Source organism: Kribbella deserti, assembly GCF_042434725.1.
GTDB lineage: Bacteria > Actinomycetota > Actinomycetes > Propionibacteriales > Kribbellaceae > Kribbella > Kribbella deserti.
The window spans coordinates 1-54,906 of sequence record NZ_JBHLTC010000036.1; the positions used below are offsets into that span (position 1 = coordinate 1).

Annotated in this window: 59 protein-coding genes and 1 tRNA gene (1 of these 60 only partly in view); 26 read left to right on the forward strand and 34 right to left on the reverse strand. The window is 67.4% G+C overall.

Annotated features, from left to right (window positions below; translation table 11 throughout):
• Positions 1-160: 160 nt before the first annotated feature.
• Positions 161-802 carry a membrane protein YczE gene (gene yczE / locus ACFFGN_RS26765; protein WP_380052779.1) on the reverse strand — a complete coding sequence of 214 codons (642 nt, stop codon included), beginning with the start codon at positions 800-802 and terminating at the stop codon, positions 161-163.
• 61 nt (positions 803-863) lie between these two features.
• On the opposite strand from yczE, the gene yczR reads away from it, so the two are divergent.
• From yczR to ACFFGN_RS26795, 6 genes are all read left to right on the forward strand, one after another.
• A complete protein-coding gene (yczR, locus tag ACFFGN_RS26770; protein ID WP_380052781.1) occupies positions 864-2,321 on the forward strand; it encodes a MocR-like transcription factor YczR in 1,458 nt (485 codons plus the stop codon).
• A gap of 99 nt (positions 2,322-2,420) precedes the next feature.
• Positions 2,421-3,062 (forward strand): peptide-methionine (S)-S-oxide reductase MsrA, encoded by a 642-nt coding sequence (gene msrA, locus ACFFGN_RS26775; protein WP_380052783.1) that lies wholly within the window; start codon positions 2,421-2,423, stop codon positions 3,060-3,062.
• A 1,137-nt stretch (positions 3,063-4,199) separates the two neighbouring features.
• Positions 4,200-6,983, forward strand: coding sequence for a cation-transporting P-type ATPase (locus ACFFGN_RS26780; RefSeq protein WP_380052785.1), 2,784 nt, complete (start codon positions 4,200-4,202; stop codon positions 6,981-6,983).
• Between the two features lie 473 nt (positions 6,984-7,456).
• A complete protein-coding gene (locus ACFFGN_RS26785) occupies positions 7,457-7,906 on the forward strand; it encodes a hypothetical protein (protein ID WP_380052787.1) in 450 nt (149 codons plus the stop codon).
• Positions 7,907-8,164: 258 nt separating this feature from the next.
• On the forward strand, positions 8,165-8,611 hold the full coding sequence (locus tag ACFFGN_RS26790) for a hypothetical protein (RefSeq protein ID WP_380052789.1): 447 nt from the start codon (positions 8,165-8,167) through the stop codon (positions 8,609-8,611).
• Positions 8,612-8,745: 134 nt separating this feature from the next.
• Positions 8,746-9,654 carry a C40 family peptidase gene (locus tag ACFFGN_RS26795; protein WP_380052791.1) on the forward strand — a complete coding sequence of 303 codons (909 nt, stop codon included), beginning with the start codon at positions 8,746-8,748 and terminating at the stop codon, positions 9,652-9,654.
• A 45-nt stretch (positions 9,655-9,699) separates the two neighbouring features.
• On the opposite strand, the gene ACFFGN_RS26800 is transcribed toward ACFFGN_RS26795, so the two are convergent.
• Complete coding sequence (locus tag ACFFGN_RS26800) at positions 9,700-10,320, reverse strand: histidine phosphatase family protein (protein ID WP_380052793.1); 621 nt, start codon at positions 10,318-10,320, stop codon at positions 9,700-9,702.
• A 156-nt stretch (positions 10,321-10,476) separates the two neighbouring features.
• Here ACFFGN_RS26800 and ACFFGN_RS26805 point away from each other — a divergent pair, with 156 nt between their 5' ends.
• The 3 genes from ACFFGN_RS26805 to ACFFGN_RS26815 all read left to right on the forward strand — a co-directional run bounded on the left by ACFFGN_RS26805 (position 10,477) and on the right by ACFFGN_RS26815 (position 14,933).
• Entirely contained in the window at positions 10,477-12,873 is a 2,397-nt protein-coding gene (locus ACFFGN_RS26805) for an alpha/beta hydrolase (protein WP_380052795.1), read from the forward strand.
• A gap of 45 nt (positions 12,874-12,918) precedes the next feature.
• Positions 12,919-13,227 carry a DUF1905 domain-containing protein gene (locus ACFFGN_RS26810; RefSeq protein ID WP_380052797.1) on the forward strand — a complete coding sequence of 103 codons (309 nt, stop codon included), beginning with the start codon at positions 12,919-12,921 and terminating at the stop codon, positions 13,225-13,227.
• Positions 13,228-13,481: 254 nt separating this feature from the next.
• A complete protein-coding gene (locus ACFFGN_RS26815; protein WP_380052799.1) occupies positions 13,482-14,933 on the forward strand; it encodes an alpha/beta hydrolase in 1,452 nt (483 codons plus the stop codon).
• A gap of 6 nt (positions 14,934-14,939) precedes the next feature.
• Here ACFFGN_RS26815 and ACFFGN_RS26820 read toward each other — a convergent pair whose 3' ends face one another.
• The 6 genes from ACFFGN_RS26820 to ACFFGN_RS26845 form a co-directional block, all read right to left on the reverse strand.
• A complete protein-coding gene (locus ACFFGN_RS26820) occupies positions 14,940-15,728 on the reverse strand; it encodes a hypothetical protein (protein ID WP_380052801.1) in 789 nt (262 codons plus the stop codon).
• An 11-nt stretch (positions 15,729-15,739) separates the two neighbouring features.
• Positions 15,740-15,919, reverse strand: coding sequence for a hypothetical protein (locus ACFFGN_RS26825; protein ID WP_380052803.1), 180 nt, complete (start codon positions 15,917-15,919; stop codon positions 15,740-15,742).
• A gap of 64 nt (positions 15,920-15,983) precedes the next feature.
• Positions 15,984-16,397: a hypothetical protein gene (locus ACFFGN_RS26830; protein ID WP_380052805.1), complete on the reverse strand. Its 414-nt coding sequence runs from the start codon at positions 16,395-16,397 to the stop codon at positions 15,984-15,986.
• A gap of 40 nt (positions 16,398-16,437) precedes the next feature.
• A complete protein-coding gene (locus ACFFGN_RS26835) occupies positions 16,438-16,830 on the reverse strand; it encodes a VOC family protein (protein ID WP_380052807.1) in 393 nt (130 codons plus the stop codon).
• Positions 16,831-17,039: 209 nt separating this feature from the next.
• On the reverse strand, positions 17,040-17,432 hold the full coding sequence (locus ACFFGN_RS26840; RefSeq protein ID WP_380052809.1) for a hypothetical protein: 393 nt from the start codon (positions 17,430-17,432) through the stop codon (positions 17,040-17,042).
• 87 nt (positions 17,433-17,519) lie between these two features.
• Positions 17,520-18,086, reverse strand: coding sequence for a helix-turn-helix domain-containing protein (locus ACFFGN_RS26845; protein WP_380052811.1), 567 nt, complete (start codon positions 18,084-18,086; stop codon positions 17,520-17,522).
• An 85-nt stretch (positions 18,087-18,171) separates the two neighbouring features.
• On the opposite strand from ACFFGN_RS26845, the gene ACFFGN_RS26850 reads away from it, so the two are divergent.
• Together ACFFGN_RS26850 and ACFFGN_RS26855 are read left to right on the forward strand one after the other, a co-directional pair.
• The gene (locus ACFFGN_RS26850) at positions 18,172-19,134 is read left to right on the forward strand and encodes an NAD(P)/FAD-dependent oxidoreductase (protein WP_380052813.1); all 963 of its coding nucleotides are present in this window, start codon (positions 18,172-18,174) and stop codon (positions 19,132-19,134) included.
• Positions 19,131-19,742 carry a class I SAM-dependent methyltransferase gene (locus tag ACFFGN_RS26855; RefSeq protein WP_380052815.1) on the forward strand — a complete coding sequence of 204 codons (612 nt, stop codon included), beginning with the start codon at positions 19,131-19,133 and terminating at the stop codon, positions 19,740-19,742. Before ACFFGN_RS26850 ends, ACFFGN_RS26855 begins: the two co-directional genes overlap by 4 nt.
• Here the strand turns inward: ACFFGN_RS26855 and ACFFGN_RS26860 are convergent.
• On the reverse strand, positions 19,739-20,797 hold the full coding sequence (locus tag ACFFGN_RS26860; RefSeq protein ID WP_380052817.1) for a LacI family DNA-binding transcriptional regulator: 1,059 nt from the start codon (positions 20,795-20,797) through the stop codon (positions 19,739-19,741). The genes ACFFGN_RS26855 and ACFFGN_RS26860 overlap by 4 nt on opposite strands.
• Positions 20,798-20,929: 132 nt before the next feature.
• On the opposite strand from ACFFGN_RS26860, the gene ACFFGN_RS26865 reads away from it, so the two are divergent.
• Positions 20,930-21,940, forward strand: coding sequence for a glycoside hydrolase family protein (locus tag ACFFGN_RS26865; protein ID WP_380052819.1), 1,011 nt, complete (start codon positions 20,930-20,932; stop codon positions 21,938-21,940).
• A 42-nt stretch (positions 21,941-21,982) separates the two neighbouring features.
• Here ACFFGN_RS26865 and ACFFGN_RS26870 read toward each other — a convergent pair whose 3' ends face one another.
• Complete coding sequence (locus ACFFGN_RS26870; protein ID WP_380052821.1) at positions 21,983-22,717, reverse strand: SDR family oxidoreductase; 735 nt, start codon at positions 22,715-22,717, stop codon at positions 21,983-21,985.
• 78 nt (positions 22,718-22,795) lie between these two features.
• Between ACFFGN_RS26870 and ACFFGN_RS26875 the strand changes: the two genes are divergently transcribed.
• Genes ACFFGN_RS26875 through ACFFGN_RS26885 form a run of 3 tightly spaced genes read left to right on the forward strand, consistent with a single transcriptional unit; the run spans position 22,796 to position 26,211 of the window.
• The gene (locus tag ACFFGN_RS26875; RefSeq protein ID WP_380052823.1) at positions 22,796-23,401 is read left to right on the forward strand and encodes a TetR/AcrR family transcriptional regulator; all 606 of its coding nucleotides are present in this window, start codon (positions 22,796-22,798) and stop codon (positions 23,399-23,401) included.
• A 39-nt stretch (positions 23,402-23,440) separates the two neighbouring features.
• Complete coding sequence (locus ACFFGN_RS26880) at positions 23,441-24,712, forward strand: lactate racemase domain-containing protein (protein WP_380052825.1); 1,272 nt, start codon at positions 23,441-23,443, stop codon at positions 24,710-24,712.
• Between the two features lie 56 nt (positions 24,713-24,768).
• On the forward strand, positions 24,769-26,211 hold the full coding sequence (locus tag ACFFGN_RS26885; RefSeq protein WP_380052827.1) for a flavin-containing monooxygenase: 1,443 nt from the start codon (positions 24,769-24,771) through the stop codon (positions 26,209-26,211).
• 241 nt (positions 26,212-26,452) lie between these two features.
• On the opposite strand, the gene ACFFGN_RS26890 is transcribed toward ACFFGN_RS26885, so the two are convergent.
• A complete protein-coding gene (locus tag ACFFGN_RS26890; protein WP_380052829.1) occupies positions 26,453-27,826 on the reverse strand; it encodes a cystathionine beta-synthase in 1,374 nt (457 codons plus the stop codon).
• A 77-nt stretch (positions 27,827-27,903) separates the two neighbouring features.
• Here ACFFGN_RS26890 and ACFFGN_RS26895 point away from each other — a divergent pair, with 77 nt between their 5' ends.
• Both ACFFGN_RS26895 and ACFFGN_RS26900 read left to right on the forward strand, forming a co-directional pair.
• Positions 27,904-28,935: an SGNH/GDSL hydrolase family protein gene (locus ACFFGN_RS26895; RefSeq protein ID WP_380052831.1), complete on the forward strand. Its 1,032-nt coding sequence runs from the start codon at positions 27,904-27,906 to the stop codon at positions 28,933-28,935.
• Positions 28,936-29,087: 152 nt separating this feature from the next.
• Positions 29,088-29,318, forward strand: a complete 231-nt coding sequence (locus tag ACFFGN_RS26900) for a DUF4287 domain-containing protein (protein ID WP_380052833.1) — start codon at positions 29,088-29,090, stop codon at positions 29,316-29,318.
• A 142-nt stretch (positions 29,319-29,460) separates the two neighbouring features.
• Here the strand turns inward: ACFFGN_RS26900 and ACFFGN_RS26905 are convergent, their stop codons facing one another.
• From ACFFGN_RS26905 to ACFFGN_RS26935, 7 genes are all read right to left on the reverse strand, one after another.
• Positions 29,461-30,300 carry a Bax inhibitor-1/YccA family protein gene (locus ACFFGN_RS26905; protein ID WP_380052835.1) on the reverse strand — a complete coding sequence of 280 codons (840 nt, stop codon included), beginning with the start codon at positions 30,298-30,300 and terminating at the stop codon, positions 29,461-29,463.
• Positions 30,301-30,447: 147 nt separating this feature from the next.
• Complete coding sequence (locus tag ACFFGN_RS26910) at positions 30,448-31,020, reverse strand: hypothetical protein (protein ID WP_380052837.1); 573 nt, start codon at positions 31,018-31,020, stop codon at positions 30,448-30,450.
• Positions 31,021-31,027: 7 nt separating this feature from the next.
• Positions 31,028-31,462, reverse strand: coding sequence for a DUF3592 domain-containing protein (locus ACFFGN_RS26915; RefSeq protein WP_380052839.1), 435 nt, complete (start codon positions 31,460-31,462; stop codon positions 31,028-31,030).
• Positions 31,463-31,493: 31 nt separating this feature from the next.
• On the reverse strand, positions 31,494-31,931 hold the full coding sequence (locus tag ACFFGN_RS26920; RefSeq protein WP_380052841.1) for a DUF3592 domain-containing protein: 438 nt from the start codon (positions 31,929-31,931) through the stop codon (positions 31,494-31,496).
• Positions 31,932-31,957: 26 nt separating this feature from the next.
• Positions 31,958-32,338 carry a type 2 periplasmic-binding domain-containing protein gene (locus ACFFGN_RS26925; RefSeq protein WP_380052843.1) on the reverse strand — a complete coding sequence of 127 codons (381 nt, stop codon included), beginning with the start codon at positions 32,336-32,338 and terminating at the stop codon, positions 31,958-31,960.
• The gene (locus ACFFGN_RS26930; RefSeq protein ID WP_380052845.1) at positions 32,335-32,904 is read right to left on the reverse strand and encodes a class I SAM-dependent methyltransferase; all 570 of its coding nucleotides are present in this window, start codon (positions 32,902-32,904) and stop codon (positions 32,335-32,337) included. The genes ACFFGN_RS26925 and ACFFGN_RS26930 overlap by 4 nt, the downstream gene beginning before the upstream one ends.
• Before the next feature lie 103 nt (positions 32,905-33,007).
• A complete protein-coding gene (locus ACFFGN_RS26935; RefSeq protein ID WP_380052847.1) occupies positions 33,008-33,448 on the reverse strand; it encodes a DUF3592 domain-containing protein in 441 nt (146 codons plus the stop codon).
• 185 nt (positions 33,449-33,633) lie between these two features.
• Here ACFFGN_RS26935 and ACFFGN_RS26940 point away from each other — a divergent pair, with 185 nt between their 5' ends.
• Complete coding sequence (locus ACFFGN_RS26940) at positions 33,634-34,047, forward strand: hypothetical protein (RefSeq protein WP_380052849.1); 414 nt, start codon at positions 33,634-33,636, stop codon at positions 34,045-34,047.
• A 123-nt stretch (positions 34,048-34,170) separates the two neighbouring features.
• Positions 34,171-34,581 carry a hypothetical protein gene (locus tag ACFFGN_RS26945; RefSeq protein WP_380052852.1) on the forward strand — a complete coding sequence of 137 codons (411 nt, stop codon included), beginning with the start codon at positions 34,171-34,173 and terminating at the stop codon, positions 34,579-34,581.
• Between the two features lie 168 nt (positions 34,582-34,749).
• Here ACFFGN_RS26945 and ACFFGN_RS26950 read toward each other — a convergent pair whose 3' ends face one another.
• From ACFFGN_RS26950 to ACFFGN_RS26965, 4 genes are all read right to left on the reverse strand, one after another.
• Positions 34,750-34,878 (reverse strand): hypothetical protein, encoded by a 129-nt coding sequence (locus ACFFGN_RS26950; RefSeq protein WP_380052854.1) that lies wholly within the window; start codon positions 34,876-34,878, stop codon positions 34,750-34,752.
• Between the two features lie 85 nt (positions 34,879-34,963).
• Positions 34,964-35,044: transfer RNA gene (locus ACFFGN_RS26955), tRNA-Leu, on the reverse strand.
• Between the two features lie 45 nt (positions 35,045-35,089).
• Complete coding sequence (locus ACFFGN_RS26960) at positions 35,090-35,656, reverse strand: peptide deformylase (protein WP_380052855.1); 567 nt, start codon at positions 35,654-35,656, stop codon at positions 35,090-35,092.
• Positions 35,653-36,162: a glycine cleavage system transcriptional repressor gene (locus ACFFGN_RS26965; protein ID WP_380052857.1), complete on the reverse strand. Its 510-nt coding sequence runs from the start codon at positions 36,160-36,162 to the stop codon at positions 35,653-35,655. The genes ACFFGN_RS26960 and ACFFGN_RS26965 overlap by 4 nt, the downstream gene beginning before the upstream one ends.
• A gap of 103 nt (positions 36,163-36,265) precedes the next feature.
• Here ACFFGN_RS26965 and ACFFGN_RS26970 point away from each other — a divergent pair, with 103 nt between their 5' ends.
• From ACFFGN_RS26970 to ACFFGN_RS26980, 3 genes are all read left to right on the forward strand, one after another.
• Positions 36,266-37,441 (forward strand): sensor histidine kinase, encoded by a 1,176-nt coding sequence (locus ACFFGN_RS26970; RefSeq protein ID WP_380052859.1) that lies wholly within the window; start codon positions 36,266-36,268, stop codon positions 37,439-37,441.
• Complete coding sequence (locus tag ACFFGN_RS26975; RefSeq protein ID WP_380052861.1) at positions 37,438-38,115, forward strand: response regulator; 678 nt, start codon at positions 37,438-37,440, stop codon at positions 38,113-38,115. Before ACFFGN_RS26970 ends, ACFFGN_RS26975 begins: the two co-directional genes overlap by 4 nt.
• Before the next feature lie 62 nt (positions 38,116-38,177).
• Complete coding sequence (locus ACFFGN_RS26980; protein WP_380052863.1) at positions 38,178-40,559, forward strand: GH92 family glycosyl hydrolase; 2,382 nt, start codon at positions 38,178-38,180, stop codon at positions 40,557-40,559.
• Here ACFFGN_RS26980 and ACFFGN_RS26985 read toward each other — a convergent pair.
• From ACFFGN_RS26985 to ACFFGN_RS27025, 9 genes are all read right to left on the reverse strand, one after another.
• Entirely contained in the window at positions 40,556-41,863 is a 1,308-nt protein-coding gene (locus tag ACFFGN_RS26985) for an NAD(P)/FAD-dependent oxidoreductase (protein WP_380052865.1), read from the reverse strand. The genes ACFFGN_RS26980 and ACFFGN_RS26985 overlap by 4 nt on opposite strands.
• Before the next feature lie 327 nt (positions 41,864-42,190).
• Entirely contained in the window at positions 42,191-43,024 is an 834-nt protein-coding gene (locus ACFFGN_RS26990) for a uracil-DNA glycosylase (RefSeq protein WP_380052867.1), read from the reverse strand.
• Positions 43,025-43,027: 3 nt separating this feature from the next.
• On the reverse strand, positions 43,028-43,951 hold the full coding sequence (locus tag ACFFGN_RS26995; RefSeq protein WP_380052869.1) for a Ppx/GppA phosphatase family protein: 924 nt from the start codon (positions 43,949-43,951) through the stop codon (positions 43,028-43,030).
• Positions 43,944-44,447 carry a DUF501 domain-containing protein gene (locus ACFFGN_RS27000; RefSeq protein ID WP_380052871.1) on the reverse strand — a complete coding sequence of 168 codons (504 nt, stop codon included), beginning with the start codon at positions 44,445-44,447 and terminating at the stop codon, positions 43,944-43,946. Before ACFFGN_RS27000 ends, ACFFGN_RS26995 begins: the two co-directional genes overlap by 8 nt.
• The gene (locus ACFFGN_RS27005) at positions 44,444-45,046 is read right to left on the reverse strand and encodes an FtsB family cell division protein (RefSeq protein ID WP_380052873.1); all 603 of its coding nucleotides are present in this window, start codon (positions 45,044-45,046) and stop codon (positions 44,444-44,446) included. The genes ACFFGN_RS27000 and ACFFGN_RS27005 overlap by 4 nt, the downstream gene beginning before the upstream one ends.
• Positions 45,047-45,099: 53 nt before the next feature.
• Positions 45,100-46,377, reverse strand: a complete 1,278-nt coding sequence (gene eno, locus ACFFGN_RS27010; RefSeq protein WP_380052875.1) for a phosphopyruvate hydratase — start codon at positions 46,375-46,377, stop codon at positions 45,100-45,102.
• 93 nt (positions 46,378-46,470) lie between these two features.
• Positions 46,471-46,671 (reverse strand): RNA 2'-phosphotransferase family protein, encoded by a 201-nt coding sequence (locus ACFFGN_RS27015; protein WP_380052877.1) that lies wholly within the window; start codon positions 46,669-46,671, stop codon positions 46,471-46,473.
• 95 nt (positions 46,672-46,766) lie between these two features.
• The gene (locus ACFFGN_RS27020; RefSeq protein ID WP_380052879.1) at positions 46,767-47,162 is read right to left on the reverse strand and encodes an RNA 2'-phosphotransferase; all 396 of its coding nucleotides are present in this window, start codon (positions 47,160-47,162) and stop codon (positions 46,767-46,769) included.
• Complete coding sequence (locus ACFFGN_RS27025) at positions 47,159-48,025, reverse strand: LysR family transcriptional regulator (RefSeq protein ID WP_380052881.1); 867 nt, start codon at positions 48,023-48,025, stop codon at positions 47,159-47,161. Before ACFFGN_RS27025 ends, ACFFGN_RS27020 begins: the two co-directional genes overlap by 4 nt.
• Before the next feature lie 69 nt (positions 48,026-48,094).
• On the opposite strand from ACFFGN_RS27025, the gene ACFFGN_RS27030 reads away from it, so the two are divergent.
• From ACFFGN_RS27030 to ACFFGN_RS27045, 4 genes are read left to right on the forward strand one after another with little or no spacing between them, the layout of a single operon-like run.
• On the forward strand, positions 48,095-48,625 hold the full coding sequence (locus ACFFGN_RS27030; protein WP_380052883.1) for a hypothetical protein: 531 nt from the start codon (positions 48,095-48,097) through the stop codon (positions 48,623-48,625).
• Positions 48,626-48,635: 10 nt separating this feature from the next.
• A complete protein-coding gene (locus ACFFGN_RS27035) occupies positions 48,636-49,097 on the forward strand; it encodes a hypothetical protein (RefSeq protein ID WP_380052885.1) in 462 nt (153 codons plus the stop codon).
• Entirely contained in the window at positions 49,094-49,411 is a 318-nt protein-coding gene (locus tag ACFFGN_RS27040; protein ID WP_380052887.1) for a transcriptional regulator, read from the forward strand. The genes ACFFGN_RS27035 and ACFFGN_RS27040 overlap by 4 nt, the downstream gene beginning before the upstream one ends.
• 54 nt (positions 49,412-49,465) lie before the next feature.
• On the forward strand, positions 49,466-50,857 hold the full coding sequence (locus ACFFGN_RS27045; RefSeq protein WP_380052889.1) for an MFS transporter: 1,392 nt from the start codon (positions 49,466-49,468) through the stop codon (positions 50,855-50,857).
• A 29-nt stretch (positions 50,858-50,886) separates the two neighbouring features.
• Here ACFFGN_RS27045 and ACFFGN_RS27050 read toward each other — a convergent pair whose 3' ends face one another.
• The 3 genes in view from ACFFGN_RS27050 to mfd are tightly spaced (at most 15 nt apart) and all read right to left on the reverse strand, a layout consistent with a single transcriptional unit that may run on beyond the window.
• Positions 50,887-51,957 carry a nucleoside triphosphate pyrophosphohydrolase gene (locus ACFFGN_RS27050; protein WP_380052891.1) on the reverse strand — a complete coding sequence of 357 codons (1,071 nt, stop codon included), beginning with the start codon at positions 51,955-51,957 and terminating at the stop codon, positions 50,887-50,889.
• Positions 51,957-52,592, reverse strand: a complete 636-nt coding sequence (locus tag ACFFGN_RS27055) for a hypothetical protein (protein ID WP_380052893.1) — start codon at positions 52,590-52,592, stop codon at positions 51,957-51,959. Before ACFFGN_RS27055 ends, ACFFGN_RS27050 begins: the two co-directional genes overlap by 1 nt.
• Positions 52,593-52,607: 15 nt before the next feature.
• A protein-coding gene (gene mfd / locus ACFFGN_RS27060; RefSeq protein ID WP_380052895.1) for a transcription-repair coupling factor crosses the window boundary here: on the reverse strand, positions 52,608-54,906 show its 3' portion. 1,382 nt of this gene lie beyond the right edge of the window; only the last 2,299 of its 3,681 coding nucleotides appear in the window; its start codon lies off the right edge, out of view — the gene reads right to left on this strand; the stop codon is at positions 52,608-52,610.

Below are 54,906 nucleotides of genomic sequence, written 5' to 3' on the forward strand. Positions count from 1 at the left end.
AACCCACCCAGCAACCCGCGCCACACCCAAAACGCAACAGGCTCTGCAGCCAGGTAGTCGCACCAAAACCCGGCAGCCGGGCCAACCACCCAGCCGGCCAGGCCTCGCCCGCGACCACCGCTGACCACCGGCTTCGCTGGATCGAGGTTAGAGCTGGACGCTAGAGCCGGACTCGGAAGTGGGGCAGGAAGACCTGGACGAGGGGGCCGACGGCCAGGGCGTAGGCGACCGTGCCGAGGCCGACGACACCGCCGAGGGCGAAACCGATCGCGAGCACGGTGACCTCGATCGACGTCCGGATCAACCGCACACTCAGGCCGGTACGGCGAACCAGTCCCGTCATCAGGCCGTCGCGCGGACCCGGGCCGAACTCCGCGCCGATGTACATCGCGGTGGCCAGGCCGTTGCCCACGATGCCGACCACCAGGAACGCGATCCGGATCCACAGCTGGTCCGGGCGTTCGAGGGCCCACAGGGTCAGGTCGGTGACCAGGCCGATCACGATGGCGTTGCTGATCGTGCCTAGGCCGGGCCATTGCCGCAGTGGGATCCACGTCAGCAGCACGAGGAACGACACCGCGATACCGACCTGGCCGATCGTCAGCGGAATGTGCCGCGCGATGCCGTAGTCCAGTACGCCCCACGGCGCGAGGCCGAGATGGCTGTGCACCATCAGGCCGAGCGAGATGCCGTAGCAGGCGAGGCCGAGGTACAGCTGGATCAGCCGGCGGGTCAGGCGGCCCGCGGTGAGCTGGGCAATGGGATTGAGACTGGGCGGCGGCGCTTCGGCAGTGGCGGTCACGATGCCAGTCTGCGCATGATTGGTCTGGTATTCGATAGCCAATTGAGCAATAGTGGACTGCATGTCCGCACCCCGCCACCTGCCCGCCAGTACCGTCGCCGCCCTCGTGACCGGTTGGGCCGAGGCAGGTGGCCCCGCCTATCGGGCCCTGGCCGAGCGGATCCGCCTGCTGATCGCGGACGGCCGCGTACCGCCCGGCGCGCGCCTGCCGAGTGAGCGCGAGCTGACCGAGGCCCTCGGCGTGAGCCGGACCACCGTCGCCTCGGCGTACCGCGAACTCCGCGACCGTGGTTACCTCAGCAGTCGGCGCGGTTCGGGCAGCGTGACCAGCCTGCCGTCCGGCGCGGCCCGCGGTACGGGCGGCCGTAGTACGTCGGGAATGACGCGCACGCCGGAGTTCGACTCCGCAGGCCTGCTCGATCTGACCTGCGCCGCCTCCCCCTCGGCGGTGGGAATCGGCTCGGCCGTCGGCGCCGCCACCGAGGACCTCGCGAGCCACCTCGGCACGCCTGGGTACCACCCGCAGGGCCTGCCGGAACTACGCGAGGAGATCGCGGCGTACTACGAGGCCAAAGGCCTGCCGACCACGCCTGACCAGATCGTCGTGACCGCGGGCGCCTTGGCGGGAACGGCTCTCGCGCTGCGGTCCGTGGCCGAGATCGGCGACCGGGTACTGACCGAGAGCCCGACCCATCCGAACTCGATGGACGCGATCCGCCGCGGCGGCAACCGGATCGTGGCGGCGCCGATGACCCCGCACGGCTGGGACCTTCCATTGCTGGAGGCAACCATCCGCCAGACGGCGCCACGGGTGGCGTGGATGGTGGTGGACTTCCAGAATCCGTCCGGCCGGTTGATGCCGGACGTCGAACGCGAACGGCTCGCACTGGCCTTCGCGCGGAACCGGACCACCGCGATCATCGACGAGACCCTGACCGATCTCTGCCTTGGTACGGCGCCTATGCCCGCGCCTTTCGCGACGTACAACCCGCGCGGCGTGATCACCGTCGGCAGCCTGAGCAAGTCGTTCTGGGGTGGCCTGCGGATCGGCTGGTTGCGCGTACCGCCCGCGCTGGTGGCCCGCGTACTCGACGCCCGGGCCTCGATGGACCTGGGCGCGCCCGTGCTGGAACAACTCATCGCGACGCGTCTACTCGCCGCCCGGGACGAGATCCTGCCCGAACGCCGTACCGGCCTGCTTCTCCGCCGGGACACCCTGATGAACGCCGTCCGGGAACACCTGCCGTCCTGGTCGTTCGAAGTCCCCGGCGGCGGCTTGTCCCTGTGGTGCGAACTGCCGGAGCCGGTGGGCTCGAGCCTGGTCGGAGTGGCCGAGCGCAACGGCGTACTCCTGATGGCCGGGTCACGCTTCTCCCCCGACGGCGGGCTCGAACGGTTCATCCGCCTGCCGTACACGATCGAGCCCGACGCGCTGATCGAGGCCGTACGACGAATCGCGGCGGCCTACGCCCAGCTGGCGACGGCCCTCCCCCGGCGGAACGCGGCCATGATCGCGTAATCGCGCCGTAAGGGGTACCGGTGGTTGCCGGGGAAGGTTCACCCCGGCTGGAACGTTGAGAGACCATGAGTAGGACTTTGCCGTTGCGAAAGGCGTGAGATGTCGATCTTCCGAAACAAGTCAGCCCTGGTCGAGGCCGACAAGGCCCTGCCCGGCCGCGAGACCCCCGGTTTCGCCGTACCGGCCGACAACATCGTGCTCGGCACACCCCAGACCGCCCCGGCGCCCGAGGGATTCGCCGAGGTGTGGTTCGGCACGGGCTGTTTCTGGGGTACCGAGGAGATCTTCTGGCAGATCCCGGGCGTCTACACGACGGCCGTGGGCTACGCCGGCGGCTACACCCCGTACCCGACCTACGAAGAGGTCTGCAGCGGTCAAACCGGTCACACCGAGGCCGTCCGGGTGGTCTTCGACCCGGCGAAGGTCTCGTTCGAAGACCTGCTGAAGGTCTTCTGGGAATCCCACGACCCCACCCAGGGCATGCGCCAGGGCAACGACCTGGGCTCCCAGTACCGCTCGGCCATCTACTACACCTCCCCGGACCAGCTCCCCGCCATCGAGTCCACCCGAGCCACCTACCAACCGGCCATCAAGGCCCGCGGCTACAACGACATCACCACCGAAGTAGCCCCCGCCACCACCTTCTACTACGCCGAGCCCTACCACCAGCAGTACTTGAAGAAGAACCCCAACGGCTACCGCTGCCACAGCAACACCGGCGTACCGTTCCCGAAGGTGTAGACCGCGAACAGAAGACCGGAGCTCGGGCCCCGAGGTTCGGTCTGTTTGAGCAGAGAGGCACCGCCCGCTGATGCGCCAGAGCCGAGGCCCTGGGTTCCCCTTCGATGTGCGTGACCGAGCAAGCTGCGGACCACGACGCACTGCCCGATGGTGTCCCGGAGTGGCTGGACAGGTCGCTCTGGCGCTGGGTGTTGGGTCGCTCGGCAGAGGGCGGCTCTGAGCTGACTTACACAACTGAACGAGAGGTGCTCCTCCGGCTGCAACGGACAGATGGCGTGGTTTCGCGTCAACCAGTGTTTGTACCGGCAAGGCGCGAACCAACGGTGTCTGATGTCCGGGATGTCTGACTGGGACCGCCGAGTCGAGCGCCAAGACCCACCCGAACGGCGCACCGTGATCCACTCCCGCACCTGTTCGCCCGCAGCGTCGGCACTCGCCAGGAGGTCGTGTCGCACGCAGTACTGCGGCGGCTGCTGACGAGCCCGCCGACGATGCCGGCCTGACCGATGCCGGTCAACCGATTCGCTTCACGATCAATCTTCGTCGAAGGTCGTCGCACGCTACGTCCGTTCGGAGAAATGCGGTCGGCGTCCGGGCATGAGTGGGCTGAGCTTCGAGGAGCCCTTCCTGCTCCGCGAGGTTGCTCGGCGACTGTCACCGCCCCTTCGGGACGCCTTGCATTCACGAGCACGCGCGCAGTCGCTGGTGGGTCGACGGACGTGAATCACCATTCACGTGTGCCGGTGCTCGTCGTCGAGCCCGCACCGGCGAAGGCGATCGTGGACGTGGCCGTTCGGCGCTCAGCGGGATGAATCGGTTGGTGTCGGTTGCGTGTGCGCGTAGCGAGCCCGGCAGGCGGAAGCACTACTGCCATCAGGGGGACGTTAGGTGTTCGCTATAGGGCACAAGTCCTGGGATGGGAGTGACATCGGGCCCTAACCGGAACCATTCGCCGCAGGCAGCCTGGAGACACCAATCTGCCAGGCACCGACGTGCCGAGCAGGCATTGCTCAACCAAGAGATGGGGTGTCGGTTCATGCATCTCCGGATCGTTATCGGTGCCGACGACTCACTCGCCGTGACGGCAGCCCGTGCCTGGGCGGCCGGGCGCCCGCGGCCGGCGGGCGAGGTGGCGCCATGACCACGTCCGTTTCCGCTTCTTCGTCAGCTACCGCGCACCACAGCCTGGCCGGCCATGAGGTGGTGCTACTGCTGGAGACCGACCCGCACGATGGCTTGACCAGCCAGCAGGTGACCGAGCGGCTGACGCGGTTCGGCCCGAACGCACTGCCCGCCAGCAAGGGCGCCGGTCTGCTGCTGCGAATCCTGCGCCAGTTCCACAACCCGCTGATCTACGTGCTGCTCGCCGCCGGGGCGATTACCGCCGGGCTGGGCGAGTACGTCGACTCGGCGGTGATCTTCGGCGTAGTCGTGATCAACGCGATCGTGGGGTTCATCCAGGAATCCAAGGCCGAGGCGGCCCTGGAAGGTCTGCGGTCGATGGTGCGCACCCGCGCGAGAGTGGTACGCGACGGCCACGAGCAGACCGTGCCGTCCGACGGCCTCGTCCCCGGTGACCTCGTGCTACTCGACGCCGGCGACAAGGTGCCCGCCGACCTGCGGTTGATCCGGCTGGCCGAATTACGGGTGAACGAATCGGCGCTGACCGGCGAGTCCGTCCCCGTGGCCAAGGACGAAGTCGTGTTGCCCGAGCCCATTCCAGTGGCAGACCGCCGGAACATGGCCTACTCGGGCACTCTGGTCACCACCGGCAGCGGCGCCGGGATCGTGATCGCCAGCGGCGCCGAGACCGAACTCGGGGAGATCCACCGGCTGGTCGGGGCCGCCGAGACCCTGGCGACGCCCTTGACGCAGAAGCTCGCCGGGTTCAGCAAGATTCTCACCATCGCCATCCTCGCCCTGGCCGCCGCCACGTTCGGGGTGGGACTGCTGCGAGACCAAGACCCGGTGGAGACGTTCACCGCCGCGATCGCCCTCGCAGTCGGAGCGATCCCCGAAGGGCTGCCGGCCGCGGTCACGATCACGCTGGCGATCGGGGTGGCACGGATGGCGCGGCGGCGCGCGGTGATCCGTCGACTGCCCGCGGTTGAGACGTTGGGCAGCACCACGGTCATTTGCTCCGACAAGACCGGCACGCTCACCGAGAACCAGATGACCGTGCGCACCGTGTGGACTTCTGCAGGTCCCTACGAGGTCACCGGCTCCGGCTATAGCCCGGAGGGGACCTTGCACGACAACACGGGCACGCCGGTGTCAGCCGGTACCGAGCAGGCGTTGCTGTGGTCGCTGCTGGTCGGCGCGGCGTGCAACGACGCCGCCCTCACCGAACAGGACACGCGATGGATGATCGTCGGTGATCCCACCGAGGGCGCGATGCTGGTCGTCGCCGCCAAGGCGGGGCTGAACAGCGACCGGGTCACGGGACTGCTTCCCCGGCTGGCCACGATCCCGTTCAGCTCCGAACGCCGATACATGGCCACCCTGCACCGCGACACCACAGCCGACACCGCGCCCGACAACATCGCGGGCCATCCGGCAGCTCATGTGGTGCTGGTCAAGGGTGCTGTCGAGCGGGTGCTCGACCTGTGCAGCGCACAGATGAGCGCCGATGGCACCCTCCGGCCACTGGACCGGATCGCCGTGCTGCGCGCGGCCGACGACCTGGCCGGGCAGGGCCTGCGGGTGCTGGCCACCGCCATGCGACCACTCAAGCCTGGCGCCTTCGACCCCGACGGGTTCGGAGAGGACACACTGCCGGCCGGCATGGTGCTGACCGGGTTACAGGCCATGCTCGACCCGCCCCGGGCAGCCGCGACCTCCGCGGTATCTGCCTGCCGGACCGCGGGCATCGCGGTCAAGATGATCACCGGTGACCACGCCGCGACCGCTACCGCGATCGCCGGCCGGATCGGCCTGCTCGACCAGCCCCAGCACGGGAACGGGTGTGACCGAGGCATGGTGCTGACCGGCACCGACCTTGCCGCGCTGACCGCTGAAGAGTTCCCCGAGGCGGTGGACCGTGCGGCCGTGTTCGCGAGAGTGTCGCCGGAGCAGAAGCTGCGGCTAGTGGAGGCGCTGCAGGCACGCGGTCACGTGGTCGCGATGACCGGCGACGGAGTCAACGACGCCCCTGCCCTGCGCCAGGCCGGCATCGGTGTCGCCATGGGTGAAAGCGGCACCGAAGTGGCGAAAGACGCCGCGGACATGGTGCTCACCGACGACGACTTCGCCACCATCGAGGCCGCCGTCGAGGAAGGCCGCGGGGTGTTCGACAACCTCACCAAGTTCATCACCTGGACCCTGCCGACAAACATCGGTGAAGGCCTGGTCATCCTGGCCGCGATCATGGCCGGCGCTGCACTGCCGATCCTGCCGACGCAGATCCTATGGATCAACATGACCACCGCGGTCGCCCTGGGGCTGATGCTCGCGTTCGAACCCAAGGAGGCCGGGATCATGACCCGGCGACCGCGTGACCCGGATCAGCCGCTGCTCACCCGGGCGCTGATGCTAAGGATCATGCTGGTGTCTGGTCTGCTGGTCGCCGGGTCGTGGTGGCTGTTCGAGTGGGAGCTCGCGCACGGAGCGAGCCTGGCCGAGGCGCGCACTGCGGCCATGAACGTGTTCGTCGTGGTCGAGGCGTTCTACCTGTTCAGCTGCCGCTCGCTGACCCGATCGGCGTGGCGGATCGGCATCTTCTCCAACCGCTGGGTCATCGCCGGTGTCACCGTCCAGGCGATCGGCCAGCTCGCCATCACCTACCTGCCCGCCATGAACACCGTCTTCGGCACCGCCCCCATTGGGTGGGGCGCGTGGCTGCGGATCCTGGCGATCGCCGTGGCAGCAAGCCTCGTGGTGGCCGCGGACAAGTGGTGGCGAAGCACGCTCGATCAGACGTAGCTGTCGCTGCGGCCGCCAGGAGAGGCTGATCGTAGAGCCGAACGCCTTCGGGCTCGTCGCGATCATCTGACCATCGCCGCCGCGGCCGGGCTACTGGCCGTCCGGCTACGGCAGCCGCTGACCGTTGCGTTCATCAGCGTCGGCATCCTGGTCGGCCTGATCGGGACGGGTGGGTCAACGCTGACAGCACGATCGACCTGCTGGCCCGGATGGAGATCGCCATCCTGCTGTTCCTCGTCGGGCTGAGGCTGGACCTGCACCTCATCCGCAGTCCGATCCTGTGGCTGTGGCTGCCAGCAACAACTGAGGACCCGGTGCCTGATGGCGCCGGGTCTTCGGTCGTTCGGTGGCCGATTCGGGCCCGCAGTACGGGTTCGGTACGGGCAGGGAGCTGCAGGTGACCGTTCGTACCGTGACGACGACATTCAGCGAGCGGGTGCGAACCGGCTCGACGCATCTCTCTTGGAGGATCGATGAAGACACGCGTTCTGAAGGCCGCGGTCGGGGCCGCAGCGGTGCTGGGTGGCCTGATGGTCGCTACTCCCGCGCAGGCGACCGACGGTCCGGTGGCCGCCCAGGTCTACTACCCGGGCACCTCCGGCAGTGGTGGGGTTGCGAAGGCGTCTCTCGACTTCACCAGCCGGACCAGGGTCGTCTACAACAACCTCACGGTGCGCGACGTGTGTCCCGGTGACAACCTTCCGGTACGTGCCTACGTCGAGGTGGTGTTCACCAACGGAGCCATCAGGCGAGTCAACATGGGGTCGGACACCAACGGCTGCGGCTCCGACGGCACCAATCTAGGGGACTACATCGCTACCGGCAGCTCGTCGATAGCGAAGGCAGGCGTGCGGGTCTGCGTCTACAACTCGACTCAGCTCCTGCGCTGCAAGACAGCGTTCCGGGACAACCCCTACACCTGAGTCTGCTGACAAGCCCAGGTGCCTTGAGCCGGACCCGACCGTCGCGCTAGTGGTGGCGGCGGGCGCGGTGGACGTGGATCTCGGCGTACCTGGCCATTGCATCGGACGATCGGCAGGCGTGCCGTCAGACGACGGCACGCCGTCGTCGTCCAGGTACGGGTGCGGTACGGGCAGGGAGATGCCGGTGACGGTTCGTACCGTGGCGACGACATTCAGCGAGCGGGTGCGAACCGGCTCGAGGCATCTCTTGGAGGATCGATGAAGACACGCGTACTGAAGACCGCGGTGGGGCTCGCGGCAGTGCTGGGTGGCTTGTTGGTCGCGAGTCCGGCGCAGGCGACCGATGGGCTGGTGTCGGCTCGCGTCTACTCGGGAAGCTCCGGCGGTGGCGGGATCGCGCAGGCGTATCTCGACTTCACCAGCCGGACAAGGGTCGTCCACAGCAACGTCACGGTGCGCGACGTGTGTCCCGACGACAACCTTCCGGTACGTGCCTACATCAAGGTAGTACTCATCAACGGAACCACCCAGACTCGCTACGTGGGAGCAGACACCAACGGCTGCGGCCCCGACGGCATCAACCTGGGGGACTTCGTTACTACCGGCAGCGCGCCGATAGCGAAGGCAGGCGTGCGGGTGTGCGTCTACAACCCAACTCGCGACCTGAAATGCGCCGAGGCGTTCCGGGACAACCCTTACGCCTGAATCCGCCGTCACACGAGCCGAGCCCGGATCCCGCCCGACAGCGGCGATTCCGCCTTGGGGCCTGCCTGCACATTCCGCCTTGCTCACCGTCAGACGGCGAGGTTCGCCGTTTCCGCCCAGAAGGAAGTCCGATCATGCGAACCAATCAACTGAAACGCGGCGTCGCGACCTTGGTGATGGCCATGGCCACCACGCTGGCAGGCGCGGCCGTCGTTCCCACCGCGTCGTACGCCGCTGGTCTCAGCAACCCCAGCGGCACGCTGACCGTCAAGTGCCCCGGCGCCCACGCCTTCATTCAGGTCGACTGGCTGGGGCCGAACGAGGTGACGATTCGGTGGCGGATCAGGGACACCGCGGCGAGTGGCAACGTCTCTCCGATTCTCAGAATCAACGCCATCGCGCCGGGTGGCAGCGCGGCAGCCATGAAGTTCGGCAACGGGAAGACCTACTACGTGCTCACGGCCGGTAACGGCAGCCAGAAAGTCGGGCTCACGAGAGGCTGGAACCCCGGCAACCTCGGCGACATCAGTCATCTGAAGGTCACGGTCAAGAACGGTACGACCGCCCAAGGCGTCGACTGTCATCAGTCGCGGAACATCTTCAACTGGAGCAGGCTCGCCTATGACACCGCCCTCAGCAAGTCCGACAAGGGGTACCGCCTCGGCGGCATGGGTCCGGACTACTACGACTGCTCCGGACTGGTACTGACGTCGTACAACGGGATCAAGCACTTCCCCGACTTCAATACGAACAACGTCCGCACCGCCGAGCAGATCTACAACTGGGCCCGGACGCATACCTCGCCCGCGAAGGCGTACGCCAAGCGAGTTTCGCCCTCGGATGTGAAGGTCGGTGACCTGCTCTTCTACCGCGACACGGTGGAAAGCCCGCGCGCTGTCACTCATGTCGCCTTCTGGGCCGGCAACAACACCCTGTACGACGCGCTCAGCCCGACAGCCGGAATCGGCTATCACGCGAACACCTCGTGGTGGTCCAGCAAGCTTGTCGCGGTCTACCGCATTCTCGGCGTCTCAACCGACTGACGCCCACTTGGGTGCACAGCCTGCCGGACGGCTTGGGACCCAGCGTCAGATCCCCGGCCGGACGGGAAAGCCGGTCCAGGTCAGCTCCCCCGTCAGGTGCCGCATGTCGTTGTACACAAGCACCGACGAGGGGCGGCCAGGTTCGTACTTGAGCACGGTCAGAGCCGCGTTGCAGTGGTTCAGGCTGAGCCACCGCCACTTCGGCGCGTCCATCGCATGGCCGACAAGCCAGCCGATGAGGAAGTTGTGCGTGACCACCAGCTCGTGCCGTTCTTCGTCGCCGTCCGCCGGACCGGTGAAGCAATCGAGAGCCAGGCTGCCCAGCACGGACCCACGCTCGAGTTCGTCCGCTGTGGCCTGCTGGAGGAAGCTCAGCAAGACGTCAGCCGAGTCAGCGGGCAGCTCTCGCCTCTCCGGCAGGTAGGGAACGTAGTCGCCCGCCGCCTCCGAGACCTCAAGCTGCACGTCTTTCACCAACTGGTCCCAGATCAAGCCCGCGGTCTGAGCGGCCCGGGCGAGCGGTCCGTGCTGCACGGCGGAGAACGGAATGTCCCGCAGCCGGCGACTGAGCTGGATCGCCTGAATCTGGCCTCGCTCGGTCAGGCCACTGCCATCCGGCAAGGCCTCCCCATGCCGGACCAGGTAGAGGTAGCGAGTGGCTGTCATTCGATCCTCCATCCGACTTATCTGTCGTTGAGGTGGACGCTGCCCGTGCGGTTCTAGTTCGATTGCGCGCGGGTTGCGGGCTGGTTGATTCAGTACGGATACCTGCGGCCGAAATGCTCTTCCGGTTGGCCTTCGACGATCGGGAGATGAGTTCACGTGAGACTGGCGAGGTTGGCCGTTGCGGCCATGCTCGGAGTGGCCCTGGCGCCCGTACCGCCTGCTGTTGCCGCGGTTGTGGGCGATGTTGCTGTTAGCGAGTACGACCTTGGTGACGAGGCGGTCTATCTGCCGGGGATCACCGGGAAGGCGGAGCTGCGAGCGCGGGTCTACCGCCCGACCGGCTTCGCGGGGAGGCGCCCGCTGGTGATCTTCCTGCACGGGTGGCACTCCAACTGCTACGAGCCGAAGGCCCCTGCTGGGGCTGACGCCGGCGAACGCGTACCCAATGCCTCGATCACGCCCAACCCGAAGGTCGAGGCCCGTCGCAAGGCCGAAGCCGGCTTGAAGGCCGGCGACGAACCGCGCTACTGGCCTTGCCCGCCGGACTCGTTGCCGCTGCCGAGCTATCGGGGGTACGACGCCCCGGCGCGCGAACTCGCGTCGCACGGCTACCAGGTGGTCTCGATCAGCGCGAACGGCGTCAACGCGCAGGACGGCGTTTCCGATGACGCTGGTGCGCAGGCCCGTGGTGAACTCGTGATGGCGCACCTCGATCTTTGGCGAAGGTGGTCGACCTCCGGCGGTGGCCCGTACGGCAAGGCGTTCGTGGGCAAGGTGGACCTCGGCCGGGTCGGGTTGATGGGCCATTCGCGAGGTGGTGAGGGCGTCGTACGCGCCGGGTTGATCAACCTGCGCCGCGGTTCGCCGTACGGGATCAAGGCCGTTCAGCCGCTCGCGCCGGTCAACTTCGTGCGCTCGGTGATTCCGGGCGTGGCGATGAACGTGATCCTGCCGTACTGCGACGGCGACGCGAGCAATCTGCAGGGGCAGCACTATTACGACGACGCCGCGAGCTTCCAGGACGGTGTTTCGAGATCGACGGCCTTGCTGATGGGAGCGAACCACAACTACTTCAACACCGAGTGGACGCCTGGGCAGTCCACTGCGCCTGGGCACGGCTTCGACGACTGGGAGGGCAAGAAGGAGCCTTGCGGCGCGAACTCGTCTGGCCGACTCAAACCCCTGCAGCAGCAGGCCCTCGGGGCGAAATACATCAGCGGGTTCTTCCGGTTGGAACTCGGCAAGGAGAAGGAGTTGCTGCCGCTGTTCGATGGTTCGGGTGATGTCGTCACTGCCCGCGCGGCCGATCGCAAGGACCTGCAGCAGTCCGGAGTGACCGGGAACCTGACTGCTACGTCTTGCGCGGGTATGACCTGCGTAGCGAGCGACAAGCCGGACCGCTTCCCGCACTTCGCCCCTGCCAGTTTGGCGAGGACCACCCCGCTTCCGGCGTTCACCAAGCTCGGCTGGACCGGCAAGGACGGCACGATCCGGTACGACGTTCGCGGGGATGTACGGCGGTACGGCGTTCTGACGTTCCGGGCGGCTCCGGGAGTGGGTGCAGGTGATACCGACCTGACTGTGGCGGTTGTGGACGCGCAAGGTCGTACGGCGACTGTTCCCGTCTCGACCGTTAGCAAGGCCTTGAACCAACTACCGGGCGATGGAGAAGCCGAGGTGCCTCGGACGGTGTTGCGGAGCGTGCAAGTACCTCTGGCCTCTTTGAAGGGGATTGACCTCAGCAACGTCCGCGAGGTCCAGGTGCGGGCCGACCGGGTTGATAGTGGCTCGGCCTTCCTTGCAGACATGGCGTTCGCTCGACCCGACGTAAGCGATGCTCGGCCGGTCAACCTGCCAGGAATTCGGGTGAACGACCTGCCGTCGATGCAGGAGGGTGACAGCGGCGAGAAAACTGCTGCCTTTACCGTGAGCCTCTCGCGTCCTAGCAGCCAGGAAGTGACGGTGGACGCCGAAACGTTCTGGCGGGACGACGACCGGCAGACGATCGTGAAGTCGGTAGTACGCCGTGTGACCTTCAAGCCGGGACAGACCAGTCAACGGGTGGAACTGGCGGTCCAGGGCAATACCCGCGACGGCTGGGACGGCCGCTACCACTTGGTGCTGACCGGGGCCCGGCACGCACTCGTCGATAAGCCGCTCGGCACCGGGCTGGTCATCGACGACGACCCCGAACCGGTGTTCACCATCGGCACGACCGGCGAAGGGACCGAAGGCGGCACCGTGCGATTCCCGCTGCGGCTGTCGGCGCCGAGCGACAAGACCTGGTGGTTCGAGGGCGAGTTCGTCGACGGGACCGCCACGCTGGGCGACGACTTCCGCAGCTCGATGGCGCCGCCGGACTACCACAATCCGAAATACCCCATGGATCAAGGCGAAATCCCACCGGGCGAAACCACCGGCTGGCTCGCCGTACCAGCAGTGGCCGACGGCATCCACGAGCCCGACGAGACCTTCCAACTGAAGGTCCTCTCAACCAGCGGTGCCACCCCGGAACTCCCCTTGACCCTAACCGGCACCATCCACAACCACTGAAATCGACGGCCCGGTTTTGTCGGTGGCGGGCCTTAGGGTCGGGGTGTGAGTGGGATTGGGCAGTTTGAGTTCTCGGCGCCGCTGTGGCGGTACCCGGGTGACGTCGCGTGGTACTTCGTTTCGGTGCCTGCCGAGATCAGCGACGACATCCTGGAGCTGACGGGGAGTGTGCGGCGTGGGTTCGGGTCGGTGCGGGTGGTGGTCACCGTGGGCAGCACGACCTGGCGTACTTCGCTGTTCCCGGACAGCAAGCGAGGGACGTATCTGCTGCCGGTGAAGAAGGCTGTGCGGACCGCGGAGGACTTGGAGCCGGACGGCGACGTGCACGCGCTCATCGAGCTGGCAGACCTGTAGCGGTCTGCCAGCCCGGGGCGCCATTCGTTGGGGGTGAAATCGACTAAAGGAGGATGCCGCTGGAGCTGGTGAGCACCTAGTGTCCTGAGTCGGAAGTTCGTGCTTCAGCTCCGGTGTCCAGGTGCGTGCATCGCAAGGCGGAGAAGCGGTCGCGATGCTCTAGCATCGTGGCCGTTTCTCCAACGCCGCGAGGTGCGTGCCTGGGCGCCGGAGATGTGCACGAACTTCCGACTCAGGACACTAGGTTCGCGGGTATGCGTAGACCGTGGAACAGTGCGTTACTAGTTGCCATAGGCATCATTGCCGCCGGGTTGACCAACGGAACGGCCAGTGCCGCTGGACGAACCGCCGCGGCCGGGAAGATCGATTGGCGTGCGTGTGGGCCGGCCAGCGCGGCGGCCGAGTGCGGGCGGTTGACCGTGCCACTGGACTGGGCGCGGCCGGGTGGCACCACGACCGAGGTGTACGTCGCGCGCGTTCCGGCCAAGGATCAAGCGAACAAGCTCGGGTCGTTGGTGTTCACCCCAGGTGGGCCAGGGGGTGCGGGTGGATCGATCTTCGAGGCGGGATTCGCGGATCAGTTGTTCCCGCAGTTGCGCGATCGCTATGACCTGGTCAGCTTCGACCCGCGTGGTACGGGTAGTAGCAGCCAGCTCAACTGTGGCCCCGTACTACGTCCCGGCGTGCCGGTTTTCCCCAAGAACCAGGCGGAGTACGACGCGATGGTGGCGTCGAGCCGGGCCACTGGCGAACAGTGCCTCAAGCAACACGGCGAGCTGATGCGCAATCTCGACACCCGCACGGCCGCTCGCGACATGGACGCGATTCGCGCCGCGCTCGGTGAGACCCGGCTGAACTTCGTCGGCCTCTCGTACGGCTCCTACCTCGGTACGACGTACGCGCAGCTGTTCCCACGACGCGTCGGCCGGATGGTGCTGGACGGGATCGTCGACCATGCGCAGGGATCGACCCGGTTCATGCTCAGCGAGGCAAAGGCGATGGAGGACGGGTTCAACCGGTTCGCCGCTTGGTGCGCGAAGGACAACACCTGCGCGTTGCACGGCCAGGACGTCGGCGCCGTCTACGACCGATTGGTCCGCAAGGCCGACAAGACGCCGTTGCAGGTCGCGGGACATCCGCCGGTGAATGGCGACACGATCCGGCTGGCCCTGCCGATCCTCCTGCCCAAGACCGAGCTGGTCGGCGATCCGTGGCCGTCCCTCGCCGACGCGATCGCGCTCGGGGCGGAAGGCGACGGGTCCGGCTTCGCGGGGATCAGCTATGTCGGCGATCTCGAGACGGCGTATGCCGCGGTGTCCTGCATGGACTTGCCCGGTGAGCTCAAGGGGTACGCCGATGCGAAAGCCCGTCTGGCCAAGGCGAAACGGGTGGCTCCGCGAGTTGGTGCCGCCGTCGAGGGCTGGGCGATTACCGCCGCCTGTGCGGGTTGGCCGATCCCGCCGAGCAACCCGTGGCGGCGAACGCCCGTGAAGGACGCCGCGCCGATTCTCATCACCTCGACCAGCGATGACCCGTCGACGCCGGTCGACTCCGCGTTCGGGTTGGCCCGGCAGATTCGTGGCAGCCGTTTGCTGGTGGCGAAGGCTTACGGGCATACGGCGTACTTCAACTCCGCGTGCGCGCGGGCTGCCATCACGTCGTACTTGTTGGAGGGGAAACTGCCGCCGAAGTACTCGACCTGCTGAGGTCGCTTAACCGCGTTCGGGCGTTATGGGCTTGGTGGGGCCGGTCTGCGGGCGGGTGACCTGCTGGCCAGGGGTTTGACCGCCGCGATCAGGGCGGGCGCCGTCGGTAGAGCCTGCAGAAGGGCTGACGGCGCCGGTCGCGGGGGCCTGACCACTCATCAGGGCCTGAAGCTTAGCCACCTCCGGCGAAGTAGCCGCCGCGGCCCCAGACGCCGTACCCACCTGAGCGCCCTGCTGTGGTTGGGCTTGTTGAGGAGCCTGTTGGCTCGTCTGCTGTCGAGGCTGTCCCCCCGGCTGCTGCTGACCTTGTTGCGGCCCAGCCTGCTGCCCTTGCGGGGCTTGTTGCTGAGCGGCTTGTTGCTGAGGGGCTTGTTGCTGAGGGGCTTGTTGCTGAGGGGCTTGTTGCTGGGCTTGCTGTTGGTAGAAGTTCTGGTAGTGCTGCTGGGCGTTGCCGACCACCTGGTCCACCCCGCTGAGAGCGCGCCCCGCGGCGTTCGTGGCCGCAGCGGATTTCTGCGCACTGGTCAGGGATAAGTCCTGCTGTGCCTGGGGAAGCTTCTCGAACTCCGCACGCATCGGCGCGACCACTTGAGCCCGCATGGCGTCGCGATGGGACTCCGGCATCAGCCCGCCGAGGCGCTGGTTGATCACCATGTCGGCCGCCGCGTTCCAGCGCTGCGCCCGCTCCGTACCGATCAACTGGGTCGCAACCTGATCAGTGGTCTGCCCGGTCCGGGCGGCAAGACCGCGGTTCAGGTCCGCCGACGCCGAGGTGTACGCCGGATAGGCGTCCATGCTCGGCTGTGTCAGCACACCGGGCGGCCGCCGGTATACGCCTGCCTGACCGGGTCCAGTACCTTGCCCGGGCTGATCGTCATCGTGCCGTCCGGATGCGCGGTGCCGAGGACGCCGGGGTCCAGTTCCTCGAAGACGCGTCCGTTCCAACGGGTCGGCGAACCGGTCCGCTGCTCGACGGACTTGATCACGCTCGCCACCCACTGGTACTCGGGTGACGACGGGTCGAGCTCCTTGCCCTTTTGACTGGGCTTGTCAGCCCGTTTGGTCCTCTAGCCGAAGATCCTCGATCAGCCGGGCCAGGGACGAGTTCATCCGCAGGATCGTGCCTGCCTCGCGGGCCGGTGCCTGATCGGCCAGTTCCGCGATGGCCCGGATCGCCGCCTCAGCCACGGCCATGCGCTCCTGCGGCGAACCCTGCGCGCTCATGGCCTCACCTTGCAGCTGTACGGCGCGCTCGAACTGCTCGCTCGTACCGGCCGTCGGCCCCGTGATCAGCTCGGGCAGCCGCTCCGCCCTGGCCAGGGCACGCGCCCGCCAAAGGTCGTCCGGGATCAGGGCCGCCAGGTTCTTCAACCGATCGACCTCGGCCGCGATCGTCGCCTCATCAGCCCCGTGAAGCGATTCGGACAGCGCGCGGACCTGCGTGTCTACGGTCTCGAAATCCATCCATCCACCTTAACGAACGCCCGCTCCGCCCAGGAGTACCTCAGGTGTACAGGCAGAACGGATGCCCGGCCGGATCCAGCAACACCCGCACGTCCTCCTGCGGCTGGAACTCCGGCAACTCGGCGCCCAACGCAACCGCCCGAGCCGTCTCCCCCGCCAGATCCGTGACCTGGAAGTCCAGGTGCAGCATCATCTGCTGACTCCCTTTCTCAGCGGGCCAAACCGGTCGCACGTAGTCCGGATTGCGCTGGATGCTCAGGTACGCGACGCCCTCACCAAGGTCCAGCGCGGCATCGTTCTCGTCCTGCTTCCAGATCGGCCAGCCGCGCAACTCCGAGTAGAACCGCGCCAACACCCCCACATCCGGCGCATCCAGCACCACGCCCCACCAATCCATCCGCTCCCACCGATCCTTACCCACGTCCTCGCCCATAACCCGACCCTCCCACGCCCACCCCCCAAGTCAACCCCAGCGCGATCTCCCGACAGCACGTCACGAGTCGTCGCCCGAACACGCCTGGCGGGCTTAGAAGGTGGGGGGCGCATCGGAGTACCACTGCCACCAGGCGACACCGCGGCGGCGGGCGTCGCGGGTGAGTATGGCGATGGCCGCCACCAGTAGCAGAAGGCCCGACCCGGCCACTACCTTGGCGTCGCGTGGGTCTCCTGGTCGGCGAGCCACTCCTGCGCGTCGACCGAGGCAAGCACGGTCTCGGGTTCGGACGGGAGGTAGAGCAGCGTCAGCGGTTTGGCGTAGCGCGTGCCCGGCGCCGGTATGTGGACGCCTTCCGGCATCCCCTGCGCATCATCTTCGAACTCGGTCAGTTTCGCGCTGACCACCCGGCCATTCGTGTCGCGGAAGGCGACCCGGATACCGCTGATGAGCGGCGTTCCTCTGCCGCCGGCAACGTTGACCTTGACCGATCCCGCGACGACCTCGACACCGGAGCTTTGCAAGTCCCGGCCAAGGGCCTGGCGGTCGGCGATGTCCAACCACATCAGGCCGCCGAAACAGGCGAGCAGCAATGCGGGCACTCCTAGCCAGGTACCGCCCCGGCCAGGCCAGTCCACTCTGCGCGTCATGGGCCTCATGATCCACCCAGGCGGTCGGAGGCCGGCTGGTCAGTGGGTGGTGGCTCGGATGTGGAGGCGTTCGCCTTGGGGGCCGAAGAGCATGAGGATTTCGGCGGGGCCTGGGCCGGGGTTACTGAACCAGTGCGGGACTCGGGTGTCGAATTCGGCGACTTCGCCGGCCTGCAGGACCATGTCCTTGTCGCCGAGGACCAGGCGGAACTGGCCGGACAGTACGTAGAGCCAGTCGTAGCCTTCGTGGACTCGGGGATTCGGTTCGCCGTTGTTCCAGCCTGCGGACACGATCATCTTGAAGGCCTGTACGCCGCCCGGGCGCCGGGTCAGCGGCACGTACGTCGCGCCGTTTCGCTTGAACGGGCGGGCGTGGACGCGGGGATCGCCCGTCGGCGGTGCGTCGACCAGTTCGTCCAGTTGGACCTGGTGAGCCCGGGCCAGCGGCAGCAGTAGTTCCAGCGTGGGCTTGCGTTGTCCCGCCTCGAGCCGGGACAACGTGCTCACCGAGATGCCGGTGGCCTCCGACAGTTGGTGCAGGGTCAGTCCGCGCTGGGTCCGGATGGCCTTCAGCCGCGGGCCAACCGCTTCGAGTACGTCGTCCATGCCGTCAGTTTGCCAGATCGGCAACAAAACTTGTTGGTCAAGCAAAGGCGGCGCACGCTGGGAAACAGCGAAAGGAGTACAGAAAATGGACAAGTACGACGTTGTGGTGATCGGCGGCGGCGCGGCCGGTTTGGCCGGCGCGCAGGCCCTCGCCCGGTTCCGGCGCCGGGTGCTCGTGATCGACGCGGGCAACCCCCGCAACGCACCGGCCGACGGGGTGCACAACTACCTGGGACACGACGGGCGCCCACCGCGTGAACTGCTGGCCATCGGCCGGGAAGAGCTCGAGCGGTACGGCGCTGAGGTGCGCCAGGGCGAGGTCCAGTCGATCGAGCCGGGCTTTCGGGTCACGCTCGCGGACGGGACCGCGGTGGAGGCTCGCAGGCTTCTGGTCACCACTGGCCTTCAGGACGAGCTACCGGACATCCCGGGTCTCGCGGAGCGCTTCGGCCGGGATGTGCTGCACTGCCCGTACTGCCACGGCTGGGAGGTTCGGGACCAGGCAATCGGGGTTATCGCCACTAGTGCGATGGCCTTGCACCAGGTCGAGATGTTCCGGCAGTTGAGCGATGACGTCACCCTGTTCCTTCACACCGCCCCCGAGCCTTCCGAAGAGGACTGGGAGCGTCTGGCCGCCCGCGGCATCTCCGTCGTCACCGGCAAGGTCGAGGGCTTGGAGATCACTGAAGACCGTATTAGCGGCGTACGGCTCTCCACCGGGCAGGTGATTCCCCGACAAGCTCTAGCGATTGCACCACGATTCACCGCCCGGGCCGACGTACTCAAGCAGCTGGGCCTGGAACCGGTTCAGATGCTTGCCGGCGACTACGTGATCGGATCGTACATTCCGGCCGAACCGGATGGCCGTACGAGCGTTCCGGGCATCTGGGTGGCCGGGAACGTCTCGGACCTCCGCGCCCAGGTGATCAGCTCGGCCGCGGCTGGGCTCGGCGCAGGCGCCTCGATAAACATGGACCTGATCGCGGAAGACACCAACGAGGCTTTGGCCGCGTACCGCACCCGCTACCAGCAAGAGGCATCCCGATGACCGAGGTATATGACGAAGCCTTCTGGGAAGAACGCTATGGCTCGTCCGAGCGGGTCTGGAGCGGCAAGCCCAATCCCCAGTTGGTCGCCGAGGCCGAGGGCCTACCTCCAGGGAAGGCGCTGGACGTCGGTTGTGGCGAAGGCGCGGACGCGATCTGGCTGGCCTCGCGCGGCTGGCGGGTGACCGCCGTGGACTTCTCGAAGGTGGCCCTGGCCCGGGCCGCCGAACACGCGGGCGACCTCGCGATCGACTGGCAGCACGTCGACGTGACGGCGTGGGACCCGCCCAAGCAGGCGTTCGACCTGGTTTCGGCGCAGTTCATGCATCTGCCGAACGAACCACGGGAGGTTCTGTACGCCGGTCTCGCCGATGCGGTCGCACCCAACGGACGCCTGCTGATCGTGGCGCACCACCCGCGCGATCTGGAGACCACCGCGGGCCGTCCCCACCTGCCGGACATGTTCTTCACCGCGGAGCAACTAGCAGCGACGCTCGACCCGGCGGAGTGGACGGTTCTAGCCACCGACGCCCGGCCCCGCGCGGTCGCCGACAGCGATGGCAAACCCATCACCATTCACGACGCCGTCCTCCACGCCGAACGCCGCTAACCCGGGACAGGTCCGATCGTGGTGCCGGTGATCGGCCTACAGGGCAGGAGTTCCTGCACCGTAGGCCGCTTACCCGGCGCAGTGGTGATCTGGTCCACCAAGAGTCGTACGGCGCGACGCCCCAGTTCCCGCCGAGGCACCTCAAACCCACTGGCCTCCGGCAAAGCCGGCGAACGCCCGAGCACCGCCAGCGACAGGTCGTCGGGACAAGACAACCCGGCGGCATCGATCGCCGCGATCAAGGCCTTCGCGAGCGAACCGGTGTCGGTCTCCTCCACGATCAACGCGGTAACCCCGGCCTGGCGCCACCCGCCGACCAGGTCGGGGCCGACGTCGTCGGCCTCACGTCGTACGACGACCTTGGCCGTCGGCAGTCCTGCGCGTCGTACGGCGTCTAGCACTCCGGTCTCGCGGTCGGTCGATGAAGGCGCGTCGTCGTTCTCGCGGAGGTACCGCAAGGAGCGATGCCCCTGGGCGATCAGGCGATCCACCACCGCGCCCGAGGCGGTCACGTAATCGACGCCCGCGAAGGGAATCCGCCCGTCCAGCTCGTCACGACGGCCGATGTACACCAGGGGGAATCCGCTGCCGAGCAGCCAGTCGATCGGCTCCTCGGGGATGTGCCGCCCGAAGAACAGGCATCCGTCAGTCACCCTGGTACGGCGAATGGCCGTCCGGTCGTGGGCCCGCGCGTCCGCTCCGCCGGTTCCGGTGAAGAGCACGAGGTCCTGCCCGAGCGCGGCGGCCTCCTCCTCGACGCCGACCAGGATCGGGTAGTAGAACCCGTCCACATCGGTCGGAAAGGCCGACGCGAAGGTGTAGACGCCGAGCATGTGGTTCCGCGACGAGGCCAGCCGGGTGGCGACCGGGTCCGGCACGTAGCCCAGTTTTTCGGCGGCCTTCAGTACCCGTTGACGGGTTGTCTCGGACAGCCGCACGCCATCGCGATTGCCCGCGAGCACCAGCGAAACGGTCGTCTGCGACACCCCGGCGGCTGCCGCGATATCGGCCTGCCGCGCTGGACGGCCACTACCGCGCCCCGTGCCCGAATCCATGCCGTCTCCTTGCAGTTCCTGAAAGGCCTTTACTAATGCGCATTAGCACCTTGACCGGCAGCGTAGCGCCGCACACACTCGCTGACCAGGGGCAGCCCACCAGCACGACCCGGCCCGACCAGGAGGAACCTGATGAGCAACGAACCCGCCATTCCCGTCAGCCGCCGCGCCTTGTTACGAGGTGGAGCCGGGCTGGGCCTCGGCCTCGCCGCCGGCGTGCCGCTGACCACCGCCGCCACGGCGGCACCGGCCGGCTTCCCGGACTACGCCTTCGTACGGACGGCCTTCAACAAGGCGAACCTGCGGTACAACCCTACCGGTGAGCTGATCTTCCCCTGCGTGCGCGGCACCACCGGCCGGATCGCCAATCCGCTGGCCCGGTTCTACCTTTACTACGCGCCGCATGATGCGCCGGGCGGGTTGTGCCTCGCTTACTCGAATTCGCTCGGCGGTCCGTACACCGAGTACCAGGCCAACCCGATCATCTCCCGCACCTGGTCGCCGTTCTACAACGTCTCGCACGTTTCGTCCCCGCACGTGCTGTGGAACGACGACGTGAACGAAATGTGGATGTACTTCCACGGCGAGAACACCACCACCCGGCTCGCCCGCTCGGCCAACGGCATCAACTTCAGCTACGACAAGGTGGTGCTGAACACGGGCATGCTGCCGGCCGGAAGCACCGAGGCGTCGTACGCGCGGGTCTTCCGGCACGATCTGCCGTCCCGCAACGCGCGCTACGTGATGGTCTTCATGATCAACAACCAGTCCAATCGCCGTTCGATCGGCTGGGGCTGGTCGCCGGAAGGCCGGAACTGGACCTTCTCGCAGACCCCGCTGATCACCCCGGACCAGGTCGGCGCGACCAACATCGGCGCACCGACGATTGCCAAGCGCAACGGTTCGACGTACGTCATCTACCACACCAATATCGAGGCCGGCGGCAGTATGCGGATCACCGAGGTGGGCAACAACTTCGACCGGCGCAACCACCTCGGCGTCTTCCACCGGCCGCTCGCGGGCGCTCCCGACAACGGCCGGTGCGCGGCGCCGTCGTTCGGCACGGACAACGGCGTCGAGTACATGATCTACGAGGCCGGCACCCGCCTGAACGGCAGCATCGCCATCGCGAAGGCCATCTGAAACCGAGGCCTGCCGCCGCCGGCCGGCGGCAGGCCCACCGGGTTACAGCTGCGAGCCGCCGGTCGCGTCGACGTACTGCCCTGTCATCCAGCGAGCGTCCTCCGACGCCACGAACGCGACCACGTCGGCGACGTCCGCGGGCCGGCCGACCCGCCCGAACACCGAGTACGCCGCGGCGGCGTCGGCGGCGACGGGATCCGCGAGCCACGGGTTCATGTCGGTCTCGATGATGCCCGGGGCAACCGAATTCACGGTGATACCGCGCGGCCCGAGTTCCTTCGCCAGGGCAAGCGTCATCGTATTGAGAGCGCCTTTTGTCATCGAGTAGGCGACGTCGTTCGGCCACGCGATCCGGGTCACGCCGGACGAGATGTTGATGATCCGCCCACCTTCACGAAGGCGCGAGAGCCCTTGCTGAACAAGGAGGAACGGCGCCTGCACGTTCACCGCGAACAGCCTGGCCAGTTGCTCCTGCGTCTGCTCGGCGAAGGGGCCGGGGGCAATGATCGCCGCGTTGTTGACGAGGATGTCCAGCCCGCTCGCCTCCGCGTCGAAGGCCTGCCACAGCCGATCGGCGGAATCCGCCTCCTCCAGGTCGGCCTTGATCGCGAAGGCCTCTCCCCCGAGGGCCTCGATGTCCGCGACGGTCTGCTTGGCGGCCTGGTCGTCCCGTCCGTAGTGCACCGCGACACGAACGCCGTCCCGCGCCAGCCGAAGCGAGATGGCGCGGCCGATACCGCGGCTCCCGCCGGTCACAAGTGCCGTCTTGCCTGTCATAGCTGGATCCTTTCTCGAATGATCGTTACAGAATCCCACTGTAGCACCATCTTTAGCGATCGTTATAGAATCCAACGCATGACAGTGGCCAAGCGCGGGCGGCCCCGCTCCTTCGACCGGGAGGCGGCTCTCGAACAGGCGATGCGGGCCTTCTGGCGGCATGGTTACGACGCCACCTCGATCGCCGATCTGACCAGCGCCATGTCGATCGGAGCGCCGAGTCTGTACGCGGCCTTCGGGGACAAGCGCAAGCTCTTCGAAGAGGTCGTCGAGGTGTACCAGCGCAAGTACGGCATCTTCTCCGGCCGGGCCCTCGCGGCGGAACCCACCGTGCGCGAAGGTGCCGCGCGAATGCTGCGCGAGGCCGCCGCCGAGTACACCGATCCCGATCATCCGTACGGCTGCCTGGTCATCTCGGCCGGCCAGAACTGCACGCCCGCTTCGGCCGACGTCGAGCAGATGCTGCGCGCCATCCGCACAGCCAACATCGCCCGCCTCGAGGAACTGATCGAAGCGGATATCAAGGCGGGCCTACTGCCCCCGGAGACCAACGCCCGCCAGCTCGCGGTCTTCATCGGCGCGACGATGCAAGGCATGTCCCAGCAGGCCCGCGACGGCGCCAGCCGGGCCGAACTGGAGGCCGTCGCTGAGACCGCGATGCTGGGCTGGCCTTCCCCGCACTAGGCTTGGGCAACCGGTTGCAGCCGCTTCGAGGGAGCCCGCATGACCACGCTGTACGACGTACGCCCGGCCGCGGTGATCGGTGGACCCGGCGAGGTGCTGACCGATGACCAGGTGACCGCGTTCATCACCGAGGCGCTGGCCGGGGCGGATTTCGACGGGCGCAGCGTCTGCGTGATCGTGCCCGACGCCACCCGGAGCTGCCCGTTGCCGTTGCTGATGAAGGCGGTGCACGGTGCGTTGACCGGCCGGGTGAACCGTCTGACCACGCTGATCGCCCTAGGCACGCACGCTGCGATGACCCCGGCGGAGATCGAGAAGCACCTCGGGGCGGCGGAGGGCCTCGCGGCGACGTACCCGGGCATGACCGTGCTCAACCACGAGTGGTCCGACCCCGCGACGTTCGTCCAGCTCGGCACGATCAGCTCGGACCGGGTCGGGGAGATCTCGAACGGCCTGCTGCACGAGGAGGTCGCCGTACGGCTCAACCGGGCCGTGGTGGAACACGACATCGCGCTGGTGGTCGGCCCGGTGTTCCCGCACGAGGTGGTCGGCTTCTCCGGTGGCAACAAGTACTTCTTTCCGGGTGTTGCCGGGCAAGAGGTGATCGACCTGTCGCACTGGCTGGGGGCGTTGATCACCAGCTCGGACATCATCGGCACGCGCGGCGTCACCCCGGTCCGGTCGCTGATCGATGAGGCCGCCGCGATGATCCCCGCGGAACGCCTCGCGTTGTCGGTCGTCGCGCAATCCGGCACCTCCGCCTTGCATGCGGTGGCTTTCGGCGACACCCGGACGTCTTGGGAGGCGGCCGCGGCGGTTTCGGCCGAGACGCACGTGCGCTATCTGGACAAGCCCGTTCAGCGGGTGGTGTCGGTGATGCCGCCCAAGTACCAGGACATCTGGACCGCCGCGAAAGGGTTCTACAAGCTCGAACCCGTGGTCGCGGATGGCGGCGAGGTCATTCTGTACGCGCCGCACGTCACCGAGATCGCCGCGATGCACCCGGAGATCGAGCAGATCGGCTATCACTGCCGGGACTACTTCCTCGCCCAGTGGGACCAGTTCAAGTCGGTCCACTGGGGCGTACTCGCCCACTCGACCCACCTCCGCGGCGCCGGCACCTACTCGGCCACCGAAGGCGAGCGGTGCCGGGTCCAGGTGACGCTGGCAACGAGCATTCCCGAGCACATCGTGCGCGGCGCCAACCTTGGCTATCTCGACCCGGTCACCTTTGACCTCCAGGCATACGAATCCGACCCGGACACCTTCGTCGTTCCCAACGCCGGCGAAACCCTTTACCGCCTGCGCTGAAGCTGTCGCCGCAAACCGCTGACAAGCGCGGTGACTCGCGGGTAACCTCGGCGGCTATGACGCGGACCGGGGTTGTCATCATCGGATCGGGCTTTGCCGGGCTCTGCCTGGGTATCCAGCTGAAGCTGGCCGGGGTGCACGACTTCGTCATCCTGGAGAAGGGCGACGATCTCGGCGGCACCTGGCGGGACAACACGTATCCGGGTTGTGCATGCGATATTCCGTCGTACCTCTACTCGTTCTCGTTCGAGCAGAACCCGCACTGGTCCCGGATGTTCGCGCCGTGGGACGAGATCCTGGCCTATCTCAAACACTGCGCCGAGAAGTACGACATCGCCCGCCACATCCGGTACGGCGCCGAGGTGGTCGAGGCCTCCTGGCGCGACGGCGGCTGGTCCGTCGTACTGGCCGATGGTTCGGGTCTCGACGCGGAGGCGCTCGTCTCCGGCGTAGGCAGTCTGCACGAGCCGCATGTCCCAGATCTGCCCGGGTTGGAGACGTTCACGGGCAAGGTCTGGCACTCGGCGCGTTGGGACCACTCGCACGATCTGGCCGGTGAGCGGGTCGCGGTGATCGGAACGGGCGCGAGCGCCATCCAGTTCGTACCACCCGTCGCGGAGAAGGCGGCGCACCTGGACCTGTTCCAGCGAACGGCGCCGTGGGTCACACCGAAGCCGGATCGCGCGATCGGGCCTCGCGAACGAGCGCTGCACGCGCGGTTGCCGATCGCCCAGCGGGTCATCCGGAGCATCGTCTACTGGTGCCTGGAAGCCCGTGGCGCCGGGTTCGCCGTTCACCCGAGAATGCTGAAAGCCCTGGAGATACAGGCGAAACGGCATTTGCACAAGCAGGTGAAAGACCCTGCGCTGCGGGCGAAGCTGGCGCCGGACTACCAGATCGGGTGCAAGCGGATCCTGGTCTCGAACGATTACTACCCGGCCCTGACGAGGCCGAACGTCGACCTGGTGACGGACCCGATCGAGCGGATCACGCCGACCGGCGTACGGACCTCGGACGGGGTCGACCATCCGGCGGACACGATCGTGCTCGGCACGGGATTCCGGGTCTCGGCGAACCTGACCCGGATGCGGATCACCGGCCGCGACGGGGTGGATCTGAACGACGTGTGGCAGCGCGACGGGATCAGCGCCCATCTCGGGATCACGATGGCCGGATTCCCGAACCTGTTCCTGCTGGTCGGCCCGAACACGGTACTGGCGCACAGCTCGATGGTGTTCATGATCGAGGCCCAGGTCCGGTACGTCGTACAGGCGCTCGCGCGGGTCCGGGCCGGCCGAACGGTGGAGGTGCGACCCGAGGCGCAGCGGCGGTTCGTGACTTCGGTCCAGCGCGATCTGGGTGGTACGGTCTGGCAGTCCGGTTGTGCCAGCTGGTACCTGGACGAGCAGGGCCGGAACTCCACGATCTGGCCGCACTTCACCACCGGATACTGGCGGCGGACGCGGCGGTTGAACCCGGCCGACTACCTGGACGGATGACCCGCCCAGGCGAGCGGACCTCCCTAAGTAGTAGTCGCGACGAGCGCGGTACTACCCAGGGTGGATGCCAAGACAGGTCCCGGGGCCGATGGAATCAGGCGCTTTCCGGACGAACCTTGATACATGGACATCACCGGAATCATCAGCTCAGTCGGCATTCTCTTCGGCGTCGTGGTCACCGTACTGATCGCGATCATCCCGTCCCTGGTGGATCGCTGACCAGAGACGGGATTCGCGTCGGCTAGTCGATCGCGAGGTGGCCCAGCAGGTCTTGGCGGGTGACCACGCCGACCGGCTTACCGTCGTCGAGCACCATCAGCGCGTCGGACGACTCGAGGATCTCGACGGCCTTCGTGACCGGCTCACCCGCGCCGAGCGACGGCAGGGCGGCATCCATGTGCTGCTCGACCATGTCGGCCAGCCGGGCGTGCCCCGAGTACAGCGCGTCCATCAGGGTGCGCTCCGAAACCGAACCAGCGACCTCTGCCGCCATGATCGGCGGCTCGGCCCGAACCACCGGCATCTGCGAGACGCCGTACTCGCGCAGGATCTCGACCGCCTCGGCGATCGTCTCGTGCGGGTGCGTGTGCACCAGCTGCGGCATACCGCCGTCCTTGCCGGCCAGCACCTCACCCAGCGTGGCGCCCTGCCGCGAGTGCGCCAGGAAGCCGTACTGCGACAGCCACTCGTCGTTGAAGACCTTCGTCAGGTAGCCCCGGCCACCGTCGGGCAGCAGCACCACGATCACCGCGTCGGGATCGTCCAGCTCCTTGGCCAGCCGGATCGCCGCCGCGGCCGCCATACCCGCCGAACCGCCGACCAGCATGGCCTCCTCGCGAGCCAGCCGTCGCGTCACCGCGAACGACTCCGCGTCGGAGACCTCGATGATCCGGTCGCAGATGGTCTTGTCGTACGTCTCGGGCCAGAAGTCCTCACCGACACCCTCGACCAGGTACGGCCGGCCGGTGCCGCCGGAGTAGACCGAGCCCTCCGGGTCGGCGCCGATGATCTGCACGCGGCCGTCGGACACCTCCTTGAGGTAGCGCCCGGTGCCGCTGATCGTGCCGCCGGTACCAACCCCAGCGACGAAGTGCGTGATCTTGCCCTGCGTCTGCTCCCACAGCTCCGGACCAGTGGTCTCGTAATGCGAGCGCGGGTTGTTCTCGTTGGCGTACTGGTTGGGCTTCCAGGCGCCTTCGATCTCCCGGACCAGCCGGTCGGAGACGTTGTAGTACGAGTCAGGGTGCTCCGGCGCGACGGCGGTCGGGCACACCACGACCTCCGCGCCGTACGCCTTGAGCACGTTGCGCTTGTCCTCGCTGACCTTGTCCGGGCAGACGAACACGCACTTGTAGCCCTTCGCCTGGGCGACCATGGCGAGCCCGACGCCGGTGTTACCGGAAGTCGGTTCGACGATGGTGCCACCGGGCTTGAGCTCGCCGGAGGCCTCCGCGGCCTCGATCATCCGGACCGCGATCCGGTCCTTCACCGAACCGCCGGGGTTGAAGTACTCGACCTTCGCGAGCACCAACGGCTTGGCGCCGTCGACGGTCTTCGAGAGCCGCACCAGCGGGGTGTTACCGACCAGGTCCAGGAGTGAGTTCACGTAATGCACGGATCTCACTGTATGGGACAGCGCGCCTTCTCCCTATTTGGCTTGCTTTAACGTCACCGCGTGTAATCCTTGGAGGCATGAGCAAAGCCAGGGCCGCCAGGAAGCTGGCCCAGGCCGCAGCCTTCGGAGGCGGGGGACTAGGACTCATCGGAGCGACGCTGTACGGCGTCCTGACCGCGGAAGCGCGTTACGCCGCGCGCGTGATCGGCCCGATGAAGGAACACCCGGCCCGTGGCGACGGCCTGTACGGCCGATACCCCGGACATCCGATCACCCTTGCCATGATCGGCGACTCCAGCGCCGCCGGTTACGGCACCACCGCGCCCGAGGAGACGCCCGGCGTACTGCTGGCCAGCGGCCTCGCCGAACTGGCCCAGCGCCCGGTCCGCCTCGTCGACGTTTCGAAGGTGGGTGCCAAGTCGAGCGATCTGGCGCCGCAGATCGACACCGCCCTGCTGTCGGGACCGCACGTCGCCGCGATCCTCATCGGCGCGAACGACGTGAAGTCGCAGATGCGCCCGTCCGAGTCGGTTCGACTGCTCGACGCCGCGGTTCGCCGCCTGCGCGCGGCCAACTGCGAGGTTGTTGTCGGCACCTGCCCGGATCTGGGCCTGGTGCAGCCGATCGTGCCACCACTGAAGCAAGTGGCCCGTTCCTGGAGCCGCCGATTGGCCGCCGCGCAGACGATCGCCGTCGTCGAAGCCGGCGGCCGTACCGTCTCGATGGGTTCACTGCTCAGCGACGCCTTCCGCAAGGACCCGAGCCTGTGGGGCCCGGACCGCTTCCACCCCTCCGTGACGGGGTACGCCGCCGCCGCGGCCGCGTTGCTGCCCTCGGTGGCTGCTGCCGTGGGTGTCGGGCCCGAGTCGTTCATTCACCCGGAGCCGTTCCGCGGCGAGGCCGTACTGCCGATCGCCAAGGCCGCCGTCGAGGCCGTTCGTACCGCTGGTACCGAGGTCGCCGCCACCAAGGTGGCCGGGCGCGAACGAGGCCCGCGGGGCCGTTGGGCCGAGCTGCGGCACCGCCGCCGGCACCCGAAGCCCGAGGTGGCGAAGCAGCCCGACGACGGACTGGCCGCGACCGACGTACCGGCCGACGCGCTGTCCTGACTCGTTGCCCGCTCCCCCTGTGTGCGTAGGTGAAACGGTCGTTTCCGAACGCCGGGGTGAGAACAGGTTGAAACGTTGGGGGCTTGTCTGAGGCCGTGCCTTGAGGCACAGTCGAAGAAGAACGGAATTGTCCCCGACGACGGGAGGCGACAATGGGCCTGAACCACTCAGAGGAAACGCATCAGCGTCTGGTGGAGAAGGTGCCCCAATGTACCGGGCGCGACATGACCGAGTGGTTCAAGCTGATGAACGACGGACCGTCGTTCTTGCGCTTCGACGACAGGGTGCGATGGCTTTCCAGCGAGTACGCGCTCGCTCACGGGCACGCGACGGCCATTGTGCACGAATACGACCTGGTCAAAGCGCACAGGCGTATGGGCTGACGAGCCGAACAGGAGACTGAGTACGACTACGTCAGAAGGCCGGCCCCATCCAGGTGGAGGGACCGGCCTTCTGCAGACTTACGGCCGGTGGGTTCTCGAGAACCCACCGGCCGTTGCCTTTACCGTCAGTTGCCTTCTACCGTCAGTCGCCGCCGCGCAGGATGGCGAGGATGCGCAGCAGGTTCCAGTACAGCCAGACCAGGGTGACGGTCAGGCCGAAGGCCGCACGCCACGCCTCGTTCTGCGGAGCACCGGCGGCCACACCACGCTCGATCATGTCGAAGTCGAGGATCAGGTTGAAGACCGCCAGGCCGGCGCCGATCGCGGCGAACAGCAGGCCCATCGCGCCGAACCCGCCGATACCGCTGCTGAAGCCGAGCATGCTGGCGATGAAGTTGATCAGAATGACGCCGGCGAAACCCATGGTCGCGATCATGACCATGCGGGTGAAGCGCGCCGTCACCTTGATGTTGAAGTACTTGTAGGTGGCCAGCGTGATACCGGTCGTCACCAGCGTTGCGAGCACCGCCTGAACGACGACGTCCGCGCTGCCGACATACCGGGCGATGAACTCGCTACCGACGCCGAGGAAAACACCCTCGAAGGCGGCATACGCCATCACCAGGACGGGGCTGATCTTGCGCTTGAACGACAGCACCATGCCCAGCGCGAAGGCGACCAGCGCACCACCGAGGAAGGCGGGCACCACCATCGTGTTCGGGATGAGAGCCCACGACAGGGCCGCCGTGATGGTGACGACGGCCAGCGTGAGCGACGTCTTGACGATCACGTCGTCCAGCGTCATCGGGCGGCTGTCCGCGGGGGCGCCCTGGTACTGCTGGGGACCGCCGTAGCCACCGCCGTACTGGCCGGGCTGGTTGTGGGGACCCGGCTGACCGTACGGAGCGGCCCCGGGATAGGCCTGGCCTTGGCCAGGCGCAAAAGCACTCGACCGGTTCAGGACCGGGTTACTGCTCTGCATGTCATCCTCCTGATGACCCGAAACGATCCGCCGTGGATCGTGAGTTGATACTACGGGCACACCCTTAATAACGCCTGAGGACCGGCTTGATGTTCCCCAGCCGTGACCGGGCTCCGGCCTTCGCCGTCACCGGGTGGTACCCGCCTGTTATGCGCCCAACCACGCCAGGCGAGTGCGCGGGGACGGCGGCGCGCCGCGCAGCACCCACCGAACCCGCTCCCGAAGCGCCGGCTTCGGGCACGCTTGGGCAAAGCCGTTGAGGCTCTCGACCACGTGGTCGTGGCTGAGTAAAGCGACCAGCCGCTGGTCGGTCTCCCGTTGCGCCCGGCGGATGACGATCGAGTGGCTGATCAGGCGGATCACTAGATAGCTGACGACGTACAGGCCCATGAAGGCCCAGATCGAACCACCGGTGACGAAGTTGATTCCCAAGCTAAGTACTAGCGCCATCACCACGCTGAAGGTCCCCAGCCGATTCAGCCGCGGCACGAGTCCCACCTGGTGCCCTACGAACTCCTGGGCGATCAGAAACTCCCGGATCGACGCAGGCATCTCCGTCACCTCCGGGCAGAACCGAAGTTCGGCGGGCTGCCCCTGCGCCTGCTGATACAACACGTGCGGGCCCTTGCAGGGCGGCTCGTTCATCCGGACCACGGGCATTTCAGCCTTCGCCCGTCCGGCCACGGCCCGTACCTGCTCCGTCAGTTCCTCTTCCGTCACCAGCTCATCATGCCCGAGCCGACACCCAAGCCCCGGCGAGCAGCGCCAGCGCCGTCAGGCCAAATCCGCCCACTATGAGCCAGAAGTCGCTCCCCCACTCACTCGACTGGAAGTTCCGTGGATCCGCCGGGTCGTACCGGACCTCGATCGAGTTGCCGGCCTTCAGCCCGGACGGATAGTCACCAGTGGTTCCTTCGACGACTTCGCCGGTTCTCGTGGAAAATCTGACCGTGATTCGCTCCGGGCTGCGGATTGCGGGTTCCGAGACGCTCAGTACCACTCCCGGCGCCAGCACTCCCCGTTCGGCCAGGGCGTGTTCTTTGACCGCTCCCTCTGCCCCTAGCCCGGCCACCACCAGCGCACCGAGTAGGCACAGCACGGATCGCAGCCTCAGCCGGTACCGCCGTTCCCCGTCCAGCGAGCGCTCCGGATCCGGCGTCATGGGCGATGGCCGTTGCATCTGACGGTCGGCGTCATGGGCGGTAGATGTTGCGGCGGCGGCCGTAGTACAGGCAGAAGACGGCGCCGGCGAAGAACGCGGTAGGCAGCCAGACACCGGAGTTGCGGTCCTCGGTCCACACTCGGCCGGTCTTCTCCGGGTAGTACCGGATCTTCACGGTCTGCCCGACCTTGAGGTCATTTTCGAGAAACGGCGAGGCGGTCCCATCGGCCTTGCGCCCACTCGGCAGCGCGTACCGGATCACGAAGTCGTCGCCACCCTTGCTCGGCGCCTCGATCACCCGTACGACGGTCCCGGTGGCGGTCTTACCTTCCTTGCGCAGCTTCATCTCGTCCTGCGCGAGGTTCCACCCCACCGCCCCCAGCACGATCGCGAACAACACGAACAACGCCAGCTCCGACGTCACCCGAACCGGCTTCTTCGCCGCCGCCTTCCGCCCCAATACCCTCACGGCCGCCATCATCCCCCAACCCCGCGTCAGCTCGGCGGGACCACCACGATTTGGTTGGCGTCTTCGTAGATGATGCGGCCCGGGTTGGTTGAGGTGACCAGGGTGCAGGGGATGTTGTGGGTGGCCAGGATGTTGAGGTAGCCGGGGATTCGGTCGAACAGGTGGTGGGCCGACGGTTTGAACCAGGCGGCCGCGAGTGGGCTGATGGCCCGGTCGTACACGGTGGGGTCGATCAGGCTCGGGTTCTGGTAGGCGGCGTCGTACCAGTCGTTGTTGGTCCGGCGGAAGGCCTCTTGCTCTGGGGTTAACCGGCCCTGCTTGGCGAGGCCGTTGACCAGGCCGAAGATGCCGATGTGCCGTCCGTCTTCGTTGGGCTCAGGGCTTTGGTACCGGCTGTACGTCGTCACGCGGCAGCCTTGGCGGGGTTGCGGAACAGGGCGACCGTGAGGAAGTCCTGGGTGAATACCGGGTTGTTCGCGTTGGCGCCGTACTTGGCCATTGGGCCGGAATCGACCAGTTCGAGCCAAGAGAACATCTCGTCCAGCTCGACCTCGGTATAGCCCACGCCTTCGCCTAGTCGGCCTGAGCGCATCAGTACGTCGTCGGGCTCGTCGGATCCCATCAGGCCTGCGGTGAAGGTGCAGATTCCGAAGTACCCGCCGGGGGCTAGAACCTCTCGGAGGGCCTTGACGTACGAGAGCCGCCGGTGCGGTGCCAGGTGGTGGAAACAGCCCGAGTCGTACACGAGGTCGTAAGGCCCGCCCGGCACCTCCTCACGCAGAAAGTCCACCTCCAGGAACTCAACCGCCTCGGTGCGGCGGCGGGCGTCGGGAAGTTCCGTATTCAGCGGATGCCCCTCCCGGAGCAGAATCCCGTCCCAGTGCTCCGACGCGGCCCGACTGGTCGAATCCACCCGACCCTCGAACACCCCGTCCAGCAATTCCAACAGCTCTTCAACCCCAGTAACCCTCATGCAAGACCACCTTCTCCCTCTCGCCACCAACCACCTTCAACGCCCTCGCCGCGCCGGGCCGGCCAGAACCACCCGGAAGGACCAGACCCGCTGCAGAGCGCGGCTACAACTTGTCCCAATCGAGGCGGCCGGTCCAAGTTGGGACGGAGAGGGCGCCTGCAAGCAGTCCGCCGACGCCGAACAACCAGGCCGCCAGGAAGTCCGGGCCGTTGCGGACGTCCGCGGTGTTGTCGGCGGGGTTCTTCGGGTCGTACAGAATCTCCTGGCGATCGCCGACCTTGGGCTTGGGACTGCGGCGGTAGTTGCCCATCTCGGCCACCACGTCCGTACCGGCTGCATCTTTGAATCGGACCACCACGTACCCGCCGCGGCCGCCTTGTACCTCGATGACCTCGGCCACCGTTCGTATGCCGGAGTTCCGCAAGGCGACTGCGTTGCGGTAGGCCACCACGGTTCCGATCACACAGCCGAACGCGACCAGGGCGAGCAATAGGCCACCGAACTTCCGCTTCCCTTTGGAGGGTTTGCGCTTGTTCGAGGCCATTCCCCGAACTTATCCGACGAGGTCGCCGGTCTCATGAGGCGTACGACGTCGTGGCGTCGGCCGGGCCTTGGAGAGGGTTGGCGCGCCGGTTTGGCATGGCCTGTTCCTGCCGTGCTGGGGTGGGTCGGGTGGACCTGAGGGCGGGAGAGGATGGCTGGGTTATGTCGACTACTGGAAGGAACCAGATGCGAGTCCTCGCCATCCTGGCCCTGGGTACCACCTTCGTCGCCGCGCCGCTGAGCGCGCAGGCCGTCACGGCCGGTTCGGCCGAGGTCGCGGGCATGACCCCGGCCGCGAGTTCGGGCGTTCAGCTCGCTGCCGCGGCGGCTTGGCCGTCCTGTGTGAAGGCCACCCGTACCAAGCTGAACAACGACGGCTGGTCCGACCCCAAGTGGCAGGTCAAGGTGGCCAACACCTGCGCCAACCGGATCAAGTACTCGATCGTGCGCGACCACCAGTCGGACTTCGACTACGTCGAGGTCGCGGCCGGTAAGACCAGCTACCGCAACATCGGCAAGTACTCCTTTGGGCACAGCGCTTCGCAGCCCGACGGCGTAAAGATCTACCTGCGCGGCACGAAATACACCAAGCGCTTCTGATCTGAAGCCACGCCACCGCGCGCCGGGATCCCGCAAAACCCGGCGCGCGGCGGCCACCTCGGCGTCCGGTGCGGCACCGCCAAGAGTCGAAATCTGGCCCGCGGCTGCCGTACCGTCAGCGTCGTGACGGACAAGGGCGCGACGAACAAGCTGATCTCGGACAAACCACTGAGCCTGGCCCTTGGCCTGGTCGTGGCCGTTGCCGTCGGAGCCCTGGCCGTCATCGGAGAAGCGCCCCCGATCCTCGCCTGCGCGGTCGCGGGCGCCATCATTGTGCTCGGCTACTTGATCCCGGTCAGCGGGTTGCCCCGCATGCTCGCGCGCCGCCAGCCCAAGCCGATGGGATTTGCCCGGACAGCGTTTGTCTTCGCGTTCCTGGGCATCTGGTTGTCCTGGGCGTCCAGCCAGGCGCTGGAACCACCCGACCCGTTCCTCCGGCTGGCAGGGTGGATCTTCCTCGCGGTGTTCGTCATCGTCGGCGCCATCGTCGTCGCGGCGAGCCGGTACCACGCGCCCGGCAGCAGCCACGGATGAAGGTGCCCTTGGCAATAACTGAGAGCCGCTGACCAGCAGGTTGTTTGTGCGGGTTTCCGGTGGGCACCGGCAGACCACGACTTCTCCTACGGTCCCGGCCGGGATGGGCGAGGTCCAGGTCTCGGCGTTCGGCCCTATGTGCGCCGAGACCGCCCTTCAATCCCAGGTTCAGCTGGGCTCGGTCCGCCGGGCGATGTGCGGCAGAGCGCCCTCGTGAAGGTCGTCCCCCCATTCCCAGCCAGGTAGTTCCTCGGCCGCGTGCGCCTCCCAGTCCGGGTTCGACCGCACATCTCGCATGAACGCCGCACAACGCGCCGTACCGTATGGAGGCACAGCGCCAAGCCGGGCGCGCCACAGCACGGTGGCGCCTTCCCCGCAGGTGTGCCCGGGACGGGATTCGAACCCGTATGCCTTTCGGCTGCGAGGTTTAAGCTCGCTGCGTCTGCCGTTCCGCCACCCGGGCTCTGACCTTCGTACCTTACAAGGCGATCAGGCCGCCGCGCTGAGACTAGAGGTAGACCTTGCGAGGGTAGATGGCGTGGGCGCCGGCCACCCGGTCGAGGAAGAGTTTGCCCGCGCAGTGGTCGATCTCGTGCTGGAGCGCGCGGGCCTCGAAGGCGTCGGTGCTGAGGGTGACGGACTCGCCGGTGCCGGGCAGTTGACCGGTCACGGTGAGGCGGGTGGCTCGTTTCACGTCGCCGGTGAGGTCGGGCACGGACATGCAGCCTTCGCGGGCCTTCTCCTGCCGGGTGGCCTCGACGATGACGGCGTTGCAGAGCACGAACACGCCGTGACAGGTGCGGGTCTTCGGATGGCCGGTCACGTCGAGGGCGAACATCTGGGCGGCCACGCCCACCTGCGGTGCGGCCAGTCCCACGCAACCGGGCGAGACCCGCATGGTCGCGACCAGGTCGGCGGCGAGGGCGATCATCACCGGATCGACCGGATCGACTTCGGCCCCTTCGGTCGCGAGCACCGGATGCGGCGCGCGGACCACCTCGAGCACGTCGCCGGTGAGACCGAGCTGCGCCGGGCTCCAGCTCGCGAGGGTCTGGTTGAGATGGGCGATGGTCACAGGTCGTCGCTCTCGGCCGGGCGCAGCGTCACGCCCACGCCGAGTTCGTCGCCGGTGACCTCGAGCGAGGCGCGCAGCTCGGCGACGTTCACGGTGGCGGGGAGTTCGACCTCGGCGGTCAGCACGTACAGCGCGCCGCTCAGCCGGGTGGACAGGTCCGTGACGGTACCGCCGACGGCCGCGACCAGCCGGGTGATCGCCGACACGATGCCGGGGCGGTCTGCGCCGTGCACGCTCAGGATGTACGGCGGACCGACCGGGGCGTGGGTCTGTTCCGGGCCGACCTCACGCACCGTGATGACGAGTTCGCCGCCGAGCGGGCTGAGGGCCTCGGTGACCGCGTCGGCCTCGGGCCCGGTGCAGACCAGCATCATCGCGAAATGACCGCGCAGCAGGGTCATCGTCGAATCCTCGAGGTTGACCCCGACGCCGGCCAGCGCGCCGGTGACGTCCGCGATGATGCCCGGGCGATCCGGGCCGATGACGGTGACTGCGAGCTGACTCATGCCCGAAACCTACCCGGCCGAAAGTCTCGACCGCTCGCGACTTCGGTATCCGGACAGCCGCCGGAGGCCGGATCCGGGCCGGAACGCGGCTAGATTCGTGCGCATGGCGGGGACGGAACAGCTGACCACGGAGTGGAAGGCCGTGGAGCGCAGGCGGCGGCCGGTCCGCGACGCCATCGTGAACATCGTGATGGTGGTGCTGTCGCTAGCGGCGGGATTGATCGTCTACGACGACGCCCAGGGCAACACGCAGGCGTACGACTGGGTGCAGCCGCTCGATCTCTGGATCGGGCTGGCCGCTTGTCCCCTGCTGTTCTTCCGGCGGCGCTGGCCGGTGCACGTCGCCGTCGCCACGATGCTCGCCGGCACCGTCTCGGACACGGCGTGGCTGGTGACCCTGCTCGCGATCTTCACCGTCGCGGTCCATCGGCCGTTCAAGGTGACCGCGATCATCGCGTTGATCAACCTGCCGACGCTGCCGCTCTACGCCATTTACAGCCGTCACCTGCGGCTGGCCGACACCACCGAGGTCATCGGGGTGTCGATCATGGCGCTGTTCATCTATTCGGGCGCTGCCGCGTGGGGCCTGTTCATCCGGTCTCGCCGCCAGCTCGTCTACTCCCTGGAGGAACGGGCCGAGCGCGCGGAGGACTTCGCCCGCCTGCAAGCCGAACAGGCCCAGCTCCGGGCCCGCGAAGAGATCGCCCGCGAGATGCACGACGTACTCGGCCATCGGTTGTCCCTGCTCAGCGTGCACGCCGGCGCTCTCGCCTATCGCCCGGATGCGCCGACCGAGGAGATCGCGGGCGCGGCCGAGGTGATCCGGGCCAGCGCGCACCAGGCGCTGCAGGATCTCCGCGAGGTGATCGGCGTACTGCGCGCGCCGGTCGGCGAACTACCGCAACCGATGTTCGCGGATCTGCCCGGGCTGGTGGAGAGCTCGCGCCAGGCCGGCATGGTGGTGGACCTGCACATCGATGCCCCTGGCAACGTTCCGGACCACCTCGGCCGAACGGCGTACCGGGTGGTGCGGGAAGGCCTGACGAATGCTCTCAAGCACGCGCCGGACCAGCCGGTGCGGATCCACCTCATCGGCGTACCTGGAGACGGACTGACGATCGAGATGGTGAATCCGGCGCCGGGACATTCCCGCAGTACGGATGGCAAGGGTCTGCTCGGACTGGCTGAGCGGGCCAGGCTCGCGGACGGGCGGATCGAGCAGGGGCGAACGGCCGAAGGTGAGTTCCGGCTGTGGGTGTGGTTACCGTGGCCGGCATGACCGAAACGCCCGTGATCCGGGTCCTGATCGTGGACGACGACCCGCTGCTGCGCGCCGGGCTGATGATGATGCTCAAGGGCGCCGAGGATCTCCGGGTGGTCGGCGAGGCCGGGGACGGACGCGCGGTGCCCGGGCTGATCGAACGCCACTCCCCCGACGTGATCCTGATGGACATCCGGATGCCCAACCTGGACGGGCTGACCACGACCGAACTGGTCCGGTCGCAGCCAGGTGCGCCCGAGATCGTCATCCTCACCACCTTCGACGCCGACGAGCACGTGCTGCGGGCCTTGCGCGCGGGCGCGGCCGGATTCGTGCTCAAGGACACGCCGCCGGCTGAGATCGTCGAGGCGGTACGGCGGGTGGCGTCGGGCCAGCCGGTGCTTTCGCCGGTGGTCACGCGCCGCCTGATGAAACGCGTGGCCGCGTCCGGGCAGGACCAGCGCAAGGCCCGGGCCGACGAACGCCTCGGCCTGCTGAACGACCGCGAGCGCGAAATCGCCGTCGCGGTAGGCGAGGGCAAATCCAACGCCGAGATCAGCGCCACGTTGTTCCTCAGCGTGCCGACGGTCAAAACCCATGTGTCCCGGATCCTGAGCAAGCTCGATCTGAACAACCGGGTCCAGATCGCCCTGCTCGTGCACGATGCCGGTCTCCTGGACGACGCGCGCTAATCAACTCGCGTTCACTCATTCGCATTAGCGTGGAGCGGTCGTCGCCCCGGAAGGAACCACGCATGCGCGTCGCCGCCCTTGGTCTCACCCTCGCTCTGCTGACCCCGGTCCTGCCCGCCACCGCTACGCCACCGGTCGAGCTCACGACCGCGACCGCCGACCTCGCGTCGTACGTCGATCCGTTCGTCGGGTCGCGCCGCGACGGCAACACCTGGCCGGGCGCGGTCCGCCCGTTCGGCATGATCTCGTGGAGCCCGACCAGCACCCGCGGGGACCAGACCAGTACGGGTGCGGCGAACGGCTACCAGTACGACGTGCCCCGGGTGCGCGGGTTCTCCCTCACCCACGTCAACGGCGCCGGGTGCAATCCGGGCGCCGCCGGGGACGTACCGATCCTGCCGTACGCCGGTGAGGTCGACTCGTCCCCGACGGGCGACACCACCGACGCCAAGTACGCGAACAACTTCAGCCACGACGAGGAATCCGCCCGGCCCGGCAGGTACTCGGTCAAGCTCGACTCGGGCGTGAGCACCGACCTGGCGGTCACCACCCGCGCCGGGGTGGGCGAGTTCGCCTTCCCGGCGGGCAAACCGGCGAACCTGCTCTTCCGTGTCTCGAACTCCCTCAACGGCAGCGAGGACGCCGAGATCACGATCGACCCTGCCGGCCGCAAGGTCACCGGCTCGGTCCTGACCGGCGCCTTCTGCGGGCGGCGCGCGAACGGCGGCATCAACAACCGGAAGTCCTACTACCGGTTGTACTTCAGTGCGACGTTCGACCAGCGGATCGTTGCCTCCGGCACCTGGAAGGACCGCGTCCTCAGCCCGGGCAGTCTGCACACCACCGGCGGCGAGGGCTACGCGACCGGCGCGGACCGGGCCGGCAAGGGCTCGGGCGGGTACGTCGGCTTCGCGCCCGGCTCGGCCGTTCGGATGAAGATCGGCATCTCGTACGTCAGTCTGGCCGGAGCCGAACTCAACCGGGCGGCCGAACTGCGCAAGAACGCGACGGTCGACCAGGTCGCAACCGACGGCTACCGCCAGTGGAACGACGAGCTGAAGGCGGTTCGGGTCACCGGCGGTACGACGGACCAGCGTTCGACGTTCTACACCGCGCTGTACCACGCGATGCTGCAGCCGAACATCTTCAACGATGTCGACGGGCGGTACCTCGGCAGTGATCAGCGGATCCACCGACTGGCAAAGGGACAGCGCGCGCAGTACGGCACGTTCTCCGGGTGGGACCAGTACCGGGCACAGATCCAGTTGCTCGCGTTGCTCAAACCCGAGCTGGCCGGGGATTACGCGCAGTCGCTGTTCCACTTTGCCCAGCAGAACAAGGGGATCTGGGACCGCTGGCTGCACAACAACGGCGCCACCCACGTGATGACCGGCGACCCGTCCGCGCCGACGCTGGCCACCTTCGCGGCGATGGGCGTACGCAATTTCGATGCCCTAGGCGCCTATCGCTCACTGTTGCGCCAGGCCACGGTTCAGAACCCGGAAGCGGAGAACGACGGCGGTTGCCCAGGGCAATGCACCGGGCAACGGCCGGCACTAGATCGCTATGTCGACTTGAAGTACGCACCGCAGGACGCCTGCCACTGCTGGGGTGGTGCCGCTGAGACCCTGGAGAACTCGCTGGCAGACCATTCCCTTGCCATGTGGGCCAAACGCCTCGGCGAGCCGTCTGCCGCGATGGCCGATCGTGGCACCTGGTGGCGGAACACGTTCAACCCAGCCGTCGGCTACCAGCAGGCACGTAGTGCCGACGGAAGCTGGGTCCCCGGGTTTACGCCGTCGACCGATCGGGGCTTCGCGCAAGGAACCAGCGCCACCTATACGTGGATGGTGCCGCAGGACGTGTCGGGACTGGCCCAGGCGATGGGTGGCCCCGATACCGCCGCACGACGGCTGGACGGGTTCTTCCATGACGAGGCGGGGAACTGGGCCGTGAAGGGTGGAAGCCCGGTGCGGTACGACCCGGGCAACGAGCCGGGCCTGCACACGCCCTGGCTGTACAACGCGCTCGGCACGCCCTGGAAGACCCAGGAGACCGTGCGGGAGATCGTCGACACCGTGTACGGCGTAGGCCCGTCTGGCCTGCCGGGCAACGACGACCTCGGCACGATGTCGGCCTGGTACGTCTTCGCGGCGATCGGGTTCTTCCCGCAGACACCGGGCCGGGCGGAGCTTCTGCTCGGGAGTCCCCTGTTCCCCCGGGTGGAGCTGCGCCGCGGCAACGGCGTCCGGCTGGTGGTTGAAGCGCCTCAGACGTCAGACGCCAACCAGTACGTGCAGTCCGCCCGGTTGAACGGGCGGGTCCACACGTCGTCCTGGCTGCCGGAGTCCTACCTGCTGCGAGGCGGGCGGATCACCTTGGCCATGGGACCGTCCCCCAGCTCGTGGGGAACGGCTCCGGCGGATCGGCCGCGCGACTACTAGGAACCGGTCGCGCGGCGGAACTCGTCGTTCGGCGTCTGCAGGCTGCCGAGCGAGGTGACCTCGCGCCGGAAGAACAGCGCCAGCGTCCAGTCGAGAATGACCCGGGCCTTGCGGTTGAAGGTGGGCACCCGGGACACGTGGTACGTGCGGTGCAGGAACCAGGCCGGCCAGCCCTTGATCTTCACGCCGTACAGCTGGGCGACGCCCTTGTGCAGACCGAGGCTCGCGACGGAACCGACGTACTTGTGCTTGTAGTCCTCCGGCTCCTTGCCGTCGACCACGCGCAGGATGTTCTTCGCGAGCAGGTTGGCCTGGCGGACCGCGTGCTGGGCGTTCGGCGCGCAGAAGACGCCGGGCTCGGCCGTGAGGTCCGGAACCGCCGCGTTGTCACCGGCGGACCAGGCGTCATCGAGGCCTTCCATGCGCAGGCTCGGCAGGCACTTGACGCGGCCCTTCTCGTCCAGCGGGAAGTCGGTCTGCGCCAGCGCCGGGTTGGCCTTCACACCGGCGGTCCACACGATCGTGTCGGAGTCGAACTCCTCACCATCGCTGAGAATCACGTGGCCCTTCTCGCACGACTCCAGCCGAGTCTCCAGCCGGACCTCCATACCGCGCTTGCGCAGCTGCTCGACCGTGTACTTGCCGAGCTCCGGTCCGACCTCGGGCAGGATCCGCCCGGTCGCCTCGACGAGCACCCAGCGCAGATCCGCCGGGGTGATGTTGTCGTAGTACCGGGTGGCGTAGCGGGCCATGTCCTCCAGCTCCGCGAACGCCTCGACACCGGCATAACCGCCGCCGACGAATACGAACGTGAGCGCCGCCTTGCGCAGCGTCTCGTCGGGCTGGGACGACGCCACGTCGAGCCGGTCCAGCACCTTGTTGCGCAGGGCAATTGCCTCTTCGACGTTTTTGAAGCCGCCGGCCTCCTCGGCCAGACCCGGGATCGGCAGCGTGCGCGCGATCGAACCGAGTGCGACCACGATCTGGTCGTAGGCCACGTCGTAGTCCGGGCCTTCCTCCGGCCGGACCTTGGCGACCTTGTTCGCGTGATCGATCGCGGTCACCCGGCCGGTCACCACCCGGCAGCCCTTGAGCGTCTTGCGCAGCGGCACCACGACGTGCCGCGGCTCGACCGAACCGGCCGCCGCCTCGGGCAGGAACGGCTGGTAGGTCATCACCGACCTGGGGTCCACCACGGTGACGCGGATCTTGCCGCGCTTTGCCGCCTTACGCAGTCCGTACGCCGTGTACATCCCGACGTAGCCGCCTCCGACGATCAGGATGTGCGGTACCTGGGCTGTCATCTACCTTCACTCTCCCTGAGTGGCATTACCAACCTTGTGGTACCCCCAGCGTAACGCGTTCGTGAAAACTTTCACAAACCCTCTGGTGGGTGATCTCGCCCACCAGACGTCCCTCGCTGGAGTGACCCAGCCCACTCCACCACATGTGGATTACCGCCACATTGCGCTTGTCCGGCGAACCTTCTTTACCGACGGTCGGACTCGGTATGCGGCGTCTTCGCGTCATTCTTTTGCGACGATCGGACTCGGCATGCCGCTTGTCCGCTGCCTGTCAGGTGCAGGCGACCTCGCAGCGGCAGAACGAGTCCGACCGTCGCAGAAAGAACTTCAGAGCCCGGCGAGGTCGCGGGCGCGGGTGAGGACGGTGTCGGTCATGGCCTCGGTGAGTTTGCCCGTGAAGGTGTTCTGCTGGCTCGGGTGGAAGCAGCCGATCACCGTCACCACGCCGTACGGCCCGTCGATCGGGTACTCCACGGCATGCCCGAACCGCGGTCGCGGCCTCGGTACGTCGTACCCAATACTGAGCAACCCGCCCAACGTGGCGTCGAAGCCGAACTTGCCCAGGCAGACGATCGCCTGGACCGTCGGCAACACCATCGCGAGTTCGGCGCGGAACCACGGCGCGCAGGTGTCCCGCTCGATCGGCGTCGGCTTGTTGGCCGGTGGCGCGCAGCGAACCGCCGCGATCATCCGGGCGCCGATCAGCCGAAGGCCGTCGCCGGCGTGCTCGCTGGTCGGCTGGTTCGCGAGGCCGATGCGATACAGCGACGCGAACAGCCAATCGCCCGAGCGATCACCCGTGAAAACCCGGCCAGTTCGATTACCGCCATTGGCCGCGGGAGCCAGCCCGGCGATCAGCAGACCGGGTGCCGGATCACCCCAACCGGCGATCGGACGGCCCCAGTACGGCTGGTCCGCGAACGACGCACGCTTGCCGACGGCAACTTCCTCCCGCCAGGCGACGAGCCGATCACACGCCCGGCAAACCGAAACCCCGGCCTCCAGCTCTGCCAGCGAATCAGCCTTGGCCGACAGCCGTACGACGTCCTTGGCCTTTCGCGCGACCGGCGTACTCGCGTGCGCAGGATCTTCCGGCCACCCGGTCCCCGGCGGTACCGGGCTGTCGAACCGTTCGCCGGTCAGCGGATGCGGAAGCAACACGGGCTACTCCTGATGCAGCGAAAGCGCGGTTCCGTCGAGAATGTCGTGCTCCGAGACCAGCAGTTCGTCGACCTGGAGACGGGCGTGGAGCCGGGCCAGGATCAACGCGCCCGCACCGATGACGTCGACCCGGCCGGGGTGGATCGCCTGGCGCTCGGCCCGTTGCGCCCGAGTGGACGAGAGTAGCCACGAGGTGGTCTCGACCAGCTGGTCACCGGAGATCCGCGCGTGGTGGACCCGGTCCCGGTCGTACTCCGGCAGGTCGAGCGCTACCGCCGCGACGGTGGTGACCGTACCGGCGACGCCGACCAGGCTGCGGGCCTTTGCGAGTGGGACCACCGTCGCGTCGAGCAACGCGTCGATGTCCTTGGTCATGGCGGCGATCTCGTCCGCCGTGGCTGGATCCGAACGGACGTGCCGCTCGGTCATCCGGACCGAACCCATGTCGAGCGATTCGGCCGCGATGACGCCATCGGCATCACCCAGCACCAGCTCGGTCGAACCGCCGCCGATATCCGCCACCAGATACGGCCCTGGTACGTCGGTCAGACCACCCGTCGCACCGGCGAAACTCAGTGCGGCCTCTTCCGAACCGGCGATGATGTCCGGGTCCACCCCGAGACGGGACCGCACCCCAGCGAAGAACTCGTCGGCGTTCGCGACATCGCGCGCGGCCGAGGTGGCGACGAACCTCAGCCGCTGGACGTCGTACAAGCGGATGAGTTCGGCGTACTGCTCGCAGGCGCTGAAGGTCCGCTCGAGCGCCTCTGGGGCGAACGAGCCGGTCGCGTCGACGCCTTGGCCGAGGCGGACGATGATCATCCGCCGGTCGACCTCGCGTAGTACGCCGTCGGCCAGGTCGGCCACCAGCAGGCGGATCGAGTTGGTGCCGCAGTCGATCGCGGCTACCCGGACGGGCTCACTCATCGTCGGAGACGCTGACGCATGGTCCGCGTCGGCCCCAGGCGGGCAGCGCCGCGAGCGACTCGTCGCCCAGCGGGTTCACGCCCGGGCCTTCGGCGAGCGAATGGCCTACGAGTACGTGCAGGCACTTCACCCGCGTGGGCATACCGCCCGCGCTGATGCCGTCGATCTCCGGCACGTGGCCGATGGCCTCGCGCCGGGCGAGGTACGACTTGTGGGCCGCCTCGTACGTCGCGGCCAGCTCGGCGTCCTCGGTCAGCCGCTCGGTCATCTCGCGCATCAGGCCGCTGGCCTCTTGCGTACCGATCACGGAGGAAAGGCGTGGGCAGGTGACGTAGAACAACGTCGGGAACGGCGTTCCGTCCGGGAGGCGCGGCTCGGTCTCGACCACGTCGGGCAGACCGCAATCGCAGCGATGGGCGATCGACTTGATGCCACGCGCCGGCCGGCCCAGCTGTGCGCTGACCGCGGCGATGTCTTCAGGGGTAGGTGCGGTCATCGTCCAGGTGTTTTCGGCGTGAGCAGGGTCTTGGGAGTTGGCTTGGCCGTCGGCGGTGTGGTGTTCGGCGGACGGCCCGCGATCTCGACGCTACCCCACAGCTTCGAGTACCAGGTGGGCTCCTGCGGTGCCTCGCCCGGATCGGCCGGATCTAGCGGTGCCGGTGGTGCCCCCACGGCCTTGCCGTCGGCGCCGATGACGCGATAACCGATCTCGCCCGGCATCACCCAGCCGAGTCGCTGACGCGCCTGCGCCCGGACGTACGCGTCGTCGTCCCAGCGGGCGATCTCGTCCTCGAGCTGGCTGACGCGTTGCTCGCGCTCGCGGATCTCCGTCTGCAGCGCGCTGATCTGCTGGTGCTGGTCGAACCAGACCCGCAGGCTCTGCGCGTACGAAACGACGAGGGCGCCGAGCACCAGCAGCACCATCGCGGCCCGGCCGGTCAGGTTCCGGGAACCTCGCGGCCGGGTTCGCCCTGGCGTCGTACCGGCCGTTCGGCGCTTGGGCTGGTTGCCGTCCCGGCGTGCCGGTGGTCGCGTCTGGCTCCGGCTCGAAGGCCTCGAACCAGGACGCGGACCGGTGTCACGGCGGGACGGCATAACTCAGCTCCTGACGACTCCTAGGAAAGCTCCTCGGAGGAATTCTCCCAGGCTCAGCCCTGGAAGCGGGGGAAGGCGCCGCGCCCGGCGTAGCGCGCTGCGTCGTCCAGCTCCTCCTCGATCCGGAGCAGCTGGTTGTACTTGGCGGTACGGTCCGAGCGGGCCGGGGCACCGGTCTTGATCTGGCCACAGTTGGTCGCGACGGCCAGGTCGGCGATGGTGGTGTCCTCGGTCTCGCCCGAGCGGTGGCTCATCATGCAGGTGAAGCCGTTGCGGTGCGCGAGGTCGACCGCGTCCAGGGTCTCGGTCAGCGTACCGATCTGGTTGACCTTGACCAGCAGGGAGTTCGCCGACTTCTCGGTGATACCGCGCTGCAGGCGCTCGACGTTGGTGACGAACAGGTCGTCGCCGACGATCTGGATCTTGTTACCGAGCTGGCCGGTGAGGTTGGCCCAGCCGGCCCAGTCGTCCTCGTTCAGCGGGTCCTCGATCGAGACGATCGGGTACGACGCGACCAGGTCGGCGTAGTAGGCGATCATCTCGTCGGAGGACTTCTTGCCGCCCTCGAACGCGTAGACGCCGTCGGTGTGGAATTCGCTCGCCGCCACGTCCATGGCCAGCGCGATGTCCTTGCCCGGGACCAGGCCGGCCTTCTCGATCGCGACCAGGATCAGGTCCAGCGCGTCGCGGTTGCTCGGCAGGCTCGGCGCGAAGCCGCCCTCGTCGCCGAGACCGGTGGACAGGCCCTTCTCCTTCAGTACGGCCTTGAGCGCGTGGTAGACGCTGACGCCCTGCATGAGCGCCTCGGAGTAGGTCGAGGCGCCGATCGGCGCGACCATGAACTCCTGCACGTCGACGTTGCTGTCCGCGTGCGCGCCGCCGTTGAGAATGTTCATCATCGGCACCGGCAGGATGTGCGCGTTCGGGCCGCCCACATAGCGGTACAGGTCCAGGCCGGAGCTCTCCGCGGCGGCCTTGGCCACGGCGAGGCTGACACCGAGAATGGCGTTCGCGCCCAGCTTGGCCTTGTTCGGCGTACCGTCCAGGTCCAGCAGGGCCTGGTCGATCAGCCGCTGCTCGTGGACGTCGTAGCCGACGATCTCCTTGTCGATCTCGTCCAGAACGGCCGTGACGGCCTTCTGAACGCCCTTGCCGCCGTAGCGCTTACCGCCGTCGCGAAGCTCTACCGCCTCGAACTGACCGGTGGAAGCGCCCGACGGGACAGCAGCGCGGGCAACGGTGTCGTCGTCGAGCAGAACCTCGACCTCGACAGTGGGGTTACCGCGCGAATCGAGAATTTCGCGCGCGCCGACGGCCTCAATGGTGGCCACATGTACTCCTAGTTCACTCACTGTTGACGGGCAGAACGAGCCCAGCCTGCAGCTCGACGATCACGCCCGAGCCTAGCGGCCAGACCAGACAGCTCAGTGGACCGCGTCCGTCTTCACGATATTGCTGGGTGGAACACTTCGCGTCAGCAGTACGCCGTTAGGCGCCTCGAACACCCTGAGGCCCGCTGGATCGACGGCAAGGTTCACAACCGACTTCCGCCGCCCGAGCGGGCTGTCCTTGCTCGCCACGAGGTGAACGTGCGTACGACGTCCCGGCTGCAGGCCCGTTTTCACGATGCTCTCGACGGCCTCGGCGGTCGTACCGTGCCAGAGCAGGTTCTGCGGGTTGTAGACGGTCCAGCTAGTGTCCTGAGTCGGAAGTTCGTGCTTCAGCTCCGGTGTCCAGGTGCGTGCATCGCAAGGCGGAGAAGCGGTCGCGATGCTCTAGCATCGTGGCCGTTTCTCCAACGCCGCGAGGTGCGTGCCTGGGCGCCGGAGATGTGCACGAACTTCCGACTCAGGACACTAGCTTCGAGGGCCTCAAGCGTCACGGGCATGTGCAGGCGGGAATGGCCTTGGCAGGCGCGTATGCGGTCTCCGTCCACCTGCAGGCGCTTCTTGTCGTTCTGCGCGACTGCTTCGTCCAGCTGTTGCCTGGTGAGGCATAGCAGGGCGCAGACGTCGTCGATGGAACTCCAGCCGTCCGGGGTCATCGCAAGGCCTCGCTCCCCTGCGGTGTGCCTCAGGAGCTTGGAGATCGCCTTGCTGTGCCGTACGACGCTCATTGGGTCAAGCGTGTCAGGAGGGCCTTGAGGATGTCGACGCGGCTGTCTGGGTGTTCTGGGCGGGTGAGGACGTAGTACCGCACGGGAGGGAGGTCTCTGATCCGGGCGGTCACCAGCGGCTGCGGCGTACGGACCGAGCCATTGACTACCGCAGGCCCTACACCGAGCTCTACGAAGTGCAGTTGTAACTGCCAGCCCTGGGCCTCCACCGCCACACTCCAGTCGACACCAGCGTCCAGGAAGCTCCGCTCCAGCGCCTGCCGATGGGGACGACTTGGAGGCGGTACGACGAGCGCTTCGCCTTCCAAGTCCTTCAGCCGGACCGTACGACGCCCGGCCAGTCGGTGCTCGGGGCGCATCGCTAGGACCTGCGGGAGCTGGCAAAGCGGCTCGTGGCTTAAGTCGTCCGGGAGCACGCCCAGGGCGGTAACGCCGATATCGGCCGAGCCGTCGCGCAACGCGTTCAAGGTCGCCTCGGCGTCGGCAGTGACCAGGTTGAGCCCGCCCGGCGCCTGCTCCAGGTATCGCCGGATGGCCTCGCCCAGGAGGTAGACGTACGCCCCCGCGCCGGCGGCGAGTGTCAACGGCCGCGGCGGGGCGTCGTTCAGGGTGGCGAGGAAGGCCGCCGCCCTTGTTCGGGTGTCGTTCGCGAAGGCCGCGAAGCGCTCGCCGGTGTCGGTGAGCAGCAGGTTGCGGCCCTGGCGGATGACCAGCGGCTTGCCCACCTTCTTCTCCAGCTTGCGGATCCGGGCATGCAAGGCGGGCTGGCTGACGTGCAACGCCGTGGCCGCGTGGGTGAAGTTGCGGTGGGCGGCAAAAACCGCGAACGCCTCCAGGTCCTCGGCGACCAGGCGATCCATCATCACCTCAGACTATAGCAGCTTTGTCGATTTATAGTTCTGCTGGAGTCTGTAGCGGTTCACGCTGTGGCTATGAACAAACTAAGAATCGACATCGGCCGCGTGATCATCGACGGGAGTTCGCATCCCGACGGCGGCGACACCGCCTTCTTCCAGGGCGATCGAGCCACCCTGCTACGCACCCCGGCCGTGCCCGGCGCCTTCGAAGCCATCGCCCGGCTGACCACGCTGTTCAAGGGGCAGGCGTGGCTCGTTTCGAAGGCCGGGCCGCGCGTGCAGCAGCGGACCCTGCAATGGCTCGAGCACCACGACTTCTACGGGCGGACCGGCATCCCGGCTGATCACGTGCGTTTCTGCTTGCGCCGCGCGGACAAGGCCGTGCACTGCGCCGAACTCGGCATCACCCACTTCATCGACGACAAACCCGACGTGCACGAGGCCCTCGCCGGAATCGTTGCTCACCGCTACCTCTTCGACCGTCGACACCATCTCCCCGCCGGAGTGAGCCGAACTCCCACCTGGCCTACCGCCGAGACCGCCATCACCCAGTCGTTCGAGCCGCTGCCACACTTTCCACTTGCGGAAGTGGAAAGTTATCTCTAAGGTTTCCGGCATGGAAAGCAATGCGCGGGAGCAGATGGCCATCGTCGAACGAGCCGAGGCCGCGCCGTACATCGACTATCCGCCCACCCCGCTGTGGTACTACCCCTCGATCGGCCTGTGGGTCGCCGCCATGATCGGAACGTTCGTCTGGTGGCGGGAGAACGCGGTGTTGTTCGCCGGCACGATCCTGGTGCTGGTGGCGCTCGAAGGCGCGTTCATCGCGTGGATGAGCCGCCGCCACGGCGCCCTGCCGATGCCGGGACGCGGGAATCCCCCGCGCGAGATCGCCGCCGTATGGCGCGGGTACTTCATCGGCCTGGCCTTGATCGTGGCCGCGATCGCCGTCGTGTGGTGGTTGACCGGTCCCCCGATCGCGGCGCCGGCCGGGTTCGTCCTGGTGACCGGTGGATTGGTGCTGTACGAGCGCCGATACGCCGTCGCCGCCGCGAAGGTGCGGGAGCGTCTCGCGTGATCGAAGGCCTCGACCCCGTTATCCACGCGCCGAAACGGCTGGCCGCGATGGCCGTACTGGCCAACGCTTCGACGGCGTCATTTCGCTTCTTGAAGGACTATCTGGAGATCGCGGATTCGGATCTCTCCAAGCACATGTCGGCGCTGGAGGCGGCGGGTTATGTGAGTACGTCGAAGGACGGCCGCGGGCGAGGCGCCACCACGACGTACAAGCTCACTCGTGCGGGGCGCAAGGCCTACACCGCTCATCGGGACGCCCTGCGCGCCTTGCTCGACGGACCGCCGCCTGCCGCTTCCGATCCTGCCGGGGCGTGAGGGCGGCTGCGAAACCGGTGGCGGCGGCGAGCTGCTCGGCTCTACGGTGAGCAGATGGCCGACGCCGACAAGGCTGCACCGTCAGCTGGACTGGACTTTCACACCCCGGGAACGCGCACGTTCCTCCACTTGCTGGGAAACACCCTGCTCACCTCGGTGATCAACTTCACCGCGTGGTTCGCCATCACCTTCTACGTCTACCTGCAGACGCGGTCGGTGTTCGCGTCCGCGGTGATCGCGGGCCTGTTCCTGGTGATGACCGCGCTGACGGGCATCTGGTTCGGCAGTCTTGTCGACCACCACAGCAAGAAGACGATGATGCTGCTGTCCGGCGTCGCCTCGTTCGTGCTGTATCTGGCCAGTTTCGTCTTTTACCAATCCGTGCCGCACGAGACCTTCAAGGATCCGGCGAGCGTCCGGTTGTGGTTGCTGGTCACGATGCTGATCCTCGGCGTGATCGCCGGGAACATCCGCACGATCGCCCTGCCGACCCTCGTCACGTTCCTCATTCCCGAGGACCGGCGAGACAAGGCCAACGGGCTCGTCGGCACCGCCTCCGGTGTGTCCTTCCTGGTCACTTCGGTCATCAGCGGCGTACTGGTGGCCGCCGGCGGCATGTTCTACGTACTGCTGCTCGCGATGGCGGTCTTGCTGCTGGCAACCATCCACTTGTGGTTCACCGCGGTCCCGACCGGCAAGGCCGAGCTGGCCGAAGGCGAGACGCCGGAGCCGCGCCAGGTCGATCTGCGCGGCACCATCAAGATCATCCGCGGGGTGCCCGGGCTGATCGCGCTGATCCTGTTCACGACGATCAACAACTTTCTCGGTGGCGTGCTGATGGCGCTGATGGACGCCTACGGCCTGTCGCTGGTGTCCGTCGAGGTGTGGGGATTCCTGTGGGGATTCCTGAGCGCCGGCTTCATCCTCGGCGGCCTGGTGATCGCCCGGGTAGGCCTCGGCAAGAACCCGGTCCGCACCCTGCTGCTGATCAACGTCGCCCTGTGGACGATCACCGGCCTTTTCACCATCCAGGCCTCGCTGGCCCTGCTGATCGGCGGGTTGTTCCTCTACATGTGCCTGGTGCCGTTCGCCGAGGCGTCCGAGCAGACCATCCTGCAAAGGGTGGTCCCGTACCACCGTCAGGGCCGGGTCTTCGGCTTCGCCCAGAGCGTCGAGCAGGCCGCCTCACCGCTCACCGCGTTCCTGATCGGCCCGATCGCGCAGTTCATCTTCATCCCGTTCATGACCACCGGCTCCGGAGTGGACCTGATCGGCGGCTGGTTCGGCACCGGCGCGGACCGCGGCATCGCCCTGGTCTTCACCCTGACCGGCCTGATCGGCCTCATCCTCACCCTCGCCGCCATGGGCACCAAGCAGTACCGCGGCCTCTCCCACCGCTACCTCCACACCCCCGCCCCCGAAGAATCCACCCCCGCCGACGCCTAGTTGCTCTAGCGGGCCGGCTAAAGCCGGGCTTAGCGGGTTTCGGCGGTGCGGATTTGGGTGGCCAGGCGGCGTACGGCGTCGCGGAGGGCTTGTTCGGCGTCGAGGTTGGACTCGCGGGCGAGGCGGACCAGGTTGAGCAGGTCTTCGCCGAGGCGGTCGGCTGCCTGGGCCGATGCTTGGTCAGAAGCGTCCGATGAACCGCGACTCGCCGCGTCAGAAGCGTCCGATGAACGGCTTTGCGGCGTGTCGGCGGCAGGGCCGGGCGGGGCCGAGGCGGGCGGGGCCACAGGTGGCCCGGGCTCGGGGAGGTCTAGTTTGGTGGCGCGGGAGAGGACTTTGTCGGCTAGGGCCAGGGCTGGGAGGGCTAGGGGGATGCCTTCGAGGGCCGAGGTGCGTTGCTTTTCGGCGGCTTTGATGGTTTCCCAGTTGGCCTCTACCGCGGCGCTGTCGGCGGCCAGGGTGTCGCCGAAGACGTGCGGGTGGCGCCGGATCAACTTCTCGACGATGCCGCCCGCGACGTCGTCGATGGAGAACGCGTCGTCGGGATCTTCCTCCGCGATGCGCGAGTGGAACGCCACTTGCAGCAGGAGATCGCCCAGTTCCTCGCGGAGATGCGCGTAGTCGCCGGTTTCGATCGCCTCGAGGGTCTCGTACGTCTCCTCGAGCAGGTACTTCGCCAGCGTCTCGTGGGTCTGCTCCTGGTCCCAAGGGCAGTTTGACCTGAGGCGGTCCATCACCCGGACGAGGTCGATCAGGCGCGCGCCGGGTACGTCGTACGAGCCGTGGAGGATTTCCACCTCGTACGACGGGCGTGGTTCGGCCGAGAGGGCCTCGGCGGCATGGCGGAGTAGGGCTGGTTCACCGTCGTCACCGATCAGCCAGACGACCGACGAGCCCGCGGCGGCCGAGGTGGTCAGCCAGGTCCACGGGTCGCCGAGGACGTCGGTGACGGTCAGGCCCGAGGCGGTGATGGCCTGGGCCTGCGGGGAGCCGGCCGTACCGATCGAAGTGGCCGACTCCAGCGTGGACCAGGCCGCCCGGGTGAGCAGGCCTGGCGCGACGCGAGGACTCGTGACGAGAAGAGCGATCCGGCCCGACATCAGCCCTGCGGCTGCTGCTGCTCAGCCCGCTCTTTGTCCTTCGCCGCGTCTTCGATGGCCTTGCTTTGCGGCGACAAGGCAGACAGGGAACCGGAACTCCACTTGTCGATGCCACCCGCCAGTTCCCACTTGCCATAGCGCGGGCTGAGGACCACCTTGACCGAGTCTGCTTCGGCCAGCACAACCTGGCTCCCGGCGCCCATGGCGTTCCGGTCGCCGACACTGGTCCCGCCGCCGAGCTTGGCTACAGCGAACGCGGCGGCCGCGATCTTCTCGACGAACTGCCGCCCGACCTCGCTCGTCTCCAGCTTGGAGAGCGACGCCGGATCGAAGTACTCCTTCTTGGCCGCGGCGACATCCGCCGGAGTCACCTGGACGCCCTTCTTGGCGGCGACCTGCTGGATGATTTCGTCGCGCGTCAACTGGCTGATCGCGTCGCGAGGTGCGAACGTCTGGCCGATCGCGGTCGACACCGCGGTGGCGACATCCTCGATGTGGCTGACCGAGAACTCCCTGTCACCGACCACGACAGCGGCGCCGGGGTGGGTTCCTTCGGCGCAGCCGCCGAGGATCACAAGGGCGCCTGCTGCCGTGGCTGCTACCAGGGCCTTGCGCAGCGCGTTCTTCGTGCTCACCCGAATCTCCTCCAGCTACGAGCGCTGAGCCGGGATCGGCTCGGCGATGACGTCATCGATCAGTCTGGTGCACCACTGCAGCAACTCGACGTCGCGCAGCGGCTGTCCGGCGACCGGCCTGGTGGTCGGTCTTGGCACCAGGATGGTACGCAGTTGCGGCTTGACCAAGCTCTTCGGGTACAGCCTGTTGAGGCGAAGCACCTTGGAGTCGGGCAGGTCGACCGGCCCGAACCGGATCAGGTTGCCCTGCAGGGTCACGTCGCTCAGACCCGCCTGGCGGGCCCGGTTGCGGAACTTCGCGACCTCGAGCAGGTTCTGCACCGGCGCCGGGATGTTGCCGTACCGGTCGTGCAGTTCCTCCACCAGCGAGGCGATACCGTCCTCGTCGCGAACCGACGCCATTCGCTGGTACATCTCCAGCCGCAGCCGCTGCGAGGGCACGTAGTCGTGCGGCAGGTGCGCGTCGATCGGCAGCTCGATCTTGACCTCGGGCTCCTCGGCCGGGGTGTCGCCGCGGAACTCCGCGACGGCCTCGCCGACCAGGCGCACGTACAGGTCGAAACCGACGTCGGCGATGTGACCGGACTGCTCGCCACCGAGCAGGTTTCCGGCGCCGCGGATCTCCAGGTCCTTCATCGCGACCTGCATACCGGCACCGAGGTCGGCGTGCTGCGCGATGGTGGCGAGGCGATCGTGCGCCGTTTCGGTCAGCGGTTTTTCCGGCGGGAAGAAGAAGTACGCGTAGGCCCGTTCGCGGCCACGGCCGACCCGTCCGCGCAGCTGGTGCAACTGGGACAGGCCGAGCAGGTCGGACCGCTCGACGATCAGCGTGTTCGCGTTGGAGATGTCGATACCCGACTCCACGATCGTCGTACAGACGATGACGTCGGCCCGCTTCTCCCAGAAGTCCTGGATGACCTGCTCCAGGTGGTGCTCCGGCATCTGGCCGTGCGCGACCGAGACCCGGGCTTCCGGGACCAGCTGGCGGATGCGCGCGGCGGCCTTCTCGATCGTGTTGACCCGGTTGTGGACGAAAAAGACCTGGCCCTCGCGCAGCAGCTCGCGCCGGATCGCGGCGGTCACCTGGCCCTCTTCGTACGCGCCGACAAACGTCAGCACCGGGTGGCGCTCCTCCGGCGGGGTGGCGATCGTCGACATCTCACGAATACCGGTGATCGACATCTCCAGCGTGCGCGGGATCGGCGTCGCGGACATCGTCAGTACGTCGACCGCGGTGCGCAGGCGCTTGAGCTGTTCCTTGTGCTCGACGCCGAACCGCTGCTCCTCGTCCACCACGACCAGCCCGAGATCCTTGAACGCGACCTCACCGCTGAGCAGCCGGTGCGTACCGATCACCACGTCGACCGAACCGTCGGCCAGACCGTCGATCGTTGCCTTGGACTCCTTGTCGGTCTGGAACCGCGACAGCGGCGCCACATTGACCGGGAAGTTCGCGTAGCGCTCAGCGAAGGTGGCGTAGTGCTGCTGCACCAGCAGGGTCGTCGGTACCAGCACCGCGACCTGCTTACCGTCCTGTACGGCCTTGAACGCGGCCCGGACGGCGATCTCGGTCTTGCCGTAACCGACGTCACCGCAGACCACCCGGTCCATCGGCGTGATCCGCTCCATATCGCGTTTCACGTCGTCGATGGTGGCGAGCTGGTCCGGCGTCTCCACGAACGGGAACGCGTCTTCCATCTCCCGCTGCCACGGGGTGTCCGCGGCGAAGGCGTGCCCCTTGGTGGCCTGGCGCGCGGCGTACAGCTTGATCAGTTCGGCCGCGATCTGGCGGACCGCCTTGCGGGCGCGGCCCTTGCGCTTGGCCCAGTCGCCGCCGCCCATCTTGTCCAGCGTGGGCTGCTCGCCACCGACGTACCGCGTGACCTGGTCGAGCTGGTCGGTCGGCACGTAGAGCCGGTCGCCCGGCTGGCCCCGCTTGCTCGGCGCGAACTCGATCACGACGTACTCGCGGGTGGCCTTCTGCTGGCCCGTACCGACGGTGCGCTGCATCATCTCGACGTAGCGGCCGACACCGTGCTGCTCGTGAACGACGAAGTCGCCCGGCTGCAGTTCGAGCGGGTCGACGGTCTTCTTGCGGCGGCTCGGCAGCCGTTGCTGGGAACGCCGATCGGCCATCGACCGCTGGCCGGCGATATCGGTTTCGGTCAGCACCGCGAGCTTGATGCCCTCGGCAACGAAACCGCGTTCCAGCTGGCCCTGGGTGATCAGCACGACGCCTGGTTCGGGATCGCTGCCGACGCCGTCCACCATGCGCGCCGGTACTTCGCTCTCGGCGAGGATCTCCGCCAGCCGC

Excerpts from the sequence above, each read along its gene's own strand:
- yczR (WP_380052781.1), top strand. The coding sequence starts at position 864 with ATGTCCGCACCCCGCCACCTGCCCGCCAGTACCGTCGCCGCCCTCGTG.
- msrA (WP_380052783.1), top strand. The coding sequence starts at position 2,421 with ATGTCGATCTTCCGAAACAAGTCAGCCCTGGTCGAGGCCGACAAGGCC.
- ACFFGN_RS26780 (WP_380052785.1), top strand. The coding sequence starts at position 4,200 with ATGACCACGTCCGTTTCCGCTTCTTCGTCAGCTACCGCGCACCACAGC.
- ACFFGN_RS26785 (WP_380052787.1), top strand. The coding sequence starts at position 7,457 with ATGAAGACACGCGTTCTGAAGGCCGCGGTCGGGGCCGCAGCGGTGCTG.
- ACFFGN_RS26790 (WP_380052789.1), top strand. The coding sequence starts at position 8,165 with ATGAAGACACGCGTACTGAAGACCGCGGTGGGGCTCGCGGCAGTGCTG.
- ACFFGN_RS26795 (WP_380052791.1), top strand. The coding sequence starts at position 8,746 with ATGCGAACCAATCAACTGAAACGCGGCGTCGCGACCTTGGTGATGGCC.
- ACFFGN_RS26800 (WP_380052793.1), bottom strand. The coding sequence starts at position 10,320 with ATGACAGCCACTCGCTACCTCTACCTGGTCCGGCATGGGGAGGCCTTG.
- ACFFGN_RS26815 (WP_380052799.1), top strand. The coding sequence starts at position 13,482 with ATGCGTAGACCGTGGAACAGTGCGTTACTAGTTGCCATAGGCATCATT.
- ACFFGN_RS26820 (WP_380052801.1), bottom strand. The coding sequence starts at position 15,728 with ATGGACGCCTATCCGGCGTACACCTCGGCGTCGGCGGACCTGAACCGC.
- ACFFGN_RS26830 (WP_380052805.1), bottom strand. The coding sequence starts at position 16,397 with ATGGATTTCGAGACCGTAGACACGCAGGTCCGCGCGCTGTCCGAATCG.
- ACFFGN_RS26835 (WP_380052807.1), bottom strand. The coding sequence starts at position 16,830 with ATGGGCGAGGACGTGGGTAAGGATCGGTGGGAGCGGATGGATTGGTGG.
- ACFFGN_RS26845 (WP_380052811.1), bottom strand. The coding sequence starts at position 18,086 with ATGGACGACGTACTCGAAGCGGTTGGCCCGCGGCTGAAGGCCATCCGG.
- ACFFGN_RS26850 (WP_380052813.1), top strand. The coding sequence starts at position 18,172 with ATGGACAAGTACGACGTTGTGGTGATCGGCGGCGGCGCGGCCGGTTTG.
- ACFFGN_RS26855 (WP_380052815.1), top strand. The coding sequence starts at position 19,131 with ATGACCGAGGTATATGACGAAGCCTTCTGGGAAGAACGCTATGGCTCG.
- ACFFGN_RS26860 (WP_380052817.1), bottom strand. The coding sequence starts at position 20,797 with ATGGATTCGGGCACGGGGCGCGGTAGTGGCCGTCCAGCGCGGCAGGCC.
- ACFFGN_RS26865 (WP_380052819.1), top strand. The coding sequence starts at position 20,930 with ATGAGCAACGAACCCGCCATTCCCGTCAGCCGCCGCGCCTTGTTACGA.
- ACFFGN_RS26870 (WP_380052821.1), bottom strand. The coding sequence starts at position 22,717 with ATGACAGGCAAGACGGCACTTGTGACCGGCGGGAGCCGCGGTATCGGC.
- ACFFGN_RS26875 (WP_380052823.1), top strand. The coding sequence starts at position 22,796 with ATGACAGTGGCCAAGCGCGGGCGGCCCCGCTCCTTCGACCGGGAGGCG.
- ACFFGN_RS26880 (WP_380052825.1), top strand. The coding sequence starts at position 23,441 with ATGACCACGCTGTACGACGTACGCCCGGCCGCGGTGATCGGTGGACCC.
- ACFFGN_RS26885 (WP_380052827.1), top strand. The coding sequence starts at position 24,769 with ATGACGCGGACCGGGGTTGTCATCATCGGATCGGGCTTTGCCGGGCTC.
- ACFFGN_RS26895 (WP_380052831.1), top strand. The coding sequence starts at position 27,904 with ATGAGCAAAGCCAGGGCCGCCAGGAAGCTGGCCCAGGCCGCAGCCTTC.
- ACFFGN_RS26900 (WP_380052833.1), top strand. The coding sequence starts at position 29,088 with ATGGGCCTGAACCACTCAGAGGAAACGCATCAGCGTCTGGTGGAGAAG.
- ACFFGN_RS26905 (WP_380052835.1), bottom strand. The coding sequence starts at position 30,300 with ATGCAGAGCAGTAACCCGGTCCTGAACCGGTCGAGTGCTTTTGCGCCT.
- ACFFGN_RS26915 (WP_380052839.1), bottom strand. The coding sequence starts at position 31,462 with ATGACGCCGGATCCGGAGCGCTCGCTGGACGGGGAACGGCGGTACCGG.
- ACFFGN_RS26930 (WP_380052845.1), bottom strand. The coding sequence starts at position 32,904 with ATGAGGGTTACTGGGGTTGAAGAGCTGTTGGAATTGCTGGACGGGGTG.
- ACFFGN_RS26935 (WP_380052847.1), bottom strand. The coding sequence starts at position 33,448 with ATGGCCTCGAACAAGCGCAAACCCTCCAAAGGGAAGCGGAAGTTCGGT.
- ACFFGN_RS26940 (WP_380052849.1), top strand. The coding sequence starts at position 33,634 with ATGCGAGTCCTCGCCATCCTGGCCCTGGGTACCACCTTCGTCGCCGCG.
- ACFFGN_RS26950 (WP_380052854.1), bottom strand. The coding sequence starts at position 34,878 with ATGCGAGATGTGCGGTCGAACCCGGACTGGGAGGCGCACGCGGCCGAG.
- ACFFGN_RS26965 (WP_380052857.1), bottom strand. The coding sequence starts at position 36,162 with ATGAGTCAGCTCGCAGTCACCGTCATCGGCCCGGATCGCCCGGGCATC.
- ACFFGN_RS26970 (WP_380052859.1), top strand. The coding sequence starts at position 36,266 with ATGGCGGGGACGGAACAGCTGACCACGGAGTGGAAGGCCGTGGAGCGC.
- ACFFGN_RS26975 (WP_380052861.1), top strand. The coding sequence starts at position 37,438 with ATGACCGAAACGCCCGTGATCCGGGTCCTGATCGTGGACGACGACCCG.
- ACFFGN_RS26980 (WP_380052863.1), top strand. The coding sequence starts at position 38,178 with ATGCGCGTCGCCGCCCTTGGTCTCACCCTCGCTCTGCTGACCCCGGTC.
- ACFFGN_RS26985 (WP_380052865.1), bottom strand. The coding sequence starts at position 41,863 with ATGACAGCCCAGGTACCGCACATCCTGATCGTCGGAGGCGGCTACGTC.
- ACFFGN_RS26995 (WP_380052869.1), bottom strand. The coding sequence starts at position 43,951 with ATGAGTGAGCCCGTCCGGGTAGCCGCGATCGACTGCGGCACCAACTCG.
- ACFFGN_RS27000 (WP_380052871.1), bottom strand. The coding sequence starts at position 44,447 with ATGACCGCACCTACCCCTGAAGACATCGCCGCGGTCAGCGCACAGCTG.
- ACFFGN_RS27005 (WP_380052873.1), bottom strand. The coding sequence starts at position 45,046 with ATGCCGTCCCGCCGTGACACCGGTCCGCGTCCTGGTTCGAGGCCTTCG.
- ACFFGN_RS27020 (WP_380052879.1), bottom strand. The coding sequence starts at position 47,162 with ATGAGCGTCGTACGGCACAGCAAGGCGATCTCCAAGCTCCTGAGGCAC.
- ACFFGN_RS27025 (WP_380052881.1), bottom strand. The coding sequence starts at position 48,025 with ATGATGGATCGCCTGGTCGCCGAGGACCTGGAGGCGTTCGCGGTTTTT.
- ACFFGN_RS27030 (WP_380052883.1), top strand. The coding sequence starts at position 48,095 with ATGAACAAACTAAGAATCGACATCGGCCGCGTGATCATCGACGGGAGT.
- ACFFGN_RS27035 (WP_380052885.1), top strand. The coding sequence starts at position 48,636 with ATGGAAAGCAATGCGCGGGAGCAGATGGCCATCGTCGAACGAGCCGAG.
- ACFFGN_RS27045 (WP_380052889.1), top strand. The coding sequence starts at position 49,466 with ATGGCCGACGCCGACAAGGCTGCACCGTCAGCTGGACTGGACTTTCAC.
- ACFFGN_RS27050 (WP_380052891.1), bottom strand. The coding sequence starts at position 51,957 with ATGTCGGGCCGGATCGCTCTTCTCGTCACGAGTCCTCGCGTCGCGCCA.